Raw genomic sequence first — 57,140 nt, 5'->3', positions numbered from 1 at the left:
CGCCATGCGCGCATGAATGATGTCCCGGCTGCCGTCCAGATGAACGAACAGGACGCGCGTCCCGCCGGCGCTCAGCCGCTCGCGGTAGCGTCGCTTCAGCGCGGAGCAGGACACCACGATCGGCGCCTTCGCCTCCCCCGCCAGAGCGATGTGGGCGGCGATGGTGTCCAGCCAGCCCCAGCGGTCCTCGTCCTGGAGCGGGATGCCGGCGGACATCTTCGCGATGTTCTCCGGCGGGTGGAAGCTGTCGCCCTCCAGGAACGGCCAGCCAAGCCGCCGGGCCAGCTCCTCCCCCACCGAGGTCTTGCCGCAACCCGCCACGCCCATCACCACGACGGCGTCCACCGACCCGGCCATGTTAGCGGTAACATCAGGAGACGGAAGAGGGCTCATGCCGGTCAGTCCTCGAAACAGAATGGAGTGGGGAGAGGAGCGCATGTTACCGCTAACAAACGAGGCTTGTAAAGCCCAATCCAGCGCGGGATAATGGCCGCCGGACAACTGGAACGCCTATGACCGCCACCCCCCGCAAACCCCGATCCTCGCGCAGCGGACGCGCCACCATGGCCGACGTCGCCGCCGCCGCCGGGGTCAGCGCCATGACCGTGTCCCGCGCCCTGCGCCGGCCGGACACGGTCAGCGAGGAGGTGCGCGCCCGCGTCGAGGAGGCGAGCCGCCGCCTGGGCTTCGTGCCCAGCCGCGTGGCCTCGGCGCTGGCCTCGGCGCGGACGATGACGGTGGCGGTGCTGATCCCCTCCCTGACCAACGCCGTCTTCATCGATCTGCTGGCCGGCGTGCAGGAGACGCTGAGCCCGCAGGGCTACCAGCCGCTGGTCGGCATCACCGGCTACGGCCCGGAGGCGGAGGAGCGCGTGCTGCGCACCCAGCTCGCCCACGATCCGGATGGAGTGATACTGACCGGGCTCGACCACACGCCGGGCACCTGGGACCTGCTGCGCAGCCTGACGATCCCGGTCATCCACACCATGGATCTGGCCGCGGAGGGTGAACACAGCGATTGCCCGGTGCAGACGGTCGGCTTCTCGCAGTACGACGCCGGTTACGCCGTCGGCGCGCATCTGGCAGCGCGGGGGCGGCGGCGGATCGGCTTGATCGCCGGGCAGCTCGACCCGCGGACGCGCCAGCGCTGCGACGGCTGGCGGCAGGCGCTGCGCGACGCCGGGCGGCACGACCCCGCTCTGGAACTGATGGTGCCGGACGCCACCTCCGTCGCGCTGGGCGCGGAGTTGCTGGAACGCACGCTGGCGGCGCATCCGGACACCGACGCGCTGTTCCTGTGCAACGACGATCTGGCGCAGGGCGCGCTGTTCCAATGCGTACGGCTCGGCATCCCGGTGCCGGAGCGGCTGGCCGTCGCCGGGTTCAATGATTTGGCGGGGGCGGCCTGGACCGTCCCGCCGCTGACCACCGTCGCCACCCCCCGCCGCGCGATCGGCGTGGAGGCGGCCCGCCTGCTGATCGCGGGCATGGCGGACCGAACGCCGAAAAGCCGGGAAAATCCGCGCCGTGTGGATCTGGGCTTTCGCCTGATGGTCCGCGAGACCACTTGAGAGACCGCAACCGACCCCCGCGCCGCGGGGTGTCATCAAAGAGAATGTACGGGAGTTCGTCGTAATGGTGCAGGGCAACGCGACCGGGACCGGAGCGGAATTCGCTGCCGTCGGCTCGGCCGACATCGCCGTCCTCGGCCTGGGCGTGATGGGGCGCAACCTCGCCGCCAATCTGGCCGACCACGGGGCCGTGGTGGCGGGCTACGACCTGGACGAGGGGCGCCGCGGCGCCTTTGCCGCCCAGGTGGGCAACGCCATCGCCTGCGCGTCGGTGGAGGCGTTGCTGGGCGCGCTCAAGGCGCCGCGCACGATCCTGATGATGGTGCCCGCCGGCGCCCCGGTGGACGAGTTGACGGCGGCCCTGCTGCCCCGCCTGTCGCCGGGCGATGTGCTGATCGACGGCGGCAACTCCCATTTCCGCGACACCAACCGCCGCGCAGCACTCGCCGCGGCGGCGGGCGTGCGCTTCGTCGGGCTGGGCGTGTCGGGCGGCGAGGAGGGCGCGCGCCGCGGCCCGGCCCTGATGGCCGGCGGCGACGCCGAGGCTCTGGCCCCCGTCGCCCCGCTGCTGGCCGCCATCGCCGCCCGCGCCCCGGACGGCGAGTCCTGCTTCGCCCGCGTCGGGCCGGAGGGGGCGGGTCACTTCGTGAAGATGATCCACAACGGCATCGAATACGCCGACATGCAGCTGATCGCCGAGGCGTATCATCTTCTGCGCGAGATCGGCGGCTGCTCCTACGAGCGTCTGGCGGACATCTTCGCCGAATGGAACGGCGGCGAGCTGGCCTCCTACCTGATGGAGATCACCACCGACATCCTGCGCACGAAGGACGGCGAGACCGGCGCCCCGATCCTGGAAGTGATCCGCGACGCCGCCGGCCAGAAGGGCACCGGCCACTGGGCGGCGACCACCGCGCTGGAGCTGGGCATGCCCGCCCCGACCATCGCCGAGGCCGTGCACGCCCGCTGCCTTTCCGCCCTGAAGGACGAGCGCGTGCGCGCCTCCGAGGCGCTGGCCATCCCCCACGTCCCCTCCACGGAGGATCTGGTCGCGTCCGTCGGCGACGCGCTGCTCAGCGGGCGGATCGCCGTCTACGCCCAGGGCTTCGCGGTGATCGCGGCGGGCAGCCGGCAATTCGGCTGGGACGTCGATCTGGCGGCGGTGGCGCGCATCTGGCGCGGCGGCTGCATCATCCGCGCCCGCCTGCTCGACCGCATCCTGACCGCGCTGAACCGCGCGCCGGAACTGCCGAACCTGATGCTGGACCCCGACATCGCCGGCCTGATGACCCGCGGCGACACCGGCTTCCGCCGCGTGGTGGCCGCCGCGACCCTGGCCGCGGTGCCGGTCCCGGCGATGGCCTCGGCCCTGTCCTACTGGGACGGCTACCGCAGCGGCCGGCTGTGGGCCAACATGATCCAGGCCCAGCGCGACTATTTCGGCGCCCACGGCTACGAGCGCACCGACCGTCCGGGCATGGTGCACACGGAGTGGAAGGGGGCCTGAGGGCGCTCTGCACTGGCCCCCACCCCGGCCCTCCCCCGCTTCGCAGGGGAGGGGACTTTTCTCCCTCCCCTGCGAAGCGGGGGAGGGCCGGGGTGGGGACCCCTTATGCGACCACTCACCCCTTCGGAAACACCGGCGCCCGCTTTTCGAAGAAGGCAGTCACGCCCTCCCCGGCCTCGTCGTGGAACAGCGACTCCACGAAGGCGTCGCGCTCGCGGTCGAGCTGCTCCGCCAGCCCGCCGTAAGCGACCTCCAGCAGCCCCTTGGCGCGGCCCAGGGCGGCGGTCGGGCCGGCGGCCAGCCGTTCCGCCCAGGCGGTCGCCTCGGCCAGCGCGCCGCCGGGAGCGGTCAGCCGGTTGATCATGCCGAGCTGCGCCAGACGCGGCGCACCGACGCGCCCGCCCTCGAACAGGATCTCCGCGGCGAGCTGCGGCGGCAGCGCGCGGGCCAGCGACGCCGTGCCGCCGCCGTCGGAGGTCAGCGCGACCTTGATGTAGGACAGGGTGAACACCGCGTCCTCCGCCGCGACGATCAGGTCGCAGGCCAGCGCCAGCGGGAAACCCGCCCCGCCCGCCGGCCCCTCGACCGCGGCGATGACCGGCTTCGGGCAGGCGCGCAGGCTGCGGATCATGGCGTGGAAGCTCTCCACCCCCGCCCGAACCGCCTCGCGGTCGCCGCCGCGCGCCTCCTTCAGCCATTTCAGATTGCCGCCGGAGCAGAAGGCCCCTTCGGCGCCGGTCAGCACCACCGCCCCGACGCTTGCGTCGGCTGCCGCCGCGTCGAAGGCGGCGCGGGCCGCCTCCATCAGCGCCGGGCCGATCGAGTTGCGGGTGGCCGGGTCGTTGATGGTCAGGCGCAGGACACGGCCGTCCTGCGCGATGTCCAAGCCAGTCTTCTTATCGTTCGTAATGGTCATCGGGGCGTTCCCTCCGGATTTTCGCTTCCCGGAGCATACTTGAACATTCCCTCGGCGGACGCCAGCAGCGCGCCGTCCTCCTTGCGCCGCACCTCGCCCCGGCAGCCGACGATCTTGCGCCCGCCGCCCAGCAGCGTGCCGCGGGCCACCACCGTGCCCTCCGCCACGGCACCCAGGAAGCTGGAGGACAGCGACAGCGTGACCACCCGGCGGGAATGGCCGGGCACCGCGCAGTGGGTCGCCGCGAATCCCATGACGGTGTCGAGCAGGGTCATCAACGCGCCGCCGTGCAGGACGCCGCCTCGGTTGCGGTGCTGCGGAGCGATGGTCAGCTCCACCTCCGCCACGCCCTCGTCCCACCGCACCAGTGTATATCCGAGCAGGGTCTGGAAGCCGGAGGCCGGTTCCCCCTTCATCAAGTCGTCCATAAAAGCGCTCTCCAACCCGTCTTCTTGGTTCTGGAGCGCCAGTGTCGCACAAATGGTCGCGTCAGTGCCGCCGCGCCGCCTTCAAAAAGCGCTCACGGTCGCTGGAGCCGACGCGCATGTCGAACACATCGCCCTCCCGCTCCATGGTCAGCGGCACGTCGACCCCCGCCGGGCCGAGGTTCCACAGGGCCCGGTAGAAGTCCGCCAGCGAGCCCACCGGCTGCCCGGCGACGGCGCGCACCACGTCGCCGGCCCGCAACTCCGCCCGCTGCGCCGGCCCGTCTCCGGCCAGCCCGACCAGCACCACCCGCTCGCGCTCGTCCTGGGTGGCGTAGAGGCCGAGCCAGGGGCGCGGCGGGCCGCTGACCTTCCCACGGGTCATCAGGTCGTCGAGAATCGGCTTCAGCAGATCGATGGGCACGTTCATGTTCAGCGGCAGGACGCGCTCCTCCGGCGCCCGGTACTGAAGCTGCAGGGAGCCGATGCCCAGCAGTTCGCCGCCCGCCCCCAGCATCGCCGTTCCACCCCAGTTCGGATGGGCCGGCAGGGTGAACAGCGCATCGTCGATCATGTATTCCCAGTAGCCGGCGAACTCCTGCCGGGCGACCACCCGCGCGGTCATGGACCGCGCCCGCCCGCCGGCTCCGGCCACCACCACCGGGTCGCCCAACTGCACATGGCGCGACGAGCCGAGCATCAGTGCCGGCACGCCCAGCGGCGACAGCGCCTGCACCAGCCCGAATCCGCTGGTGTGATCGTAGGCGACGACATGGGCCTGCACCGCCCGCCCGTCGTTTGTGGTCAGCCAGACCTCCTCGGCCTCCGCGATCAGGTAGCCGATGGTCAGGACCAGCCCGTCCTCGCGGATGACGGCGCCCTGCCCGGCGCGCTCCGTGCCCAGCACGCCGGCGGTATAGGCGTCGTCGGGAACGCTGGCGCGCAGCCCGACCACGGCGGACAGCGCCCGGTCCAGATCGTAGGCCAGATCATCGGGATCGGGCTGGAATTGCGGCGGAATCCGCCAGTCTTCGGACGGGTTCATCGGCGGCTCCTTTGCGCAGGGGGCGGTGTGATCCTCTCCCCTTTCGGCGTGATTCTCTATGGCGTTATTTGGGTTCCATGGCCTTATTTGGGAAGCCGAACGCGCCTGCTAAGCCCGGCGTTCCGCACCCCCTCCTCCGCGCGTGAAACCAGCGAGCCGCAGCGATGTTGTTCGGGATCGCTTACCAAGGCGACCAACCGAGGGAGGACATGATGGGCCTGTTCGATTTCTTCCGCCGCGATCATGGCGAAAAGGTCAGCGACACGGACACTCCGACCGCCGAGGAGCTGAAATCCCACCTGTCGCAGGTCGGCCTGCCGACGAACGGGCTGGACATCCAGGTCGCCGACGACACGGTGACCGTCCGCGGCAGCGCCGCCTCCCAGGAGGAAAAGGAGAAGATCGCGGTGGCGCTCGGCAACGTGAAGGGCGTGTCGCGGGTGGACGACCAGACCGCCGTCATCGCCAAGGACCAGGGTGCGGGCGGCCCGGACCAGCCAACCATGCCGCCGACGGAGCAGCCGGCCAGCCAGACGCGATTCCACACGGTGGAGAAGGGCGACACCCTGTCCGCCATCGCCAAGAAGGTCTACGGCGACCCCAACCGCTACAACGCCATCTTCGAGGCGAACAAGCCGATGCTGAAGGACCCGAACAAGATCTACCCCGGCCAGGTTCTGCGCATCCCGCCGCAGTGAGACGGCACCGTCCCGCGGCGGCGAGGCTCCGCCGCGGGATCGGTCCGCAAAGGTGCAGATCGCGCCGGATACTCCCGTCATTCCGACCGATCTCGAATTGCTCCGCCCAAGTCGCTTCGGCAGGCTCTCCCCACAAACCGGCAGGGAGGCGCAGGCCATGAAGATCATTGGATATCCGGACGAACTCATTCCGCGTGTCGCGGCGGCCAGCCTTGGCACCTGCCAGGACCGACCGGCCTGTGCGCAGTTTCTGGAGGGACTCGCCGCCGCTGAAAAGGCGTTCGAGGCGATCACCTGGAACCGGGTGATGCTGCATGCCCTCGCCAAGCCGGAGCCGCTGGACGACGACGTCATCAGCACCTACGAAGCCGAGGTGGCCAAGGTCGTCACCCCCATGCTCCGGAAGCTCAAGGCCGTCGGCACTCTGGCCGCGGAAGCCGCAAAGGATCTGGGCGTTCTGACGAAGGCTCACCCGAAGGCCGCGGTGGCGAAGAAGGCCCTGGCCTTCGCCAAATCGGTGCCGAGCGTCACGACCAAGCTCATCAAGGCTTTCGAGGAGGCCATCGCCAAGGACCGCAAGGACATCAGCGCCCGACTGGCGAAGGACGAGGCCGCCTATGAGAAGCAACGCAAGGCGGACCAGAAGGTTCAGGCGCAGACCAAGGGCGGCGAGTTCGTGAATCCCTTCGCCGGAAAGGGGATCGAGGAGATTTTGAAAAGCAACAAGCTGACGCTGCTGTTGCACGCCTTCGCCGTGCAGGGGCGGACCGGCGAGAACATCGAATTCCTGTCGATCACCCGCAAGGGCGTCGATCAGAAAAGCGCGCCAAAACTCTACAAGGTGTTCATCAATCAGAACAGCGCCAAAGGTCTGAACATTGACGACCAACTCAGGACTGATTTCTTCAACGGAATCGACAGCGGCGCTTACACGGACGCTCTGAAGAGCATCCGGACGCATGTGCTGAAAGTCGTGAACGAAGACACGCTGCCGCGCGCCAGGAAGCTCGAGGAACCCGCTCTGCGCAAGCTCGGCTACCGGTGACCGTCAGGCCGCGTCCTTCAGGCGCCGCCGGGCCTCCAGCGGGTCAGGCGCGCCGCCAGCCGGTCGAAGCCGGCGTCCATCACCACCGCGAGGGCGGCGACGATCAGCGCGCCCTGGATGACGTAGGCGGGGTTGGAGCCGTTCAGCCCGACGATGATCGGCAGGCCGAGGGTCTTCGCCCCGACCGTGGAGGCGATGGCCGCCGTGCCCAGATTGACGACCGCCGCCGTCCGCACCCCAGCCAGGATCACCGGGGCGGCGAGCGGCAGTTCCACCCGCCACAGCAGCGCGCCCGGCCCCATGCCCATGCCGCGGGCCGCCTCGCGCACCGGCTCCGGCACCGACTCCAGACCGGCGACGGTGTTCTCCACGATGGGCAGCAGCCCGTAGAGCGTCAGCGCGATCAGCGCCGGGGCCGGGCCGAAGCCGAGGATGGGGACCGAGACGGCCAGCACCGCCACTGGCGGGAAGGTCTGGCCCATCGCCGCCACCGCGTCGAGGACGCCGCGGAACTCCCGGCCGAAGGGCCGGGTCACCGCGATGCCCGCCGCCCCGCCCAGCAGCACCGCGATCAGGCTCGCTCCGCCGGCCAGGGCGAGATGGTCCAGCGTCAGGGCCAGGAAGCCGTCCGCCTCGTACAAGGGCCGGTCGAGCGCCGGGAAGGCCGCGGCGAACAGCGGCTTCAGCGCCGGCATCCCCAAAACCAGCGCCGCCAGGACGACCGAGCCCAGAGCCAGCCGGTCCGTCAGCAAAACGGAGAGACCGCCCCTCATGCGCGGTCCGGCCCGCGCAGCAGGTCGGCGAGGTGGAGCGCGCCCGCCGGGCGTCCCCGCCCGTCCACCACGGGAAGCCGGTCGGTCCCGCGCGCCACCATCTCGGCCAGCGCCTGACGCAGCGGCGCCCCCGCCGCCAGGGGATCGCCCGGCGCCGTTTCACCGGGGCGCATCCGCTCCGCCACCGTCTCCACGGCCAGCCGTTTCAGCCCCCAATCCTCGCGCCCCACCAGATCGCGCACGCGGTCGTCGGCGGGATCGGTCAGGATGTCGAGCGGCGTGCCGGTCTGCACCAGCCGCCCGCGGTCCAGCACGGCGATCCGGCTGGCCAGCGCCAGCGCCTCGTCCATGTCATGGGTGACGAAGACGACGGTGGTCCCCGTCGCCTTGTGGATCGCCGCCATCTCCGCCTGCAAGGCGCCGCGGGTGATCGGGTCGAGCGCGCTGAACGGCTCGTCCATCAGCAGGATGTGCGGCTCCGCCGCCAGCGCGCGGGCGACGCCGACGCGCTGCTGCTGCCCGCCGGACAGTTCGTGCGGGTAGGCGCCGCGGTAGCGCTCCGGGTCGAGGTTCAGCAGGGCGAGCAGCTCCGTCACCCGGTCGCGCACCCGCGCCCTGGGCCAGCCGAGCAGTTCCGGCACGGCGGCGATGTTGCGCTCCACCGTCCAGTGCGGAAACAGCCCGATGTTCTGGATCACGTAGCCCATGCGACGGCGCAGCGTCTCCGGCTTCAGGCGGGCGATGTCTTCCCCCTCCACCCGGATGGTCCCGGCGTCCGGCGCGATCAGCCGGTTCATCATCCGCAAAACCGTGGACTTGCCGGAGCCGGACGGCCCGATGAGCACGCGGAACTCCCCGGCCGCCACGGTCAGCGACAGGTTGTCCACGGCGGTCCAGGCGCCGAACCGCTTGGTCACTCCCTCGAAGACGATCACGCCGCCGTCCTCCCGAGTCGCGACAGCGCCAGCGCTGAGGCCAGCTTCAGCGCCGCGTCGGCGGCGACGGCCAGCAGGATCACCGGGACCGCTCCCAGCAGCACAAGGTCCAGCGCGTTGGCGAACAGCCCCTGGAACATGATCGCTCCCAATCCCCCGGCGCCGATCAGCGCGGCCACCGCGGCCAGCCCGACCGCCTGGACCAGCGTGATCCGCAAGCCGGACAGGAACACCGGGAGGGCCAGCGGCGCCTCGACCCGCCAGAAGACCTGGCGTGGGGTCATGCCGATGCCGCGCGCCGCCTCCCGCACCGGCTCCGGCACGCCGGCCAGCCCGGCGGCGGTGTTGCGCGCGATGGGCAGCAGCGAATAGAGCGTCAGCGCGATCACCGCCGGCACCGGCCCCACCCCGCCGATCCCCAGCCCCGGAAATGCGGCGGCCAGCGCCGACAGCGGGGCCAGCAGCAGCCCGAACAGAGCAATGGACGGAATCGTCTGCACCACGTTCAGCACCGGAAAGACCAGCCGCCCCACGGCGGGGGAGCGCTGCGCGGCGATGCCCAGCGGCACGCCGATCAGCAGGGTCGGCGCCAGGGCCGCCGCGACCAGCGCGGCGTGGCGCAGCACGGCCCCGGCGAAGACGTCCCGCTGATTGGCGTATTCCTTCATGATCGACAGTTGGTCGAGATGCCCGGCGGCGAATTGCCCGCCGATCAGCGCCGCGACCAGAGCGCCCACGGCGACCCGCCCGGCGGGACCTAGCCCCAGCCGCCGCACCCCGTCGAGGACAGCGAGCAGAGCGGCGGCCTCCATCATCCAGAATCCCGCCCCGAAGGAGGTCCGCGCCGCCGGGCTGGCGGTCGCGGCGAGCAGCGCGGCGTGCTGCCCGGCCAGCCAGACCAGCCCCGCCGCCGCCAGCACCCCCGCCCCGACATACAGGACATTCACCGCCCGGCTCGCCCGTAGGAACGGCCCGGCCAGCAGCAGGGCGAACGGCAGAAGCGCCGCCGCGTTTCCTCCGGCACCGGCCACCCCGCTCAACGCGATGGCCTTTCCCGACAGCAGCCGGTTCGGCGCGAAAGCAAGAAATGGCAGGGCCAGCGCCGCCGCCACGGTCACGACGGCGAGCAGCAGGGCAACGCGGTTGTGGATCAGACGGACGCGGGTCATTCCGTCGGTTCAGGCCGTCAGTTCAGGAAGCCCTTCGACTTCAGATATGTCGTGGCGACCGCCCGCGGGTCCTGTCCCTCCACGGAAATCTTGGCGTTCAACCCGCGCAGGGTCTCGGTGTCCAGGGATTTGAAAACCGGGTCCAGCAGGTCGCGGATCTTCGGATGGGCGTCCAGCACGCCGTCGCGGATGGTCGGGGCCGGAGCGTAGACCATCTGCGCGCTCTTGGTGTCCTTCATGACCACGAGGTCCAGAGCGGCGATGGCGCCGTCCGTGCCGTAGACCATGGCGGTGTTCACGCCGGACGTGCCTTCCGCCGCCGCGCGGATGGTCGCCGCCGTGTCGCCGCCGGCCAGGACCAGGATCTGGTCGGGCTTCAGCGTGAAGCCGTAGGATTTCTGGAAGGAGGGCAGCGCTGCCGGGCTCTCCACGAACTCCGCCGAGGCGGCGAGCTTCGCCGCGCCGCCAGCACCGACCCAGCGGGAGAAATCCTCCATGGTGGCGAGGTTGTTGGGTGCCGCCACGTCGCGGCGCAGCGCGATGGCCCAGGTGTTGTTCGCCGGCGCCGGAGTCAGCCAGACGATGTTGTTCTTGTCGCGGTCGAGCTGCTTCACCGTCTCGTAGCCGGCGGCGGCGTTCTTCCAGGCCGGATCGCTGTCGATGTTGAAGAAGAAGGCGCCGTTTCCGGTGTATTCCGGATAGATGTCGATTTCGCCGGCCAGCAGGGCGCCGCGCACGATCCGGGTGGGGCCGAGTTGGATCTTATTCTCCACCGGAATGCCGTTGGCCTCCAGCACCTGCAGGATCATGGTGCCGAGCAGGCCGCTTTCGGCGTCCAGCTTCGATCCGACACGGACCTTGTCCGCCGCAGCGGCGCTCCCCGCCGTCAGCAGCGCACCCAGCGCCAGGGCGGCCACCGCCCGAAACACACGCCGCATCGCCCGCATCCTCCCAACCATCGTCCATTGTGTCCGTCCGCCAGCATGGGGAAGCCGGGCCGCCGCGACAACCCACCCTTTCCGCCTGTGCGGCCCTCCATTTTGGAGAAGGGGGTCACGCCGTGACGTGGTCCTCCGCATCGCGGGCCGCCCGCGCCCCGGCGCCGTCCACCCAGCCGCCCAGCTCGCGCTCCACGAGGTCGGCCAGGAAGATGACATGGTCCGGGTGGTCGTTCAGGCAGGGGATGTAGGTGAAGCGCTCGCCGCCCGCCGCCATGAAGGCGTCCTTCACCTGGAATTGGATCTCTTCCAGCGTCTCCACGCAGTCGGCGGAGAAGCCCGGCGCGATCACCGCGATCTTGGTCTTGCCGGCGCGGGCCAGCTCCTCGACTGTCTTGTCGGTGTAGGGCTTCAGCCATTCCGCCTTGCCGAAGCGCGACTGGAAACTGTATTGCACGCGCCCCGGCTCCCAGCCCAGCCGCTCGGCCAGCAGGCGCGCGGTCTTCACGCAGAAGCAGTGGTAGGGATCGCCGCGGTCCAGATAGGCCTTCGGCAGGCCGTGGAAGCTCGCCAGCAGCACGTCCGGCGTGTGGTCCAGAGCCGCGATGTGCCGCACCACCGAGCGGGCCAGCGCCTCGATGTAGCCCGGCTCGTCGTGGTAGGCGGGGACGGTGCGCACCGCCGGCTGCCAGCGCATCGTCATCAGCTGGCGGAAAGCTTGGTCGTTGGCCGTGGCCGTCGTGGTCGCCGAATATTGCGGGTAGAGCGGGAACAGCAGGATGCGGTCGCAGCCCTGGTCCTTCAGCCGCTGAATCGCCGGACCGACCGCCGGCTGGCCGTAACGCATGGCCCAGTCGACCACCACCGCTTCACCGTGCCGCGCCGCCAGCGCCGCCGCGACGCCCTCCGCCTGGGCGCGGGTGACGGTCTTCAGCGGGCTTTCGTTGCGCTCCTCGTTCCAGATGCTTTTGTAGGCATGCCCGCTCTTGCCCGGTCGCACGGTCAGGATGATGCCGTTCAGCACCGGCCACCACACCGCCTTCGGCACCTCGATCACGCGGGGGTCCGACAGGAATTCCTTCAGATAGCGGCGCATCGACCAGTAGTCGGTCGCCTCCGGCGTTCCGAGATTCATCAGAAGCACACCGACGCGGCGCGCGGGAACCGGCGGATGGTCGGCGGGCTTGGGAATGGGCTGCATGATGTCGGTCACCTCGATGTCGCGGCGGGCAGCATAATAGCGAGCCGAACCCATCGGAAGCAGCCCTTTGTCCCTATGCGGTCGATAGGGGCGGGCTATCCTCCGACCGTTCGGACAGCGTCTTACGTCCGGTCCGCGAAAACGGATTTCAGATCGACCGCGCCGTCCGACCGCGCATCGAGGTCGAGTTGCCGTTCCACCTCGTCGAGATGCTCCATCATCAGCCGCATCGCCGCGCCGGGCGGGCCGGACTCCAGCGCCTCGACGAACCGCCGGTGCTCGGTGGCGGAGCAGGAATGGGAGGACCGCCGCTCGAACGCCGCGATGGCGAGGCTGGAGCGGTCGATCAGGTCGGCCAGGATGCCGGCCAAAGTCGCGTTTCCGGCGAAGTCGGCCAACAGCAGGTGGAACTGACCCGACAGGCGGATCAGCGACATGCGGTCGCCGGCGCGATCGGCCTCCTCCTCCCGCGCCAGATGGGCGCGCAGCTTGGCCGACATCTCGTCCGGCAGGGGGCGCGGGTTGCGGTCCAGCGCCTCGACCACGGCGCGCTCGATCACCCGCCGCGCTTCGAACACCTCGCGCGCCTCCCGCGCGGTGGGCTTGGCGACGAAGGCGCCGCGGTTGGGAATCAGCGTCACCACGCGCCGCTGCGCCAGCAGCAGCAGCACCTTGCGCACCCGCTCCCGGCTGACGCCGAACACTTCGGCCAGACTCTCCTCGGCCAGCTTGGTGCCGGGGGCCAGACGGCGGTCGGCGATGGCCTCGCCGATGCTGCGGACGATGCGGGCCTCCGCCCCCTCCCCCCGCCCCCGGACGGCGCGGCGGGGTGCGCTCAGGACAGTCTTCATGATGGCACAAGCGCTGTTCAAACCTTCGCCACGAATTGTGCACAAAACGGACCAGCGGACAAACGCGGCGGTCACAGCCTGCCCATGCATCGGGCACAGCTCACCCATGCACAATTTCGCGCCACAGCGCTGAAATCCTGACCATTCGCTGATTTTTGCCGCTCGAGGAGCGCGGAATTCCGCCATTTCCATGCTGGCATGGAACTTGCGGACATATCCAACAGCCCCACACGGCCCCGCGGATTGTGCACAAAATCGGAGAAGGCCATGACCACCGGATCGACCACCGCCGGACCGACCGCTGCCGGATCGACCGTCGAACTGGTAAAGCTGCGCAAGTCCTACGGCTCGACCGTCGCCGTGGACGGGATCGACCTGCGCATCGCCGCCGGCGCCTACTGCTGCCTGCTCGGCCCCAGCGGCTGCGGCAAGACCTCCACGCTGCGCATGATCGCCGGGCACGAGGACATCTCCGACGGCGACCTGCTGATCGGCGACACGGTCGTGAACGGGGAACCGCCGGCCCGCCGCGGCACCGCCATGATGTTCCAGAGCTACGCCCTGTTTCCGCACCTCGACTGCACCGACAACGTCGCCTTCAGCCTGAAAATGAAGGGAGTGGGCAAGGAGGAGCGGCGCCGCCGCGCGCGGGAGATGCTGGACCTCGTCCACATGTCCCAGTACGCGGGCCGGCTGCCCGCCCAGTTGTCCGGCGGCCAGCAGCAGCGCGTGGCCCTGGCCCGCGCGTTGATCACCCGGCCGGGCGTGCTCCTGCTCGACGAGCCGCTGTCGGCGCTCGACCCCTTCCTGCGCATCCGCATGCGGGAGGAGCTGAAGCGCCTGCACACCGAGCTTGGCATCACCTTCGTCCATGTTACCCACAGCCAGACCGAGGCGATGGCGCTGGCCGACCTCGTGGTGGTGATGAATCAGGGCCGGATCGAGCAGGCCGGCCCGCCGCGCGAGGTCTTCAACCAGCCGCGCACCGCCTTCGTCGCCCGCTTCATCGGCGGCCACAACGTGGTTGAGGACGCCGCCGGCCGCCGGGCCGTGCGCGCCGACCGCATCCTGCTCGGCCAGCCCGAGGGAACCGACCACCAGTTGGAAGGCACCGTCCGCGCGCTGGAGTATCACGGCGCGTCGGTCCACCTGACGCTCGACGTGCCGGGTGCGGAGGACTTCGCCGTGGTGCTGGACGAATCCCGTTTCTACGACGCCCCGCTTGCCATCGGCGACCGCGTGACCGCGGGCTGGCAGGCGCGCGACGTGCATCCCCTGGTTGCCTGATTTCCCCGACCAATCCCCAAGAACCGATTCCCCAAGAACCGACCGACCATACTGGAGGCACAGAGCATGACCGAGACGCGCACCGGTTCGCCCCTTTCCGCCGGGACCACCACGGGCGTCAGCCGCCGCACGCTGCTGAAGGGCACCGCCGCCGCCGCGGGTGTCGCCATCGGGTCGGGGGCGATCACCGGCTTCCCCACCATCTGGGCGCAGAACATCAAGAACGTCACGCTGCGCCAGTTCGGCACCGGCGTGTCGAACCTGAACGCAGTCGCCGACAAGGTGAAGGAGGATCTGGGCTTCACGCTGCAGATGACCGCGCTCGACAGCGACGCGGTGGCCCAGCGCGCGGTGACCCAGCCGAAGTCCTACGACATCGCCGACATCGAGTACTGGATCTGCAAGAAGGTCTTCCCGGCCGGCGTGATGCAGCCGATGGACGTCTCCAAGATCAAGAACTTCGACAAGATCGTCCCGATCTTCGTCAACGGCAAGCTGACCCCGGAGAGCGCCGTCGCCCAGGGCACCGCCCCGCACACCGTCGGCTTCGTGGAGGGCAAGGACAGCATCAAGTTCGCCAAGTCGGCCACCCAGTGGATGACGCTGATCCCGACCATCTACAACGCCGACACGCTGGGCATCCGCCCCGATCTGGTCGGCCGCCCGATCAGCAGCTGGAAGGACCTCCTCGACCCGGCCTTCAAGGGGAAGGCGTCGATCCTGAACATCCCCTCCATCGGCATCATGGACGCCGCCATGGTCTGCGAGGCCATGGGCGAGGTGAAGTACGGCGACAAGGGCAACATGACCAAGGAGGAGATCGACAAGACCCTCAAGATCATGACCGACGCCAAGAAGGCCGGCCAGTTCCGCGCCTTCTGGAAGACCTTCGACGAGAGCGTCAACCTGATGTCGTCGGGCGAGGTCATCATCCAGTCGATGTGGTCGCCGGCCGTGGCCGCCGTGCGCGCCAAGGGCATCCCCTGCGTCTACCAGCCGCTGAAGGAAGGCTACCGCGCCTGGGGCGGCGGCCTCGGCATCGCCAAGCATCTGAGCGGGCTGGAGCTTGAGGCGGCCTATGAGTACATCAACTGGTACCTGTCGGGCTGGGTCGGCGCCTATCTGAACCGCCAGGGCTATTACTCCGCCGTGCTCGACACCGCGAAGGAGCACATGTCGCCGGACGAGTGGGCCTTCTGGATGGAGGGTCAGCCGGCCAAGACCGACATCCTCAGCCCCGAAGGCAAGGTGATGGAGAAGGCCGGCGCGGTGCGCGACGGCGGTTCGTTCCAGGACCGCATGGGCCGCGTCGCCTGCTGGAACGCGGTGATGGACGAGGACCGCTACATGGTCCGCAAGTGGAACGAGTTCATCGCGGCGTAACCTAGGCCCGCTTGCCCCCGCCCTCCCGCTTCGCAGGGGAGGGCCAATTCCCCTCCCCTGCGAAGCGGGGGAGGGTCAGGGTGGGGGCAAGACTCTCCCACCCCAGCACTTCCCCACGGCACCGGAGCCTTCCGCCATGACCGTCTCCGCCGCCCCATCCGAAGCGTCCAGCGCGTCCGCGGCACCGCGGAGCGGCGGAGTGCGCCGTTCCGTGCTGCGCCGGGTCGCCCCCTACCTCCAGGCCGGGCCGCTGGCGCTGACGCTGCTGGTCTTCCTGCTGATCCCCATCCTGACCATCGTCGCGGTCAGCTTCTGGGACTATGACAGCATCCGCATCTACCCGGACTTCGTGCTGACCAACTACGAGGAGCTGCTGACCTCCCCGGTCACCTGGAAGACCTACCTGAACACGGTGAAATTCGCGGCGCTGACCTGGGTCATCACGCTGCTGATCGGCTTCACGGTCGCCTATTTCCTGGCCTTCCACGTCCAGTCCACGACCTGGCAGATGGTGCTGTTCCTGGTCTGCACGATCCCGTTCTGGACCTCCAACATCATCCGCATGATCTCGTGGATTCCCTTCCTCGGGCGCAACGGGCTGCTGAATTCCGGGCTGATCTCCGCCGGGCTGATCGACCAGCCGCTGGAGTTCCTGCTGTTCTCCGACTTCGCGGTGGTGCTGGCCTTCGTGCACCTCTACGCGCTGTTCATGGTGGTGCCGATCTTCAATTCGATGATGCGCATCGACCGCGCCCTGGTCGAGGCGGCGCGCGACGGCGGCGCCAGCGCGGCGCAGGTGGTGTGGAACGTCATCCTGCCGCTGGCCAAGCCGGGCATCGCCATCGGCTCCATCTTCGTGGTCACGCTGGTGATGGGCGACTTCATCACCGTCCGGCTGATGAGCGGCGGGCAGAGCGCCTCGATCGGGCTGATGATCGCCAACGAGATCTCGCTGCTCCAGTACCCCGCCGCCGCCGCGAACGCGGTCGTGCTGCTGGCCGTCGTCCTCATCATGGTCGTGGCGATGCTGCGCATCGTCGACATCCGCAAGGAGCTGTAAGCGATGACCGGCACCGGCAACCGGCGCGGCCTGTCCTTCTACCTGCTCGCCGCCTTCTTCGGGCTGTTCGTCCTGTTCCTCTACGGGCCGATCGCCACCATCACGATCCTGTCCTTCCAGGGGCCGGAGGGCGGGTTGACCTTCCCGATGAACGGCGTCTCCCTCCACTGGTTCAGGAACCTGTTCGAGCAGCAGGCGGTCGGCGATTTCGGCGGCTCCTTCCGCCGCTCCATCGCGCTCGGGCTGACGGTGATGGTGCTGACGGTGCTGTTCTCGCTGCTCGCCGGCTTCGCCTTCCGCCGCCGCTTCCTGGGCAGCGGGGCGCTGTTCTATCTGGCGGTGGCGAGCCTGATCGTGCCGTCGATCCTGGTCAGCCTGGGCATTGGCCTGCTCTTCAACATCCTGGGGATCGAGCCGACCTGGTACGGCTCGGCGCTCGGCGCGCATCTGACCTGGACGCTGCCCTTCGGCCTGCTGATCGTCTTCGCCATCTTCAACCGCTTCAACCCGGCCTACGAGGAGGCGGCGCGCGACCTCGGCGCCACGCCCTGGCAGACGGTGCGCCATGTGGTGCTGCCCATCCTGCTGCCCAGCCTGATCGGCGTCGGGCTGTTCGGCTTCACCCTGTCCTACGACGAGTTCGCGCGCACGCTGATGACCGCGGGGTCCTTCAACACCCTGCCGCTGGAGATCTACGGCATGACCACCAACGTCACGACGCCGGTGCTCTACGCGCTGGGCACGCTGACGACGCTGTTCTCCTTCACGGTGATCGGCCTGTTCCTGGCCGGGGTGATGATCCTGCGCCGCCGCCGGCTGCGGCGGACCGGCGGCGCCGCTTGAGACGCAGAAAGCCAACCATGCGCATCCTGGTCGTCAACCCGAACACCACCGCCTCGATGACCGAGAAGGCCGGGGATGCCGCCCGCGCCGTCGCGGCGCCGGGGACGGAGATCGTCGCCGCCAACCCGGCCATGGGCCCCGCCAGCATCGAGGGCTATTACGACGAGGCACTGGCCGTCCCCGGCCTGCTGGAGGTGATCGCCGCCCACGAACGCGCCGCGCCGGGCATCGACGGCGTCGTGATCGCCTGCTTCGACGATGTCGGGCTGGACGCCGCGCGCTGCCTCTCCGCCGTTCCGGTGGTCGGCATCTGCGAGGCGGCGATGAAGACCGCCACCCTGCTCGGCGGGAGGTTCAGCGTGGTCACCACCATGCCGCGCTCCGTCCCGGCGCTGGAGCATCTGGCGGGACGCTACGGCGTGGCTGGGCGCTGCCGGGTGCGCGCCGCCGGCGTGCCGGTGCTGGCGCTGGAGGACCCGGCGTCGGGCGCCGTGGAGCGGGTGCGCGAGACCATCCGCCAAGCCATCGCGGAGGACGGGGCGGAAAGCGTCGTTCTGGGCTGCGCCGGCATGGCCGATCTGGCCCGCGCCCTGACCGCGGAGATGGGCGTGCCGGTGGTGGACGGCGTCACCGCCGCGGTGAAGCTGGTGGAGGGGCTGGCCGTGCTGGGCTTGCGCACCGGCAAGACCGGCGGTTACGCTTTCCCCCTGCCCAAACCCTACGCCGGGGAGATGGCGCGCTTCGCCCCCGCCCCGCAGCCCTGAACCGGAGGGACGCCATGGAAGGCTACCGCGTGCGCGTGATGAGCCGGGCCGAGCTGGATCTCGCCGTCGACTGGGCGCGGGCGGAGGGCTGGAACCCCGGCCTGCACGATGCCGGGGCCTTCCACGCCGTGGACCCCGAAGGCTTCCTGATCGGGGAGCTGGACGGCGAACCGGCGGCCTGCCTTTCCGTCGTCCGCTATCCCGAGAACTTCGGCTTCCTCGGCTTCTACATCGTGCGGCCAGACCTGCGCGGGCGCGGCCTCGGCTGGGACCTTTGGCAGGCCGGGTTGAAGCATCTGGAGGGCTGCACCGTCGGGCTCGACGGGGTGGTGGCGCAGCAGGACAACTACCGCAAGTCCGGCTTCGCGCTGGCTTATCGCAACATCCGCTACGGCGGCGCGCCGCCCGCCGGAACCTCCTCCGTTGCGGCGCTGCTGGACGCGCGGACGGTGCCCTTCGACCGGCTGCTGACGTGGGACCGCGCGCTGTTCCCGGCGCCGCGCGCCGGCTTCCTGTCCAATTGGATCACGCTGCCCGGCGCCTCCGCGCTGGCCGCCGTGGTCGACGGGGCGTTGCGGGGCTTCGGGGTGATCCGCCCCTGCCACACCGGCAGCAAGATCGGCCCGCTCTACGCCGCCGACCGCGGCACGGCGCGCGATCTCGCGCTGGCGCTCGCCGCCACAGCGGGCGACGGACCGATTTTCCTCGACGTTCCGGAGGTCAACCGCGACGCCGTCCTGCTGGCGGAGGAGCTGGGTCTGACCCCGCAGTTCGAAACCGCCCGCATGTATCTCGGCCCCGCCCCGGCCATCGACACCGCGCGCCTGTTCGGCGTGACGACGTTTGAGCTGGGCTGAGCCGTAACAGTCCGTTACCAAACGGGGGGCCGCCGGACACACGCCGGCAACAGGGCGCGCGCAGCATCGGGGCATCGGGATCACGATCCCGGCCTGACGAGAAGAGGGACACCCCCATGTCGCGCATCCTGATCGCCTCCATGACCACCGCCTTGACCGCCGCCACCGTGCTGGTCGGCCTGGGCACCCAAGACGCCTCCGCCGCCGGCTGGGGACCGGACCATCGCGAGCCGCCGCGGTTGGAGCGTGACCATCGCGGACACGAATCGCATCGCCCGCCCCCGCCCGTCCATCGCGCGGCGCGGCACTGGAAGTCCGGCGACCCCCTGCCCGCCGCCTACGAGTCGCGGCGCTACGTCATCACCACGCCCGCCGCTTATCACCTCCATCGGCCGCCGCGCGGGCATCATTGGGTCCGCGCCGGGTCGGACGCCGTTCTGGTGGCGTCCCGCTCGGGAATCATGGTCCGGATCGTTCCCGGCCTCTTCCGCTGAGAACATCCCCTTCCTTCATGGACGTGACCCGGCCGGGCGGTCTACTCTCCCGCGAGTTGCACCGCCCGCTCCCGCGATGCCCGTTCCTCAAGATGGACGCTCCATGACGGACAGCCGTAACGCCCGGCCCTCGATCACCGATGCCCTGACCCTGCACAACGACGGCCGCGGCGACGAGGCGGAGCGGGCGTACCGCCAAATCCTGAAGAGCGAGCCGCGGAACCCCGACGCTTGGCATCTGCTGGGCGTGCTGCTGTCCGAACGGGGCGATCACGACTCCGGAATCGCCGCCATACGCACCGCCCTGTCCATCCGGGAGGCACTGGAGTACCAGCTGAATCTCGGCTCATCCCTGCTCGATGCGGGCCGCGTGGACGAGGCCCTGGACGCCCTGATGGCGGCGCTGCGCCTCGGCCCGGACCGGGCGGACATTCATTTCCGGCTGGGCAATCTGTTTCGTCTGCAGCGCCGCCCCAACGAAAGCGTCGCCGCCTACCGTCAGGCCATCGCGCTCCAGCCCGGCTTCGTGGAAGCGCTGAACAACCTCGGCTCCCTGTTCCTGGAGGTTGGGCAGACCGACGCCGCCATCGCCGCCTTCACCGACGCCATCCAGGCGGCGCCGGCCAACGCCGAATCCCACTGCAACCTCGGCTATGCCCTGGACCAGCAGGACCGGCTGGGCGAAGCGGCGGCGACCTACCGCGTCGCGCTGACTTTCCAGCCCGATTTCGCCCTGGCCTGGTCCAACCTCGGCAACACCCTGAAAGGGCAAGGGCATCTGGACCAGGCCATCGCCGCCTACCGTTCGGCGCTCACGCACCGTCCGGATTTCCCGATGGCGCACAGCAACGTCCTGATGGCGCAGCACTATGTGCCGGAGTGCGGAAACGCCGACTTCCTCGCCGCCGCCCGCGACTGGGCCGAACGAAGCGGCGGCGCACTCCCGGCGGCCGCTCCGGTGGTTCGCGACGACCGCTCCCGTCCGCTGCGCATCGGCTACGTTTCCAGCGACTTCAACAGCCATCCCGTCGGCTACTTCCTGGAAAGCGTCCTGAGGGCACACGACCGCTCCGCGGTCACCGCCTTCGGCTACGCCAACAACGGCCGCACCGACGACGTGACCGAGAGCCTCCGCGCAGCCGCCGACGGATGGCGCCCGATCGTCGGCATGGACGACACCGCGGTGGCCGACCTGATCCGGCGGGACGGCATCGACATCCTCGTCGACCTGTCCGGCCATACGGGGAACAACCGCCTGACCCTGTTCGCTCGGCGGCCCGCCCCCGTCCAGGCGAGCTGGCTCGGCTATTTCGGGACGACCGGCTTGCCGACGATGGACTGGATCATCGCCGACCGCCACGTCCTGCCGCCGGGGGAGGAGCGTTTCTTCACCGAGACGGTCTGGCGCCTCCCCGACAGCTATCTGTGCTTCACCCCGCCGGCGGAGGACGTGGCGGTCGGGCCGCTTCCGGCGCTCGACGGCGGATCGGTCACGCTCGGCGCCTTCCACAACCGGGCCAAGATCACCCGGCCGACCGTTGCGCTGTGGGCGCGGATCCTGACCGCCCTGCCGCAAGCCCGCCTGCTGCTGAAGTCGCGGGAGTTTGCCGACTACGGTGTGCGGCAGACCCTGCGCGACCAGTTCGCCGCGCACGGCGTCGCGCCGAACCGCCTGCGCATGGAAGGGAAAACGCCGCGGGCGGACTATTTCAACAGCCTCAACCGCATCGACATCGCGCTGTCCCCCATCCCCTTCGGCGGCGGCACCACGACGGTCGAGAGCCTGTGGATGGGCGTGCCGGTGGTGACCCTGCGCGGCGACCGCTGGGCGGGACGGATCGGGGTCAGCTTTCTGGAAACGCTCGGCCTCGCCGACCGGTTGGTGGCGGACAGCCCGGCGGACTACGTCGCCAAGACCGCCGCCCTCGTCGGCGACCTGGAGTCCCTGGCCGCCCTGCGCGCCGGCCTGCGGGAGCGCGTGCGCCAATCACCCCTATGCGACGCGCCGGCCTTCGCCCGGGCGCTGGAGGAGGCTTATCGGTCGATGTGGGAGGTGCGGACGCTCGCACCGTAAGGATGCCGCGGGCGTGCCAAAGGAAGTCCTTCCGATACGCCCTGGCACAACGGCGCCGGACATGCGTTGAAAGGACCGACGACGCAGCGGAAGCGAGGCCGAGACGCCGATGATGAAAGATCCCAAACAGATCGCCCGGGTTGCCCTGCAATCGGCCCGCGTCAATGTCGAGGTCTACGAGGCCTGCGGCCTGATCGACACGCCGTCGGCCCGCGGCCTGCGCTACAAGATCGCCGTGCAGGCCAGCGACGTGAACGGCGACGAGTGCCGTTTCCCGTCCTGCGCCTGCCCCTGGCCGGACTGCTCGCGCCAAGCGGAGGCCGGAGCGGCGGGCGATCAGCCGAGCGGGCCGACCGTCTCCACGTAACGTTCCATGGCGGCCACGCCCTCTTCGGTCAGTTCGATGAAGACGCGGCGCCCGTCCTTGTCGTCGGCGATGCGCCGAACCAGCCCGCGGTCGTGCAGGTCGGTGATGCGGCGCAACGCCGTGGTCTGCGCCACGCCCGACGCGATGCACAGCGAGGACACCGAAATCCGCCGCCCCTGGAGATGATTGATCATCAGGTCCAGCAGCATGTCCCAGCAGGGGTCCTCGAACAGCCCCTTGGGAAAGAACTTCTCGCGGGCGGCGCGCTTGCGGCGGATCGCCGTCAGGATGCCCAGGCTGTCCGGTGCAGAGACCTCGGTCGCGGCGTCGCACGTCGACAGGGGGGCCATGGACGTCGCCACGGCGGATGCCACGGCTGCAGGCGCCGTGCGATGGGCCGCAACGAAGGGCATCACGCGGGCCGCCGCGGCCTCGCCGCGCAAGGCGCGCACCGTCTCGACCAGCGCCAGCCCGTGACGGTAGGCCTGTTCCAGCGCATCGTCACGGCTGCCCATCGACTCCGGAGGAAGTTCCGGGACGGACGATGCGTGCCCCTCGCCGCCGTTGAGGACGCGGGCCAGAGCGCGCTCGATCTGCGCCTCGTCCTCCGGGTCGGTGACCACGTCGGCGGCCTCCAGCCGCAGGGCGCGCACCACGTCGTCCGCCTCCGGGTTGCGGGCGAAAAGGATGCAGGCGAGGCCGCGATGGGTGCGGTGCAGCCGCTCCATCAGCGCCAGACCGTCGAACCAGGGCGATCCGCCATCCACGAACACGACGCCGACGCTGCGGTCCACGTCCAGCAAGCCCAGCGCCGAGATCACGTCACGCGTGTCCTGCACCCGATGACCGAGCCGCAGGGCGCAGTCGCGGATGCCGGCGATGGCCGCGCTGTCGTTGCCGATGATCAGAATGGAAGGCGCCGCCGCTGAGTAACTCGGTGCCGAGTAACCCGCCGCCGTTTGACCAGCCAGCGCGATACGCTCCGCCGAACGCGAAACCAGGGACCGTTGCATGCCGCTCTCACCCGCATCAGATCGCGCGCCGGTTGGCCGGCGGCGGTGTCAGGCCCGGCGTGGCGACCCGATGCGGCGGAACGCTCCACCACTTCCAGGTACCCGCTTGGAACCGTCAATCATTCGTTGGGTGATGTATAGCATTACCCCGTTCGAACGCGTATCAACGGCCGTTGATACTTTTTGAACGGAGTAACGTGCGTTTTATTATTGCATATTAATCATTATCGTCAAGATTCGTCAGATTCCAATGCATAACCGACCCCGCGGACGGTAACGATCGGCGAGGATGCGCCGTCATCCAGCCGCATCTTGCGACGCAGCCGGGTGATCAAGGTGTCCACCGTGTGCTCGCTGATGGAGCGCGGGTCGCGGTTGCTGATCACGTCAAGCAGGTATTCGCGGCTGACCGGGTTGGGCCGCATGGCCGCCAGCGCCGCCAGGATGTTGAACTCCCCCGTGGTCAGGGCGAGGTAGGAACCGTCGGGACGGAACAGCGCGCGGCGCACCAGATCGAGACGCCATCCCTGGAAGGTCAGCGGCGCGTCGGGCGCCGGACTTGCCGTCCCCTCGGCGGGCGCGGGCGGAGCGGCGGCTGCTCCGGAGCGGCGCAACAGGTTGCGGATGCGGATCAGCAGTTCGAGCAGGTCGACCGGCTTGGTCACATAGTCGCCGCCGTGGGACAGGCCGGCGATGCGGTCGGTCGGGCTGTCGCGGCCGGTCACGAAGATCAACGGAACGGTCTCCCCCAGCCGCAGCCGCTCGGCCAAATCCAGCCCGTCGCAATCCGGCAGGTTGATGTCCAACAGCACAAGGTCCGGCCGGTCCTGCGCAATGCGCGCGGTCAACTCCGCCCCGTTCGCGGCCCGCAGCACCCGCACCCCCTGATGCTCCAGGTAGGTGGCGATCAAATCCTGCGTTTCCGGGGAGTCCTCGACCACCAGCACGGTCCGGCCGACCAGTTCCGATCCGACGCTCATGATGCCCTGCCCGCCGCTGCCGCTCCCGTCGCAACAACCCCTGTCGCCGTCATGTCAGCCCCGCCTCCCCCTTCTCGATGGCGCGCAGGGCGGCGTGAAGCCGGTCCCGCAGCGCCGCCGCATCCCCTTGCATGGAAGCGGCCCCGCCGCTCCCGCATTCGACGGCCTGCGCTGTCCGCTCCAGCGCCCGCGCCGCGGCGCTCACCTCCGGAAAGCCATAGGTGCCGCCGCTGCCCTTCATGCGGTGGGCCGCGTCGGCCACACGCCGGGGCGACGACTCCGCATCATCGAGAATCGCCAGCACCTCCCGGCAGGCTTGGGCGAAGCGGTCCATCAGCCGCGCGCTGTCGGCCCTGGGCAGCATCCGCGTGAGCGGCGCCCCCGGGAGTGGCGCCCCCGGGAGTGGCGTCTGTTGCACGGCGGAAAACGGAGCGGGCGCGCAGGAGCCGGACGGCGCGTGGCGGGCAAGCGCGTCCTGAAGCGCGTCCGGGTCCACCGGCTTCGCCACCACCTCGTCCACGCCGGCGTCCAGATAATCCGCCCGATCCTCCGGAGAGCTGTTGGCGGTCACCGCGATCACCGGCACCAGCGCCCGCTCGGCGTCCGGCAAGGCGCGGATGCGCCGCGTCACCTCCACCCCGTCGATCCCCGGCAGCCGCATGTCGAGCAGCACGACGTCCACGACGCGGGTGGCCAGCACCGCCAGGGCCTCCTCGCCGCTTTCCACATAGACGGCTCGGTGGCCGCCGGGCGCCAGATACTCGCGAAGGATGGCTTGATTCTCCGGCGCGTCCTCCACCACCAGGATGTCCAGGCTGCCCGGCACGGGCATGGGAGCGGCGCGGTCCGGCGACGGGTCGGCGACCGGCAACGGGCGGGTCGGCAGCGACACCGTGAAGAGGGAACCGCCGCCCGGCCGGCCCTCCAGGCAGACGGTGCCCCCCATCAGACGGACAAGCCCGTTCACGATGGCCAGCCCAAGCCCGGCGCCGTCGCGGCGGTTGCCTTCCAGCCGGTTCCCCTCCAACCGGTGGAAGGGCTCGAAGATGATGGCCTGCGCCGCCCTCGGCACGCCGGGGCCACTGTCCGCCACGGTCAGGCACAGAACAACCGTCCCGCTCGCCGCACCGGCCGGCGCCGGCTTCGCGGTCAGCGACACCTCGACCCCACCGCGTTCGGTGAACTTCACGGCGTTGCTCAGCAGGTTCAGAACGATCTGGCGCAGGCGCAATGGATCGATCCAAAAGCGTGCCGCCCCCAGCCCGCTGACCGTCAGGGACAGGGCGAGGCCCTTCTCCTCGGCGCCCGCGCGCATCAGCGCCACGGCGTCCTCGACCAGCGCCACCACGTCGGTGGGCTGGGGATGAAGCTCCATCCGGCCCGCCTCCAACCGCGACAGGTCGAGGATGGTGTCGAGCATGGAGACGAGATGCCGCCCCGCCCCGTCGGCGACGCGCAACCGCTCGTCCAGCTGGGCGGTCGGCCCCTCGCGGCGGATCACCCGCACCATGCCCAGAATGGCGTTCAGCGGGGTCCTGACCTCGTGGCTGAGGTTGGCGAGGAAGCGCTCCAGCGTCGCGGACTTGTCCGACAGGGCGCGGGTGCGCTCGGCGATCTGTCGCTCCAGCCCCTCGTTGAGGGTGGCCAGTTCCTGCGACAGCCGGCGTTCGTTGAGGAAGGCCGTCTCCACCCGCCGCCCCAGCACCAGCGCGTGGCTGAACAGGAACAGCAGCGCCCCGTAGGGCACGAGGTCGATGCTCTCGAAGAAATGCGCGTACATCAGCGCGTCGTGCACCACCGACCCCAGAAAGGCCAGCGCCCCCGCCCCCAGCAGAAGCGCCCCGGAATGGCGGCGCAGGGCGGCCACGGCGAGGCGCCACGCGAAATACAGGGCCGACAGCACCAGCAGCAGGCTCGCCACGTCGCGAAATTGGGTGAACTGCGCCGGTTCGGTCACCAGCACCAGGAACATGCCCGGCACCGCGACCGCCATCATGGCGCGCCCCACCCCGCGGTGCAGGCATCCGGGAAACAGTTCGCGCAGCAGGTGGAAGTAGATCGGGTAGAACATGTAGATCGGCAGATATTCCAGCCGGTAGGCCCACACCTCCGACACGCCGGGAAAGAAGACGCGCAGCAGCTCGCTGGTGCAGATCAGCCGCATGGCGCAGGCGGCCAGAAGCATCACCAGGAACAGCGGGGCCGCCGACAAGCGTCGGCGCAGGAAGGCGCCGATGAACAGCGCCATCAGGGACAACGACATCAACGCCCCGGCGTTGGTCATCAACTGCCGCTGCCACAGCCGCGACAGCCCGCCGTTGGCGTCGAGATAGATCGTGCGCCCGATCCCGCCTTCGAAATGGAAGTGGTTGGAGACCTCCACCGCCAGCTCGATCACCCGCTGACCGCCATGCAGCGTGACGAAGCGGGAGACGGAGGATGGCTGCTCCTGCGCGGCGGCCACGGCCGGAACCCCAGCGGCGGCGACCGAGCGGCCGTCCACCCAGACCCGCATGGCGGAGTTGATCGGCGGCATCTTCAGCGTCAGCGGCGGCATGCCGGGCGGCAGGAGGATCTTCAGGCGGAAGGTGGCGGCCCCCATCCCGCCCATCTCCCGCCCGTCCGGGCGCTCGGTCCCGTTCCAGATCGCCGGCAGGGTGAACGGTGTCCAGAGCCGGCCGTCCAGCTCCGGCAGCGGATTCAGGCTTTCCTCACCGGCCAGACGGTCCCAGGACACCAGCCACTCGCCGTCCAGCGACACCGGCCCGTCAAGGTCGGCGTACCAGCCCCGCAGGTCGAGCACGCCGCGCTCCGCCTGCGGCAGGACGGTGGCCAGGGCCGGGGTGGCGAAAAGAAGGGCGAGGAGCAGAACCGCGCCCAGCCGTCGGGCGACACACGCAAGAATGGCGGTTACGGACGGCATGGCGGCAGACGGCAGAGGCACCGGGGCATGATTCCTTTGACAGGCGCATGGCACAGGCCGCAGTCCGACCCGCAGGTCGACAGGCGCCGAGCCAATCCAATCATGAGAGGTATCGCAAAACCGTTGCTGCGGAAATACCGATGCACCCAGCCATTTAAAGCAGAAACCCCGTGATACCGAAACCGGCTACGCGGCGAAGTATAATCAGCCATCGGCGCAACAACGACTCAGAAATTCGCAATAAGCTTCATCAAACGTAAATCCTATAGAAATTGTGGTTTTAACCTCTCAATCAGGGATATGGCCTGTATTTGGCGCAGACCATCGGAGATGACGGATTCAACAGGAATCGCTAATGGAAAAAGCGTCCGGAACCGCCAGAACACCGGCGAAATTCCGGACGCTCCTATCAATGGCACCCAATCGGCTCGATGGCACCCAATCGGCCGCGGTGCTGGACGTGGTCAGGCCATGGCCTTCATCTGCTTGTCCATGCGGGCGAGCACGGCCATCACCTCCTTGCAGCGGCTCTTCACATCCTCGTCGGTCTCCGGGATGCCGTCCTGGGAGGAGATGTTGCGCCATTCCTTCAAGAAGGACTTCAGTTCGGGCATCTTCGGCAGCTGGGTGCCGACGCCGCGGATGTCTTCCTTCCAAAGATCCTGGAAATCGTCCACCGTCTTCGCCGTCTTCAGCTTCTTCGCCAGGGACAGCATGTACTTTTCCAGGATCTCCCGACCCTTGGCGCGCACCTTGTCGGCCTTTTCGATGGCGTCCTTCATGCCCTCATAGTCGTCGACGATCTTGTCGCCGAGCGAGGACTGGTTGAAGGCGACGAAGAGCTGGTCGGCGGCCTTGGCCACCTTCTCCGCGTGGGCGGCGGAATCCTTCGGGATCAGCTTGTTCGACTTGAACTTCTTCGCCGTCGCCTCGGCCAGATCGCGGAGCTTCTGGAGCTGGGTGCGCAGCGGCTCGACCGAGCGCTTGTACTCCGCCCGCGCCTCGTCCAGCAGCGAGTCGAGATCGTCCAGCGTGGCGTTGCTGGGAGCGTTCAACGATACGCTCAGCTTCTTCCAGTCGATGGCGCCGTGCGCCTTGTCCACCGCCTTCATCGCGTCGCCGATGCCGGTCTTGCCGGCGATCTTGGCGATGGCGCCCTTCTTCTTGTCCCAGTCCTTCTGGGTCAGGATGTCCGGGATGTCGATGCGCTTCAGGGGACCACCCATGTCTCAGCTCCTCCGCTTAACCAATCATTCACCCTATCGGTCTGCATGGTAGGAGGCGGGCGCGCCCCTCGGAATCGGCGATTGCTCCTCTCCCACCACTACCGGAACCGATTGGGTCCAAAACGGCGGCTTCCCATTCCGCCCCTTCCATCAGCGCCCACCCACCAGCTGCACCACGCCCTTGCAGACGGTGGCGAACTCCTTGATGAGGTCGGTGATCTGGCGGGCGGTGTAGTCGGGCGGCACGCGCATCGGCGGTCCGTCACCGCCTTGCCCGGCCCAGGGGGCGAGCTTCCGGCGGTAGAAGTCCGGATCGGCGCGCAACCCGTCCAGCGCCTTCGCCGCGGCGAGTTGGGCGGCGAGATCGCGGGCCAGCGCCGGGAACAACTCGTTGTAGGTTTCCGGCGTCGGCTTGGCGCGCACCTTGGCGACCCCGGCGGCGGCGCGGGCCAGCGCGCCGTTGATGTTCGCCTCCCACCGCTTCTGCGCCCGCTCCGCCGAGGCGGCGTCCTTTTCGGCTTGCGCGGCCTGCGCCTTGAAGCGGTCGGCGTCCGCACCGATGGCCGCATCCAGATCGGCGACGTCCTTGGCGAGCGCCTTCATCGCCCGCTCGCAGGCCGCCGCCGCGGCCTTGTCGCCGCGGCTGGCCGCCTCCTCGTCCAGCGCCTTGTCCAGAGCGGCCAGATAGGCCTTGCGCGCCTTCAGGAAGTCCTTCGCCGCGGCGGCGAGATCCTTCGCGGCGGCGTCGCCGGTGGTGGCGGCGCGGTGGACGGCGTCGCCGGCCTTCAGCGCCTTGATCACCGCGGCGTCGCCGTTCAGCGCCGCGGCGATGGCCTTGGCCTCCTTCGGCCGGTGCTTCGCCGTTGCGGCCTCGAACCGCTTGCGGGCCGCGGCCCAGTGCTGCTCGTAGGGGACATGCGCCATTGCCGCCCGCCCGCTCCGACGCTACGCGACGACCGGCTGGAGGCGATCCTCCAGCGAGCGGATGGCGGCCCAGTCGCGCTCGAACACGGCGCGGTCCGGGTGCGCGAGATAGACCTTCGCCAGCACCTGCGTCAGGTCGAGCGTCGGCACCACCTCGTCCCCAACCCGCAGCACGAGGCCGTAGCCGCGCACGCTCGCCATCCCGTCCAGAATGGAGAGGTCCGGCAGCGCCTCCACCCGGCCCGACACCAGCACCGGCAGATAGAGGACCATCGCGTCGGCCTGGAACCGGTAATGGCCGTCGAGCAGTGGCCCGACCGCCGCCGCTCCGTCGAAGGCATCGACCAGCAGATCGACTTGGTCGTGCCCGGTGCCCGCCGCGATGGCGGTGGTGGAGCCGGCCGGCCCCATGGCGCGCGCCGCGATCTCCACCAGCGCCGGGCCGCGGGCGGTCATCCGCACTTCAGCATGGCCGGCACCGTCGGTGATCTCCAGCGCGTCGAGAACCCGGCGGATGTAGGCCATCAGCGCCTGCGCCACCGGCTCGTCCGGCGGCAGAAGCCGATAGTAGTCGTAGACGAAGGGCGACCCGTTCAGCGCCCGCTTGGCCGACAGCAGCACGTCGCAGACATAGTGGCGCCCGCCGCGGCTGACCGTGTTGACAACGTATTCGAGGCCGTCGAGGTAGGTCTGCACCAGAACCCGCTCGTTGGTCGAGCCGCAGAAGTCGCGGCTGCCCAGGATGGCGTCCACGGCGGCGCGCAGCTGGGCGGGGGTGTCGCAGAAATAGACATGGTCGGTGGAGGCGCTGGCCATCGGCTTCGCCACCACGGGCCAGCCCGCCTGCGCCGCCCACTCCACCGCCTCCGCGGCGCCGGTCGCCATGGTCTGGCGGGCGGTCAGCAGGCCGGCGGCGGCCAGCCGCTCGATCATCATGAACTTGTTGCGGCGCGCGGCGGTCAGCTTCGGGCTGTTGCCCGGCGTGCCCAGAACGGCGCCCAGCGCGTCGGTCAACTCCACCGCGGACTCGTTGCCCGGCAGGATGAAGGCCGGGGCCAGAGGGCGCAACCGCTCGGCCAGCCCGTCGAGATTGCCGTCGTGGAGGATGTGCGCCGCGAAGTCGTCGGGCTGACAGCTGCGCAGCAGCGACGGGGCAAGGTCCGGGCGGCTCTGCACCGCGATCACCTCGTAGCCGCGCGCGCGCAGGCGCGGCGCCAGAAGGATGCCGGTGGAATAGGGGTCGACGACAACCGCCGTTTTGCGGGGGGCGCTCATGGCGTGACCTCAAGCGCGGCGTCCTGCGGCACGGCCTGCACCGCCTCCACCGGGCGCGCGTAAGTGACCAGCGGCACGGGACCATCCAGCTCCACCGAACGCCCGACCCAGCCGGCCTCGATCACCGCCCTCTGCTCCTCCAGCTCCGGCACGGCAAAGACGCGCTCGCTGCCCGGCACCCAGGCGGGCGGGGCCGCTCCCAGGTCGCGGTGCAGCAGGTAGCGCAGCCGACCGCTGGCGTGCATGACCAGCACCCGGCGCACCAGGAAGCCGCCGGCCAGCAGGTTCGACAGGCTGCGCGGATTCGACAGGGCGACGCGCGAGAACAGATGCGGGCGCCCTGCCCCCAGCGCGTGGAGCGTGCGCAGCGTCACCAGAAGCCGTTGCAGCCCGTTGCCGCGAAAGTCCGGATGGACCATGCAGCTCGCCATGTGGGCGGTGGCGGTGACGGCGGGACGGGCTTGCGGCAGGTCATCCACGAAGGCCGGCATGCCGGGCTGCGGCAGGCCCAGGATGGCGCAGCCGATCAGCCGCCCCTCGGCCTCCAGCCCCAGCGTCACGCCGCGCTCGCCCAGATGCAGCCCGGCGAACTCCGGCGTTTCCGGAAAATAGGCGTCGATGTCCGGCAGCTGCCCGAAGATGTAGCCGCGGAACGCCTCCAGCGCCGGCAGGTCGGCGGGACCGAGAAAGCGGATGCGGTAGGGAACGCGGACCGGCTGGCCGCGCCGAACGCGCAGCATGCCCGTGTGGACCGTCTGTTCGGGGGATAAGAGGACCGTCATGTCAGGCGTCCTGGACGATTTCGGCGATGTTGAGCAGGCGCATCGGAGGGTAGAGGTCCAGTTGCTTGGCCGCCCCGATGCGCAGCAGCAGGGAAAAGCGGTTCAGCGTCTCCACCGGGATGCCGTCGGCGGGCTTGGCCCCGGTCAGGATCTCCACCGCCTTCAGACCGGCGAAGCGCCCGACGTTGACCGCCGGGCTGACCAGCCCCATCAGCAGGTTGGCCCGGCGGATCGGCAATTCGGTGGAGCAGAAGGTGGCCAGCCGATGGGCCAGCGCCTGCTCCGCCACCACCGCGTTGTTGTTGGAGGCGACCAGCGTGTCCGGTCCGATGTAGACCAGCTCCGCTCCGGCGCGGGCCGCGTCGGCGATCAGGTCGGGAATGGCGGCGGCGAGCGCCGCGCCGGCGGCGTCGCGCGGCAGCGGGGCGTCGTGAAGCTCAACCCCCTGGCGGGCGGCTTCCTCCTTCAGGTCGCGCACGGCGACGACCATGTTGTCCTCCGCCGGGTTGTAGACCGCGGCGATCTTCTTCCAGCGCCGGTAGGACAGCATCGTCTTCATCTGAACCGCGACCGGCGCAATGTGCCGCGTGCCGGTGACCGCGCGCCCCGGACGGTCGAGCGCGCGCACGACGCGCGACGCCACCGGGTCGGTGACCGAGGTGAAGACCACCGGCACGTCGGTCAGGAAACGCGACGGGTCCGGATCGTCGTAGCGCCCCACTGTCGCCAGCGTCAGCGGCGTGAAGACCGTCACCACCAGATCGGGCTTGGACGCCCGGATCTCCGGCAGCAGCGTCGGCATGGCGGAGGTCTGCGGCACCTCGCGAACCTCCACCGTGGCCGACAGGCCGCTCGACGCGATGAAGTCGCGCAGGCCCAGCACGTCCCCCACATCCTTGCGCGGGGTCAGCACGACGATGCGCGCCGGTCTGGCGGCGGTGAAGGTCCTGGCGGTCTGCGCAACGGCCGGGAAACCGCCAGCCGCCAGCGTTCCGGCAGTCAATGTTCCGGCGGTGAGGGCTCCCGTCAGGACGGTGCGGCGGGACAGGCTCATGCGGGGGTCCTCTGCGGGAAGTCGGCGGGCGGGCGCGGGCGGAACAGGGCGCTCAGCAGAAGCTGCACGGCGACGCAGGCCGCCAGCACCGCGCCGATGCCCTTCAGCGCCCCGGCGTAGCCGTAGTGGGCCAGGAACAGCCCGGCCAGGAAGGGGGCGATGACGGAGCCCAGCCGCTCGATCAGACGGAACATGCCGATCACCGTGGTCTCGCCCAGCGCCGCCCGCTCCTTGACGCAGACGTCGGCGAGCATGGCGAGCTGCGGCGCGCCGAGCATGGCGTGCGCCACCCCCAGCAGGGCGACCCCGGCCAGCGCCGTGCCGAGCGACCCCGGCATCGAGAGCACCCAGGCCGCCCCGGCGGCGACCAGCCCGCCCACCACCAGGAAGCCGATTCGCTGGCCCGAGCGGTCCGACAGCTTCGCGGCCATCGGAGACACCACGATCATCAGCAGCCAGTAGAGCAGCAGCACGCGCCCGATCCAGGACTGGCTGACCCCCTGGTCGTCCAGCGCCAGCGGCAGCAGGAAGAACAGCAGCGCCGTCAGCCCCAGCTTGGCCGGGACCGCGCTGAAGACGGCCAGCCCGACGAAGCGCGGGTTGCGCAGGCACAGCACGGCGTCGGTCAGACGCAGGCCGCGGCTGGATTTCGCCTGGGACGCGCGCACCCGCGGCAGCACCTGCCACGCCATGAAGGCGGCCAGCAGCGCCAGCCCGGCGGAGATCAGGAAGGTCGTGCGGAAGCCCACCTGCCCGGCGATCACGCCGCCGATGGCCGGGCCGCAGACACCGGCGCTGAGGATGCCGCCGGCGTACATGGCGATGGCCTGGGCGCGCTGCTTTGGATCGGTGGCGTCGATGACGAAGCCCTGCGCGGCGATGAAGACGCTGGCGTAGCCGATGGCGGTCAGGCAGCGCGCGACGATGAGCTGGATGAGGTCGGTGGCGAGGCCGGAGCCGACCAGACCGGCGAAGGACAGCAGCGCGCCGCCCAGGAAGACGGCCCGCCGCCCGCGCCGTTCCGACACGCTGCCGGCGATCGGCTGGCTGACCGCCCACAGCAGCATGAACAGGGCGATCGGGGCGCCGATGACCATCTCCATCGACAGGCCGGGCACCGGTTCGAACAGCTGCTTGATGTAGACGGACAGGAAGGTGCGGGTCAGCTCCTCCGCCAGGGAGAAGATGAAGATGGCGAAGCGCAGCTCCACCACCCGCTGCATCATGCCGATCTTGGTCATGGCCGGTTCGGACGCGGACATGTCGGCCTTGTGCTGCACGCTGTCCAGCGCCCAGTCGACGGCACGCGACAACTCGCCCACCTCGTCGCGGTTGCGCAGGGCGACGCGCACGCCGAGATGCCCGTCGGCGGCCTGCTTCATCACCGCCGTCACCCGCCGCAGCGGCGCCGCGACGGAGGTGCCGACGACCAGCAGCAGAATCTCGATGTTGAGCAGGATGGCGACGATCAGCACGGAGCCGAGGTCGAACACCACCTCGTTCATGGCGGAGCGGACATAGCCGGAATCGACGCCGACATGCAGCCGCGCCTCTTCGTTCCCTTCCAGCGGCAGGACGGTGTCGAGGAATTGCGGGGACCCGCCCTCCGGCGGGGTGTCCGCAACGGTCAGACGGTCGCCGGACCGCGCCTCCTCGGTGCCGGAAAAGGCATAAAGGCGACCGCCGATCTCCAGCGCCAGATACTTGACGTCCGGGTTGGCGGACAGCGCGTCGGACAGCAGCTCGTCCACCCCGACCAGCTTGTCCAGCTCGAAGCCGAGCGCCACCGCGCGGTCGATCTGTGCGACCACGTAGGACCCGACGACCTCGGCCTTGCGGGCCAGCTCCGGCTCGATCAGCGGGCGGAACAGCGTGTTGACGTGGTTGGTCTGGACGGCGAGGCTGACCAGCATCAGCACGGACACGACGCCCGTCAGCATCCAGTTCAGGCGGCGGATGAAGGACAGCTTCATGGCGTGACTCCCGCCGGGCGCGCGGTCTCAGCCGCCGGGTCGGCGGGCTGGGGATGGCCTTCCTCCGCGCCGTGCTGCTGCTGTTCCAGGATGCGATCCGCGAAGTCCTTCAGGCCGGGGGCGAAGGCCACCAACTGCGGGGTCAGGTTGGGCGGCTCGCCCATGCCCAGCATGTTGATGCTGGCGGTCATCTCGCGCAGCCGCCGCTGGATCGGGCGCAGCAGCAGCCAGACCGCGACCATGGTGATCAGCAACCCGGTCACCAGATTGATGCCGCCGGACAGCAGCAGATCCGGGATGGTGCCGCGGATGCCCGCCTGCACCTCGCCCAGCGAATAGGTCAGGGCGACACCGCCGGCCACGCCGCCGAAGGCGTTGCGGATGCCGAGCAGAAGCGCCTGGCTGTCGCCGTCGGCCACGGCCGCCACCCGGTCGGACTTGCCGTCGCGGGCGAAGGCCGCCTTCCAGCCGGCGGGGATCGCGCCCACCGGCCCGCCGCGGCCCGCCGCCGCCAGCACCTCACCCGTGTCGGTGAACAGGACCAAGCCGGTGATCCGGTCGTCCCGCGCCATCGCGCGCTGGATCAGCGCGTCGAGATTGCGCAGCGCCGTGATGGACACGCCGAGGCTGACGGCGCCCTCCACCTCGCCCGCCAGCCCGCGCAGGGCGACGGTGAAGCGGGACGCCACGGTGTCCTCCACCATGCGCTCCATCTTCAGGTAGGAGAGCGTCGCGGTGGAGAGCAGCGCGAAACAGAGCGCCACCTGCAGCAACAAAATGATCTTGGTCGTCAGGGTCAGGCGCATGGCGTCCGGTGCCGGCAAGGGGTGCGGCCACCTTACGCGCATCGCGCGCGCCGCCGTTTCCAAGACGGGTCCAGTCTGGAGAAGACCCCAGCGACATGGCTCCGCTCCGGCCCGACCCCGTCAGCCGCGCGCCTTCGTCCACCGCGTCACAACCGCTGGGCGCATTTCATTGGTTTTGATGCATCAAACGAAGAACAGGCAGTGCCGCGACCCGGCTACTCTATGCCGTTTTGCCTAACCCATCGAAATTTTGCGGAATTTTGAGACATTTTTTGATCGCTCTATTTTGGACCATGATTGCATCCATGATGGTTTGCTTTGCGTGTTAATCCTTAAGCACAGCATTCCATGCACCCAACGGGGGAAGGGCTTCGATGCGGATCGAGTTGGAGCGACCCTTGGCGTGGCCGGTGCGCCCGGTCCAAACCAGCGCCGGCCTTCATGTCTCGGCAACGTCCATCCTGATCGCCTGCGCGGACCGCGCGCTGGGCATCGGCATGCACGACGCCTTCGAACGCAACGGCCACCGCATCCATGTAACCCACGACCCCATCGCCGCGCTCGACACGCTGGAGGCTGACGGCAGCATCGGCATCGTGGCGGTGGAGCTGGCCCTGCCCCATTTCGACGGGCTGGCGCTGGTCGAGCGGATGCGCAAGAGCGTTCACCGGCATCTCCAGGTCATCGTCGTCGCGCCCAACGCCACGGCGGCGGACGTCGTCCGCGCCATGCATCTGCGCGCGGCGGATTTCGTCAGCGATCCGCAGGACGGCAGCCAGCTCCACGGCGCGCTCGCCCGCGCCCTGGCCGCCCATCAGGCGGCGGCCCCGCTGCCCACCCCGCCCGCGCCCGCCGGCAATGGCGAGTTGCAGGGCGCGCTGGAGGACGCTTACCGCCATGGCCTCGCCCTTATCGAGGCGGTGAAGGCGTTGCGCCAAGGCCAGACGGCGCACGCCGCTCCGGTCCCCGCACCCGCCGCCCCACCCCCCGTCCCCGCCGGAAACGGGGAGAACCGGCGCTTGACGGTGTTGAGAACCCTCCAGCAATCCCGCGTCGCCCGCGACAAATACTTCCCGAAGGGGCTGTTCGAAGACCCCTGCTGGGACATGCTGCTGGACCTGATGGCCAACCATCTGCGCGGGCGGCGGATTTCCGTGTCGTCGCTGTGCATGGCCTCCGGCGTGGCCCAGACCACGGCGCTGCGGCGGATCACCGAACTGCACGACCGCGGGCTGGTGCGCCGGATCGCCGACGAGAAGGACGGGCGCCGCGTTTTCATCGAACTGACCGAGCAGGGGATCGCCGCCCTGTCCGGCTATGTCGAGCACATCCAGGAGTTGACCTGACCGGACCGGCGCGAATTGGCCCGGTCCGGCGGGTTTCCCGCCCAGACTGCTTCAACCGGGACCCGTCCCGGATCGACAGCGCGCCACGAAAGCGGCCAACATCGCCGTAAGGAACGCCCTGCGCGCAGGACGGCGGAGACCCGATGGCCGACCAGAAACTGAAGGATGTGATCGTCGTCGCGACCCCCACGGAGGGGATCGGCCCGACATCCTCCCTGCCCACGCGCCCGGCAACCCCCAGCGAGGAACCGGACCGCCAGCGGCTGGCCGAGCGCCTGCGCGCCCAGGGCTGGAGCTACCGCCGCATCGCGGAGGAGCTTCAGGTCTCCTACATCCTGGTGTCGCGCTGGCTGGGGGGCGACGGCGCCACCCCCACGGGCCCACGCACGCCTTCCGCCGCGGCGCCTCCCTCCCCGCCGCCACCCCCGCCCAGCGGGCAACGGACGACCAAGGCGACCAAGGCTGCGAAGACGGCCGCCACCGCTGCGGCGGCCACCGCCGACGAGGATGTTCTGACGCTCCAGTTCCGGGCCTTCGAGCAGTATGTGCGCGAGGTCATCGACGCGATGGAGACGCGGCACGAGACGCTCCTCCAGCGTCAGGAGGAGTTGATCCAGGCGCTCGACACGGAGCGCGCCGCCGCCCGTGCGCGGGAAGAGGAACTGCTCGCCACCCTTGACCAGGAGCGCCAGCGCTGGACCGAGGCCGAGGATCGCTTTCGCGATGAGTTGGAGCGTTTCAAGACGGAGATGCGCCGCGGCCAGAGCGCGGCGAGCGCTGTCGCCGTTGCCGCGGCGGCTCTCGGCGCCGATGACGACGCGGACGAAGACGAGGAATCCTCGGATTTCTCCGCCTTCAGCTTCGACGACGATGAGGACGAGGCCAAGGACGAAGACGATGCGGGCGGCGGTGATGCCAATGCCTTCAGCTTCGACGAGGACGAGGACGAGGACGACAGCGACCCCTTCAGCTTCGATTCCGACGACACGGAGGAGACGGGCGACGGCGAAACGGCCGAAGCGACCGGCTCCGACGACGACAGCGACCCCTTCAGCTTCGGCGATGACGATGCGGAAGAGACGGCCAAGGATGCCTCCAAGGAGGAGGACGCGGAACCGGACGAGGACCCGTTCTCCTTCGATACGGACGACGATCCGGATGAGCCCAAGGCCGAAGCCGAGCCGACCGAGACCGCCAAGGCCGAGGCGGACGACGGCGGTGATCCCTTCAGCTTCGACGACGAGCCGGAGGCTGAACCCGAACCGGAGGCTCCGCCGAAGAAGAAGGGGCTTTTCACCTTCTGGCGCAAATGACGGCCGGGCCGGCGGCTTGACGATGCGGGTGGCGCACACGTTTGCGTGTTGATCACCTCCCGCGCCCGGTTGTATGAAGTGGTTCATGATTCAACCGCGCCGCCCCCTGTCCGCCGCCGAGCGGTTCGACTGGCTCCGCCTGATCCGATCGGAGAATGTCGGGCCGATCACCTTCCACCGCCTGCTGGAGCGGTTCGGCAGCGCCGGCGCCGCGCTGGAGGCGCTGCCCGACCTCGCCAGGCGCGGCGGGCGGACCAAACCGCTGCGCATCGCTCCGAAGGCGGACATCGAACGCGAGTTGAGCGCCAACGACCGCATCGGCGCCCGCCTGCTCTGCTCCTGCGAACCCGACTATCCGGAACCGCTGGCCGCGCTGGACGACGCTCCCCCGGTGGTGTCGGTTCTGGGCCACCCGCATCTGCTGACGCGGCGCGCGGTGGCTCTGGTCGGCGCGCGCAACGCCTCGATGAACGGCAAGAAATTCGCCGAGCGGCTGGCGCGGGAGTTGGGAGAGGCCGGATTGCTGGTCGTTTCCGGGCTGGCGCGAGGGATCGACACGGCGGCTCATGCCGGGGCGCTCGGCAGCGGAACGGCGGCGGTGGTGGCGGGCGGCGCCGACGTCGTCTATCCGCCGGAGAACGAGACACTCTACCGCGACATAGTGCAGCAGGGCGTGGTGATCGCGGAAAGCGCCGTCGGCACCACCCCGCAGGCCCGCCATTTCCCGCGCCGCAATCGGCTGATCTCCGGCCTGTCGCTGGGGGTGCTGGTGGTGGAGGCGGCGCTGCGCTCCGGTTCCTTGATCACCGCCCGCATGGCGCTGGAACAGGGGCGGGAGGTGATGGCCGTTCCGGGTTCGCCGCTCGACCCGCGCTGCCAGGGCACCAACAATCTTCTGCGCCAGGGGGCGGCCTTGGTGGAAGGGGTGGACGACGTGCTGCGGGCGCTGGACAGTCTGTCGCCGCCGGTCCTGCGGGAACGCCAGGGCGACCTGTTCGCCCAATCCCGTCCAGCTCCTCCGTCCGAGTCGGACCTTGAAGCGGCGCGCGCCGTCATCCTGGAAAACCTCGGCCACACGCCGGTTGCCATTGACGAACTCGTCCGCGGGTGCCAATTGTCCGCTCCGGTGGTGTTGACCGTGGTGCTGGAACTTGAGCTTGCGGGCCGTGTCCAGCGCCAGCCGGGGAATCAGGTGAACCTGATCTGATCCCGATCCGCACCGCCGGTGTATGGGATAGGCACTTTCAGGGGCGCGGACTCTTGCCGGGCAGCAACGTCGTCATCGTCGAATCGCCGGCCAAGGCGAAAACCATCAACAAATACCTTGGCTCGGACTACACCGTGGTCGCCAGCTTCGGCCACGTCCGCGACCTTCCGGCGCGCGACGGATCGGTGCGTCCGGACGAGGACTTCGCCATGGACTGGGAGCTGGGCGACCGCTCCAAGCGCCACATCGACGAGATCGCCAAGGCGGTCAAAGGGGCCGAACGCGTCTATCTCGCAACCGACCCGGATCGCGAAGGGGAAGCCATCGCCTGGCACCTGTCGGAGCTGCTGCGTGAAAAACGGCTGATCGACGAGTCCAAGGTCCAGCGCATCACCTTCAACGAGATCACCAAGTCCGCCGTCCAGGCCGCGCTGGAAGCCCCGCGCGACGTCTCGCGGGAGCTGGTGGACGCCTATCTGGCCCGCCGCGCCCTCGACTATCTGGTGGGATTCACCCTGTCGCCGGTGCTGTGGCGCAAGCTGCCGGGCTCCCGCTCGGCGGGCCGCGTGCAGTCGGTGGCGCTGCGCCTGATCTGCGAGCGCGAGTCGGAGATCGAGGTCTTCAAGCCGCAGGAGTACTGGACCATCGAGGTGGGCTTCGCCACGCCGGGCGGCGCCTCCTTCACGGCCCAGCTCACCCAGCTCGACGGCAAGCGTCTCGACAAGTTCGCCCTGCCCGCCCGCGAGGCCGCGGAGGCCGCGGTGGCGCGCATCCGCCCGCAGACCTTCTCGGTCGCGACGGTGGAGCGCAAGCAGAGCCGCCGCAACCCCTCCCCGCCCTTCACCACCTCGACCCTGCAGCAGGAGGCCTCGCGCAAGCTGGGCTTCGGCGCCACCCGCACCATGCGGACCGCGCAGCGGCTGTACGAGGGCGTGGACATCGGCGGCGAGACGGTCGGCCTGATCACCTACATGCGAACCGACGGCGTCAGCCTGTCGCAGGAGGCCATCGAGGGCGCCCGCAACCTGATCGGCTCCCATTGGGGCGAGCGCTATGTGCCGGCCCAGCCGCGCGTCTACAAGACCGCCGCCAAGAATGCCCAGGAAGCGCACGAGGCCATCCGCCCGACCGACCTGTTCCGCCGCCCGGAGGAGGTCGCCTCCTACCTGGAAGGCGACGAGTTGCGGCTGTACGAGCTGATCTGGAAGCGCACGCTGGCCAGCCAGATGGAAAGCGCGGTGCTGGATCAGGTGGCGGTGGACATCGCCTCGCCGTCCAAGGACGTTGTGCTGCGGGCCACCGGCTCGGTCGTGGTGTTCGACGGCTTCCTCAAGGTCTACCAGGAGGACCGCGACGACGGCGCCGCCGACGACGACCAGGAGCGCCGCCTGCCCGCCATGGAGCAGGGCGACGCCCTCGCCCGCGGCGACATCAGCCCGGAGCAGCATTTCACCCAGCCGCCGCCCCGCTACACCGAGGCGAGCCTGGTCAAGAAGCTGGAGGAGCTGGGCATCGGGCGTCCGTCCACCTACGCCTCCATCCTCCAGGTGCTCCAGGACCGCAACTACGTGCGGCTGGACAAGCGGCGCTTCATCCCGGAAGACCGCGGGCGTCTGGTCACCGCCTTCCTGAAGAACTTCTTCAACCGGTACGTCGAGTACAACTTCACCGCCGACCTGGAGAACAAGCTCGACGAGATCTCCGACGGGCGGATCGACTGGAAGACCGTGCTGCGCGACTTCTGGCGCGCCTTCCACGCCGCGGTGGATGGGACGAAGGACCTGACCATCACCCAGGTACTGACCACGCTGGACGAGGAGCTGGGGCCGCACTTCTTCCCGACCAACGCCGACAGCGACACGCCGGGCCACGACCCGCGCGTCTGCCCGGTGTGCAGCCAGGGCCGGCTTGGCCTGAAGCTCGGCAAGATGGGCGCCTTCATCGGCTGCTCGCGCTACCCGGAATGCCGCTACACCCGCCCGCTCGCCGTCGCCAACGACGAGAACGGCGAGGCGCAGGAAGGCCCGCGCGAGTTGGGCAACGATCCGGAAACCAGCCTGCCGGTGACCGTGCGGCGCGGCCCCTACGGCGCCTACATCCAACTCGGCCCGCCCCCGGCGGCGGCCGCCCCGGCTGAGGCGGTGGTCGAGGAGGCCCCCGCCGACGGCAAGAAGACCAAGGGCAAGAAGAAGGTCAAGAGCGAGGAACCGAAGCCCAAGCGCGTCTCTCTGCCCAAGGGCATGGCCGCCGCCGACGTGGATCTCGACACCGCGCTGAAGCTGCTCGCCCTGCCGCGCAGCATCGGCAACCACCCGGAAACGGGCGAGGACATCAGCGCCGGCATCGGACGCTTCGGCCCCTACCTGAAGCACGGCAGCGTCTACAAGTCGCTGACGCCGGACGACGACGTGCTGACCATCGGCATCAACCGCGCGGTCGACCTGCTGGCGGGCGCCGCCAAGAAGGCGTCCGCCCCCGCCAAGACGCTGGGCGACCACCCGAAGACCGGCAAGCCGGTCACCACCGGGTCCGGCCGCTTCGGTCCCTACGTCAAGCACGGCTCCGTCTACGCCTCCATCCCCAAGGGCACGGAAGCGGACAGCGTGACGCTGGAGCAGGCGCTGGAGCTTCTGGAGGCCAAGGCCGCGAAGGACGCCGCCAAGAAGGGCAAGGCTCCGAAGGACGCCGAACCGGCGGCGGCCGAAGGTGCCGACGCGCCCGCCAAGGCGGAGAAGGCGACCAAGGCAAAGGCGACGGCCGCCAAGAAGGAGCCGGCCAAGAAGGACGCGGTGAAGAAGGCGGCTCCGAAGAAAGCCGCGGCCAAGAAGGCCGAGGCCGACAAGACCGACGCCGGCGAGGAGAAGCCCGCCGCCCGCAAGCGGGCTTGATCCTCCCCCATACTCATCGACCGCACCGTTTTAACCCTCTCCTCTCTGGGGAGAGGGTGGCCCGCAGGGCCTCTCGCGCTGGTCAGAGGCCAGCGCTGACGACGGCAAGCGGATGCCTCTGGCATCCGCTGAGAGCCGGTGAGGGGGTTGTGCATGGCGGCATGTCCGGCAGAAGCGCACCCCCCTCCCCCTAACCCTCTCCCCAGAGGGGATAAGGGACAACAGCCGCTCTCCACCCCCTTACCGCACCCAGCGCATGACGCCGCTTTCGAACGGCGCCCAGGCGCCCATGGTCACCCCGGCGGCGCGCAAGGCCTTGCCGGTCCATTCGTTGCAGGTCTCGACCGGGCTGTAATGGCCGACCGCCTCGTAGAAGAGGTCGGTCGCGCCATAGCCGCTGCCCGGCAGGGGCATCACCCGCCCGTCGCCATCGCGACGGAAGCTGCCGCGCACGAAGGCCGCCAGCGCGTCGTACTGCCCCTCGTCCACCACCACCACCCCGCAGTCCGGACTCCCCGCTGGGCGATGCAGCGCGTAGACGTGCATCACCGAAGGACCGCGGCCGAACAGGGCGGACAGCGCGGTGGACGGCCGCAGGTCCGACCATTGGCGGGTTTCCAGATAGAAGGCACGGTCGCCCCAGCCGAAGGAACGGTGGCTCGCCCAGGGGTCCGCGCCGGGAAAGTCGCCGTCCGGCAGGTCCACGGTCCAGTCGACGGCCACCGTGACGGCGGGAAGCACCAGATCGGTGTGAACGCCGTTGGTGCAGACGAAGACCTCCACGCCCTCCCGCGTCGCGGGCTGTCCGTCCACCGGAAGGCGGGACAGAACCATGGCGGCGAGCAGGTAGGCTCCAACCACAAGCGCCGGAACGGCCAACGCCAGCACCACCCCGAACCGCACAATCCTCATGGATGCGCTCCCGCCACGTCCGGCACGGTTCTGGCGCGTCTTTGTGGCGGAGCCATGGCGCGGCGGTTGGATTCGCGGCCTCCAGGGCTTACTTAAGCGATCCACTCTCCACGGCACGGACTCCCTTGACCGACACCCCCCGCCGCCCCGGCAGCTTTCCCGATAAGGACACGGTCCTCTCCTTCATCCGCAGCAGCACGACTCCGGTCGGCAAGCGCGAGATTGCGCGCGCCTTCAAGCTGTCGGGCAGCGACGACCGCGAAAGGCTCAAGGAGCTTCTGAAGGAGCTGGAGGCCGACGGCGCGGTGGAGCGCGGGCGCAACAAACGCGTCGCCCCGCCGCAGTCGCTGCCGGAGGTCGCCGTGCTGGAGGTGACCGGCACCGATGCGGACGGTGAAGTCACCGCCCGTCCGGTCACCTGGACGGGCGAGGGCAACCCGCCGCGCATCTTCCTGATGCCGGAGCGGAAGGGCCACCCCACGCTGGGGGCGGGCGACCGGGTGTTGGCGAAGCTCAGCCGCATCAACGACCGGCTGTACGAGGCGCGCACCATCCGCCGGTTGGACGGCACGGTGGGCCGCGTTCTCGGCGTCTATTACCCCGCGGCGGACGGCGGGCGCATCGTCCCCACGGACAAGCGCAACAAGACCGAGCTGCTGGTCCTGCCGGCCAACCGCAACGACGCCGAACCGGGCGAGCTGGTGCTGGCCGATCTGCTGCCCGCCGCCCGGCTGGGGCTGCCGCAGGCCCGCGTCGCGGAGCGGCTGGGCCACACCGCGGAACCGCGTGCCGTCAGCCTGATCGCCGTCCACACCCACGGGCTGCCCACCGACTTCCCGCCCGCCGCCCTGCGCGAGGCGTCTCACGCCGCCGTGCCCTCCCTGACCGGACGCACCGATCTGCGCGACCTCCCGCTGGTGACCATCGACGGCGCCGACGCTCGCGATTTCGACGACGCGGTGTGGGCGGAGCCGGACCCCGACCCGGCGAACCAGGGGGGCTGGCATCTGTTGGTCGCCATCGCCGACGTCGCTTTTTACGTGCGCCCCAATTCGGCGCTGGACCGGGCGGCCTTCGAGCGCGGCAACTCCGTCTACTTCCCCGATCGCGTCGTGCCGATGCTGCCGGAGGCGCTGTCGAACGACCTCTGCTCGCTCCGCCCCAACGAGGACCGCGCCTGCGTCGCGGTGCATCTGTGGCTCGACCGTCACGGCGCGCTGCTGCGGCACCGCTTCGTGCGCGGCCTGATGCGGTCCGCCGCGCGGCTGACCTACGAGCAGGTGCAGGCGGCCCGCGACGGCGCCCCGGACGAGGCGACGGCGCCATTGCTGGACACGGTCATCGCCCCGCTCTACGGCGCTTACACCTGCCTGTGGGCGGCCCGGCAGCGCCGCGGCACGCTGGAACTCGACCTGCCGGAACGGCGGGTGCGGCTCGACGAGCGCGGGCGAGTGGCGGAGATCGCGGCGCGCGAGCGCTTCGACAGCCACCGGCTGATCGAGGAGTTCATGATCTGCGCCAACGTCGCGGCGGCGGACAGCTTGGAGCGGGTGGGCATGCCCGGCCTGTTCCGCGTGCACGACCAGCCTTCGCTCGACAAGCAGGAGACGCTGCGGGAGTTCCTGACCGGCATCGGTTACACGCTGCCGCGGGTGCCGCGGCTGACCCCGGCCCATTTCACCGCGATCCTCGACCGCGCCGCCGGGACGGCGGAGTCGCAGCTGGTCAGCGAGGTCATCCTGCGCAGCCAGTCGCAGGCCGAATACAGCCCGGAGAACATCGGCCACTTCGGCCTGTCGCTCGACCGCTACGCCCACTTCACCTCGCCGATCCGCCGCTACGCCGACCTGATCGTCCATCGCGCGCTGATCCGCGCGCACGGGCTGGGGCCGGGCGGGCTGGACGATGCGGCCATGGCCGGGCTGACCGACATCGGCGAGCACATCTCGATGACCGAGCGCCGTGCCGCCACGGCCGAGCGCGACGCCATCGACCGCTTCACCGCCGCCTTCCTGGCCGACCGCGTGGGCGCCCTGTTCACCGGCCGGATTTCCGGGGTCACCCGCTTCGGCCTGTTCATCCGGCTGGACGAGAACGGGGCGGATGGGCTGATCCCCGCCAGCACCCTGTCCGACGACCAGTACGAGCATGACGAGCGCGCCCACGCCCTGGTCGGCCAGCGCACCGGCCGCAGCTACCGGCTGGGCGCCGCGGTGAAGGTGGTGCTGATGGAGGCCGATCCGCTGACCGGCAGCACCCTGTTCGCCCTGCCCCGCGCCGAGGGGGACGTCACTGGGGATAAGGTGGGCAGCACCAATCATCCGTTGCAATCCGGCCACCCTGGCCGCCCCCCGCGGGACGCCCGTTCTGCGGGCCGCGCAACCCAGAAGCAACGGAAGCGTGGCCGCTGAGTCACAGTGGTGGACATTCCGCAACAAAGAGTCTTGCCCCCGTCTTTTGTCCCGCCAGCCCTCATTTCTGAAGTGCTATTCCTTACCCGTTCGAATCCGGCGGGCAACCGTCCGGGTCCGCCTGTGGGAAAGGAGGCCGCGTACGGCGCGCCATGGGCATACGGAAACGAGGATTTTCGCCGCGAGGGCGTTTGTCGGTCCCGCTCGCGGCTGCCATGCTCGCTGTTGGCCTCGGAAGCCTCGGCGGGCCGCTGCCCCGTCCGGCCGCCGCAGCGGCCGAACCCGCCTTCGTCAGCGAGCAGGTCTTCGCCGTCGCGTACGGCAAGATCGCCGAAGTGTACCTGCAACAGGTTGATTTCGGCCGCCTTGGGCTGGACGGGCTGAAAGGGCTCGCGACCATCGATCCGACCGCCCGTGCCGATCGCCAGGGCAACACCGTGCGCCTGTATGTGTCCGGAAGCCTGATCGGCGAGTACGCCGCCCCGTCCCTCTCCGACGCCGCCGGTTGGGCCGCGCTGACCACCAAGGCGGTGGAGCGCGCGCGCCTCTATTCCCCCACCCTTTATCAGGCGGTGCCGGAACGGGTCTATCAGGTGGTCCTCGATTCCGTGATGACGGACCTGGACGGCTATTCCCGCTACACCGGCACCCAGCGCGCCACAAGCGAACGCGCCCAGCGCGAGGGCTATGGCGGGATCGGCCTGTCGCTGGAGACGGCAAACGGGCGCACCCTGATCCGCAACGTGCTGCCGCGCAGCCCGGCGGACCGCGCCGGCATCCGCAGCGGCGACCAGCTTCTGGCGATCGATGGCGACCTGACCGCCCGCCTGAGCGAAGCGGACATGCGTGACCGTCTGCGCGGCCCGACCGGGACCATGGTCCTGCTGACCGTGGCGCGCGACAACAACCCGCCGCGCCGCGCCCCCATCCGCCGGGAGCGCGTGGTTCCCAACACCGTGAACGCCAGCGTGTCCGAGCAGGTCGGCGTGCTGAAGGTGGACCGCTTCAACGCCGCCACCGCCTCCAACTTGCGCGACGCCGTTCTGTACACGCGGCAGAGCATGGGCAAGGGCCTGCGCGGCTTCGTGCTCGACCTGCGCGGCAACCCCGGCGGCCTGCTCGACCAGGCGGTCGCGGTGGCCGACCTGTTCATCGCCCAGGGCAAGATCATCACGACCGAGGGCCGCCACCCCGACAGCCGCCAGCGCTTCGAGGCCGGCCCCGACGACATCGCCGAGGGGCTGCCGCTGGTCGTCCTGGTCGACGGACGTTCCGCCTCCTCCGCCGAGGTCGTGGCGGCCGCGCTCCAGGACTCGGGCCGCGCGGTGGTGGTCGGCGCCTCCTCCTACGGCAAGGGCAGCGTCCAGACGGTCACCCGCCTGCCCAACGACGGCGAGCTGTTCCTGACCTGGAGCCGCATCTACACGCCAGCGGGCTACACCCTGCACCGCCAGGGCGTGCAGCCGACGGTGTGCACCAGCCGCACCGGCCAGGACGATCCCGTCGCCCTGCTGTCCGACCTGCGCGACGGCCGGGCGCGCCCGATGACGCAGTTCGCCGGCTGGCGCGCCCGCGCCGCCGACGACGAGGAGGCTCTGGCCCGCCTGCGCGAAGCCTGCCCCTGGAAGGAGCATGAACCGGAGCTGGACCTGAAGGTGGCGCTGCGCATCCTCGCCGAACCGGCGCTCTACCAGCGTGCGGTTGCCCTGTCCTCGACCAACACGGTGGCGGAGCGCTGAACCCCTCTCGGGGCAAGGGTGGGGCCTTCTACTAGCCCTTGACATCGCGGCTGCAGCGGGTATCTTCCCCCGCTACGACGCCGCCCCGCCGGGCTGGCGGGTCACGGATTTTTAGTCGGGATTGAGATCATGGCGAAGCAGAACACCGTCCTCATCAAGCTGGTGAGCACGGCCGACACCGGCTTCTTCTACGTGAAGAAGAAGAACCCGAAGAAGACCACCGAGAAGCTGTCGTTCCGCAAGTACGACCCGGTGGCTCGCAAGCACGTCGAGTTCAAGGAAGCCAAGATCAAGTAAGGTTTCCCCAGACCACCGGAATCGGAAAGGCCGCCTTTTGGCGGCCTTTTGCTTGTCTGGGGGTGTTTTTCCGGCCCCGTCGATTCGGGCCACCGCAGCGTTCCGGTCCCGTCAGGGGGCCAGCAGGGCGTCGGCCCGGGGGTCGGCCACGCTGCGATTGCGCCCGGCGCGCTTGGCCTCGTAGAGCGCCTCGTCGGCCCGACGGATCAGCCCTTCGGCGGTGTCGCCGAGCCGGCCGCCGACCGTGACGCCGATGGACACTGTGACCGGGATCTCGCCCACATCGGCGGTCACCTTGAACAGCGTGTCGGCGATGCGGGTGCGCAGCCGCTCGGCCACCGTCAGCGCCGCTTCGGCGTCGGTGTCCGGCAGGATCACCACGAACTCCTCGCCGCCAAGCCGCGCCACCAGATCGAAGGTGCGCAGGTTGCGGCTGGCGCGGCTGGACACCTCCTTCAGCACCTCATCACCCACGGTGTGGCCGTAGCTGTCATTGACCACCTTGAAATGGTCGATGTCGAACAGCAGGATCGCCACCGGCTTATGGTTGTCGATCGCCCGCTCCAGCAGCCGGGGCAAATGGGCGTTGATGTAACGGCGGTTGAAGACCCCCGTCAGACTGTCGGTCAGGGCCATGGACAGGCTCTGCTCGTAGTTCGCGCGCAGCCGCTCCTGATAGCGCTTGCGCCGGATCTGGGTGCGGGCGCGGGCCAGCAGTTCGTTCCGGTCGATCGGCTTGACGACGTAATCGTTGGCGCCCAGTTCCAGCCCCTTGGCGACGCGATTCAGGTCGCCCTCCTCCACCATCAGCAGGATCGGCACCTGCCGTGTGCGCTCGTGCGAGCGGAGCTGGGAGCACAGGCGCAGACCGTCCTCGTTCATCAGGGTCAGACTGATCACCACGAGGTCCAGATCGTCGGATAGCGCGCGCTCCAGCGCCGTGGCGCAGGTGTCGGCGGACATGACATGGCCATGGTCGCGCTGCAGCGTTTCGGTGACCTTGGCCAGATCGAGCGGCGAATCCTCCAGCACCAGGATTCGGGCGCCCTCGAAGGACTCGCTGCGCAGCGTGCCGGTCGGCTCCAGGACCCCGAAGTGACCGGAGGTGGTCTCGCGCAGCCGCCACTCGTCCATCATCATCTTCAGGCGGACGAGCGAGCGCACGCGTGCGAACAGGGCCACGTCATTGACCGGCTTGGTCAGGAAGTCGTCGGCTCCGGCCTCCAACCCACGCACGCGGTCGGCGCCGTCGGACAGGGCGGTGACCATCACCACCGGAATGTGCATGGTCGCGGGGTCGGAGCGGATCTTCTCGCACACCTCGAACCCGTCCATGCCCGGCATCATGACGTCGAGCAGAACAATGTCCGGCGACTCCCGCCGGACCGCCTCAAGCGCCTCGGGACCATTGCTGGCGGTGATGACGTTGAAATACTCGCGCGTCAGCTTCGCCGCGAGCAGCTTCACGTTCGGAAGGACATCGTCGACGACGAGGACACGAGCGGACATGGAACGTGCGACCGATCCCTTGAAAGGTTAGTGAAGGAACTTCTGAACGGTTTGCAGGAACTTCGTCACCGAAATCGGCTTGGCGATGTAGTCCTCGCAACCGCCCTCCCGGATCTTCTCCTCGTCCCCCTTCATCGCGAAGGCGGTGACCGCGATGATCGGAATGCTTGCCAGTTCCGGATCGTCCTTGATCCAGCGGGTGACCTCCAGCCCCGACACTTCGGGCAACTGGATGTCCATCAGGATCAGGTCCGGCCGGTGCTCCCGCGCGATGGCCAGAGCATCCATCCCGTTGCGGGTCTGCAACGTCGCGTAGCCGTGCGCCTCCAGCAGATCGTGGAAGAGCTTCATGTTCAGCTCGTTGTCCTCGACGATCAGGACACGCTTCACAGTTCGGTCGTCCATCGGCGCCTTCTTGGGGCTGTTCGGTTCCGCGAGCATTGTGCCACCCGCGCTCCTGCTTGCAGCGACCACACCCGGAAAGACCGGTATATCCCGTTCACTGTCCCGCCGCGACGGTTAAATTGTCGTTAGCAATCTCCTTGGCGGACCGCCGCAGCCCGAGAAGTCCCGACTATTCCAGGGCTTCCATCACTTCCATCATGCGATCACCCGCTCCGGCGGGAAATGCAGGTCGATCCGCGTGCCCTGCCCTGGAACGCTGGACAGGGCCAACCGCCCGCCATGCGCCTCCACCAGGGACCGAACGATGGGCAAGCCCAGCCCGGTGCCGGCGCCGCCGCGGATGCGCTCTCCCGGCACTTGGCGGAAGGGTTCCAGGACGATGGGGCGGTGCTCCTCCGGGATGCCGATTCCGGTGTCGATCACGGCGATGCGCAGCCCGGTCCCGGCCACCTCCTCCGTGCGCGTCACATCGACGGTGACGCGCCCGCCCGCCGGGGTGAACTTGACGGCGTTGGACAGCAGGTTCAGCAGCATCTGCCGCAGCGACCGCCGGTCCGCGCGCAGGCGCGGCAGCGGACGGGGAAACTGCGCGTCGAAGGTCAGCCCGGCGGACGACAGGGCCAATTCCTGAAGGGCGTAGACTTCGCCCACGACGACCGCGACGTCGACCTCCTCGTCGTTTAGGTCGACATGCCCGGCCTCGATCTTCGACAGGTCCAGCACATCGTTGATGAGTTCAAGAAGATGCGTGCCGGAGGCGCGGATGTTCCCGATGCAGTCGCGCTGCCGGTCGGTGAGCGGGCCGGCCCCCGGATGAAGCAGGAAATCCGAATAGCCGATGATGACGTTGAGCGGAGTGCGAAGCTCGTGGCTCATCCCGGTCAGGAAGTCGGACTTGATCCGACTCACCTCCGCCTGCCGCGCGGCGTGGGCGGCGCGGCGCTCGCGCTCCACGGCGCGTTCGGCGGCGTCCAGCATCAGGCCGAGAGCGTCGGCCGCCAGGGCGGCAAGCATCCGGATGGCCGGAGGCACCCCATGGGGTTGGCGGCGGTGGCCCGAGATCACCCCCCACGGCTTGCCGCCATGAACGACCGGCACGGTCAAGGCCGCACCCGCCCCCATGCGCCGCAGGAAGTCCCGGCGGGACGGGGGAGGGCTGCGCAGGTGCGCGTGGGCCAGATCGGGCGGCGGAATTGCCGTGTCGGCGTGCAGGAGAGGAACCGGTTCCGCCGCATGGTCAAGAACCACGCGCAACCGCGGGTGCCCGTCCGGACCGCGATCGAAGGCGTTCGCCGGCAGGGCCGCGCCGGGCCGGAGATCCAGGCCGGCGTGACCCCAATCCGGCGCCTCGTCCCTTGCCACCACCTCCCCATGGCCGGAGGCGTCGAAACGGCAGACGATGACGCGATCCAGACCGGTGAGGCGACGGACGGTCTGAGCGGCGTGGGCCGCCATGGCCTCCAGCCCCGCGGCGCCGTGCAGGGCGGCGATACCCGGCAGAAGGCCGGCCGGCGCTGTCGGGGCGGCCCATTGCTCCGCCCCGGCGGGCGGTCTCTCCACCTCGATGATCACCCGTCCACCATGCTCGTGCAGAAAGGCGGGCAGCGTCCTGCCTCGCGGCGGCGTCACGGACGCATGCAAACCGAGCGACCGCAGGTCCGGCGGGAGGGCGCGCAGCCTCGCCAGCAGATCCGCAAGTTCGGGAAGGTCGAGCACCCCTGCGCCACATCCCAGCAGCCGTTCCGGCGCCAAGCCGAGGAAGTCCGCGGTGTTCGCGCTGCAAGCCAGGATCGTCTCGCCATCGCCGTCCAGCGCCACAAGGGCGCCGTGCGGCTGTATCCCAGCGGCGGCCTCATTGTGAGGCCCATAAGGAGGCCCATCGGGAGGCCGTGTGGTTGATCGCCCGGCCATGGACGGGGACGAGGGGGGATTCGGACGATCCGAAGACGTGTTCAGGGCAGGCACCTTTGCGACGGAAAGGTGCGGATGCTGCGGTGGGAGCGACCGTTCGGTCAAGCCCGGTCTGGGGGGTGCGACAGGCTGCCCGATGCCGTGTTTCCGCAGCGATGCCGGGTTCAGGCGGTGGTCTGCCGAAGCGTCGCGCGATGACCGGAAGGCGGTCCGGCCTTGCGCCCCGCGGGGCGCGGGCGGCGTCCGGCCTTGTTGCTGTACATGCGGGAGTCGGCGAGCCGGATCACCTCCTCCTCCCGGTCGTCGGCCCCGTAGGGTTGCACCCCGAAGGAGAAGCGGACCGGCAGGTCGGCGTTGTTCCATCGCACGCAACGCCGGCCCGCAGCAATCACGATCTGCCGCGCGCGGACGTCGCCGCAGGTCGCGTCGGTGTTGGTCAGCAGCAGCGCGAACTCATCGCCGCCCAGCCGGGCCACCACATCCTCCTCGCGGACCGATCCGACGAGCAACCGCGCGACCTGCCGCAAGTAGGCGTCGCCGGCCATGTGCCCATGGGTGTCGTTGATCCGCTTGAAGCCGTCCAGGTCGATGATGACCAGCACCCCGCCACCCTTGCCGTTTCCTTTGGCGCCCTGCCGCCGCGCGGCGGCGATCTCGCGCCGGAAATGGCTGAAGAAGCCGCGGCGGTTCAACAGGCCGGTCAACTCGTCCGTCATGGACAGGCTTTCCAGATAGGCGATCCGGTCACGCTGCTCGGCAATGGTCGCGCGGGCCTCGGCGAGCTGGTGCTCCAGGGCCGGCGCCTCGACGGTCACGGACACCGCCGGATGGGCGATGCGGGAGCCTCGCAAAGGGGCCATCCGCAGCAGGCGGTCGTGGGTCCCGCGGTCGAAAGGCAGTCCGTCGTGATGGTCGGCGGAAATGGCATCCGGGTCCTGAGTGTTCACGACGGCGCTCATGGGCTTTCTCCACATGATCGGCACTGGCTGCGCCGAAACCGAAGCAATCACCGTGCCACATGAGCTTTCCCGTATGCCTAGGCCTTTCGTCCCGGCAATTTCTGCCGGACAGAGCCGCCACCAGGCAGAAATTGCCGGGAGAACGGCCCATTACGGAAAATTTTATCTACTTTTTATTTGTTTTCTCTTTTGAACGGTTTCCGAACAAAAGGCTTGTCCGGCTCCCGACAGGCCCGCGTGTGGCGACGTCACACCACGCGGTCCGGCGGCGCCGACCCGGCGAAGACGGCGTTCAGGTTGTCGAGCGCCTTGAAGCCCATGGCGTTGCGGGTTTCCACCGTGGCGCTGCCCAGGTGAGGCAGCAGGAAGGCGTTCTCCAGACCGCGGTAGCCGGCGTGCAGGTTCGGCTCGTTCTCGAACACGTCCAGCCCCGCGGCGGCCAGCCGTCCGCTGGCCAGCGCGGCGATCAGAGCCTCGTCGTCGACGACGGAGCCGCGGGCGGTGTTGACCACGATGGCCCCCGGCGGCAGGCGCTCGATGCGCTCCGCGTTCAGCCAGTGGGTGGTTTCCGGAGTCGCCGGGAAATGCAGCGACAGCACGTCGCAGACCGCCAGCATCGCCTCGGGATCGGCGTGGTAGACGGCCCCGGCCTCCTGCTCCGCGGGCAGGCGCCGCCGGTTGGAGTAGTGGATGGTCATGCCGAAGGCCCGCGCCCGCTGGGCCACCGCCTGCCCGATTCGGCCCATGCCGATGATGCCCAGCCGCTTTCCGCCCAGATGGGTGCCGAGAAGCTGGGTCGGCGTCCAGCCGGTCCAGGCTCCGGCGCGGATCATCCGCTCCCCCTCCGACGCGCGCCGCGCCGCGCCGAGCATCAGCAGCAGGGCGATGTCGGCGGTCGCGTCGGTCAGCACGTCCGGGGTGTTGGTGACGATCAGGCCGCGGGCCTTGGCCGCGTTCAGGTCGATGTGGTCGGTGCCGACCGAGAAGGTGGCGACGATCCGGACAGCCTCGGGCAGGGCTGCGATGGCCGCGGCGTCCAGCCGGTCCCCGGCGGTGCAGAGGATGCCCTGGGCGCCGGCTTCCCCCGCCAGGGCCGCGATGTCCGCGCCGGACAGCGCGCGGTCCTGCGGGTTCAGCCGGGCGTCGAAATCGCGCGCGGCGCGGGCCTCCACCGCCTCGGGCAGGCGCCGGGTCACCAAGAGGACGGGCCGTGATGCGGGGGTGTCGCTGCGCATGAATCTGTCCTCAGCCTTCCGTTTATTCGGGGGGTCGGGCCTTCCGCTCCGACGCCGAAACACCCATAATCCATCCGACGCTGCCAATCACCTGTGGATGTCGCTTTGCAGAACCGCCGCTCCGCCGCCCGCCTCGCCCTTTGCGCGACCTTCGGCGCGTTCCTGGTGTCCCTGACCGCCCTTCCCGCCACCGGCCCGGCTCAGGCGGCCCCCGCCAACGCGGCCGGCGCGGCGGTGGGAGCGGCGGCCGGTGCCGCGGCGAACATCCTGCCCCACCGCGCCGTCTACAAGATGTCGCTGCTGTCCGCACGCAACAGCTCCAAGGTCAGCGACGTGCGAGGCCGCATGCTGTTCGAATGGGCCGACGCCTGCGACGGCTGGACGACGGAGCAGCGCTTCCAGCTCCGCTTCGTCTACGCCGAGGGCGACGAGATGGCGATGACCACCAACTACACGACGTGGGAGGCCAAGGACGGCCAGCGCTACCGCTTCAACGTCCGCAAGCTGATCAACGGGGAGGAGGACGAGGAGGTGCGTGGCGACGCCCGGCTGGCCAAGGACGGCACCGGCACCGCCGCCTTCTCCAAGCCGGAGCCCCAGGACATGGAACTGCCCCCCAACACCATGTTCCCGACGGCCCACACCCTGGCGGTGCTCGACCACGCTGGCGCCGGCGACACCTTCTTCAACCGGGTCGTCTTCGACGGCGCCGATTCCGAAGGGGCGACCGAGGTGTCCACGGTCATCGGCGCGGCCATCCAAGCCAAGGAGGACGGCGCCGACCCGCTGCTGAAGGGCAAGAAGGCGTGGCCGGTGCGCATGGCCTTCTTCCCGTTGAAGAGCGATTCGGCGCAGCCGGAGTATGAGATGAGCCTGCGCCTGCTGCAGAACGGCGTGGCTGAGTCCATGCAGATCGACTACGGCGACTTCACCGTAAACGCCATTTTGGAGAAGGTGGAGGCCCTGCCGAAGTCCGGCTGCTGACCGCCAATCGCAAAGGTCACAGCCCATGGCGCATTTCGTTACAATTCATTTTGCCATATTTTGAGGAAACTGGCCTAAACTGTGCATGGTGCGTGGCCACGCCGCCGCGGATTCGTGTCGCGCACCGACAGCAGGATGAGGGTTTTCCTATGGCCAAGAAGCAGGTTTTGGTGGGACAGGTGTTCCAGACCGTTGGCGCGACCAACGGGCGGTCCTGGCGCGTGCGGGAGACCGTGACCCTGTTCGGCATCCCGCATGCCCGCGTGGTCAGCACGGAGGACGAAGGCGATGCGAAGACGCTGAGCTGCCTCGTTCTGGTCGACTCCAACTATTACCGCATGATCGGATCGGCCCCCGCCGGCAACGTCGCGGCCTGACGCCTTTCCGATCCAAAACAAGAAAGCCCCCCGGCCTCGCGGACGGGGGGCTTTCTTGTTGGCCGCCCTCCCCTCCCCGCCGAAGCGGGAAGGGAAAGGGAAGCTCGAGCCGTCAGGTGGCGGCCTTCGGCGCCTCGGCGGCGACCTTCGGCTTCGGCAGGTCCAGCTTCAGGTGCAGTTCGCGCAGGCGTGCCTGGTCCACCGGGGCCGGGGCCTGCATCAGCAGGTCTTCCGCGCGCTGGTTCAGCGGGAAGGCGATGACCTCGCGGATGTTCGGCTCGTCGGCCAGCAGCATCACGATGCGGTCGATGCCCGGGGCCGAGCCGCCGTGCGGCGGGGCGCCCAGCTTGAAGGCGCTGAGCATGCCGCCGAAGCGGGCTTCCAGCTCCTCCGGCGGGTAGCCGGCGATTTCGAACGCCTTGTACATCAGCTCCGGCAGATGGTTCCGGATGGCGCCCGACGACAGCTCCACGCCGTTGCAGACGATGTCGTACTGGTACGCCTTGATGTCCAGCGGGTTCATCGTGTTCAGCGCCTCCAAGCCGCCCTGCGGCATGGAGAAGGGGTTGTGGCTGAAGACGACCTTGTTGGTTTCCTCGTCCAGCTCGTACATCGGGAAGTCGACGATCCAGCAGAAGCGGAAGGCGTTCTTCTCGATCAGGTCGAGTTCCTCGCCGATCTTCGTGCGGGCGAAGCCGGCCAGCTTGGCCGCCGGGCCGGGCTGGTCGCAGACAAAGAAGACCGCGTCGCCGTCCTCCACGCCCGCCGCCGTGCGCAGCTCCGCCTGGGCGGCCTCCGGCACGAACTTGGCGATCGGGCCCTTGCCGCCCGCCGCCTCGAAGATGATGTAGCCGAGGCCCGGAGCGCCGAGGCCGCGCGCCCAGTCGTTCAGCTTGTCGAAGAAGCTGCGCGGCTTGTCGGACACCTTCGGGGCGCGGATGGCGCGGACCACGCCGCCCTTCTCCAGCGTCTGCTTGAAGGCGCGGAACTCCACGTCGTCGCGCTTGAAGACGGCGGTGACGTCGGTGATCTCCAGCGGGTTGCGCAGGTCCGGCTTGTCGTTGCCGTACTTCAGCATCGACTCCGCGAAGGAGATGCGGCGGAAGGGCGGCTTGTCGATGGCCGGCGGCGTCTCGCGGCGGAAGCCACCGAACTCGTCGAAGATGCCGTGCAGCACCGGCTCGATGGCGGCGAACACGTCCTCCTGGGTGACGAAGGACATCTCGAAGTCGAGCTGGTAGAACTCGCCCGGCGAGCGGTCGGCGCGGGCGTCCTCGTCGCGGAAGCAGGGGGCGATCTGGAAGTAGCGGTCGAACCCGGCGACCATCAGCAGCTGCTTGAACTGCTGCGGCGCCTGGGGCAGCGCGTAGAACTTGCCCGGATGGTTGCGGCTCGGCACCAGATAGTCGCGGGCCCCCTCCGGCGAGGAGGCGGTCAGGATCGGCGTCTGGAACTCGGTGAAGCCCTGGTCGATCATGCGGCGGCGCGCCGACGCGATGACGCGCGAGCGCAGCAGGATGTTCTCGTGGATGCGCTCGCGGCGCAGGTCGAGGAAGCGGTAGCGCAGGCGCACGTCCTCGCCGGCGTCGGTGTCCTGGTTGACCTGCAGCGGGATCTGCTCCGCCTCGCCCTGCACCGTCAGCTCGGCGATCTGCACCTCGATGCGGCCGGTCGGCAAGCGGTCGTTGATGGTCTCCGCCGTGCGCTTGACCACCTTGCCGGTCACGGTGATGACCGATTCCAGCTTCAGCCGCTCCGCCGCCTGGAAGGCCGGGTTGGAGGTGTCGACCACGCACTGCGTCAGGCCGTAATGGTCGCGCAGGTCGATGAACAGGAGCTGTCCATGGTCGCGCTTGCGGTTGATCCAGCCCGACAGGCGGACAATCTGACCGGCGTTCTCTTCGCGAAGCTGGCCGCAGGTGTGCGTGCGGTAGGGGTGCATGGGTCGAAACACCTTGGAAAAGGTCGGAATCCTGCGCGGAAAGGCGGCCCGACACACCACACCGACAGCGCCGGAATGTCAAGTCGCCATCCGCGTCCGCTGCACGCTGGGAGAGTTGCCGAAGGGCGAGCTTTCGCGCGGTCGCGCGCTCGTGTATGAAGCCCGCATGACACTCATCACGACCACCGAAGACCTTGACGCCTTCTGCCGCTCGCTGGCCGGGGTGGACTACATCACCGTCGACACTGAATTCCTGCGCGAGAAGACCTATTGGCCGCAGCTCTGCCTCGTGCAGGTGGGCGGGCCGAACGGCGCGGTCGCCATCGACCCGCTGGCCGAAGGCATCGATCTGGCGCCGCTGTTCCGCGTGATGGTGGACCCGGCGATCCTCAAGGTGTTCCACGCCGCCCGGCAGGACGTGGAAATCTTCTGGCACCTGTCCGGCCAGATCCCCCACCCGCTGTTCGACACCCAGGTCGCCGCCATGGTCTGCGGCTTCGGGGAGAGCGTCGGGTACGAGACGCTGGTCACCAAGCTGGCCGGGGC

50 protein-coding genes (2 of these 50 running past the window's edge) are annotated in these 57,140 nt (G+C 69.4%); 23 read left to right on the top strand and 27 right to left on the bottom strand.

Translation table 11 applies throughout. The features are described from left to right. On the bottom strand, positions 1-393 hold the 5' portion of the coding sequence (locus H0B54_RS12740) for a gluconokinase (protein ID WP_246472511.1). 159 nt of this gene lie to the left of the window's left edge; 393 of the gene's 552 nt are visible here — the first part of the coding sequence; the start codon lies at positions 391-393; its stop codon lies beyond the left edge, outside the window. A 119-nt stretch (positions 394-512) separates the two neighbouring features. Here H0B54_RS12740 and gntR point away from each other — a divergent pair, with 119 nt between their 5' ends. Together gntR and gndA are read left to right on the top strand one after the other, a co-directional pair. After that, positions 513-1,571: an HTH-type transcriptional regulator GntR gene (gene gntR / locus H0B54_RS12735; protein ID WP_246472510.1), complete on the top strand. Its 1,059-nt coding sequence runs from the start codon at positions 513-515 to the stop codon at positions 1,569-1,571. 64 nt (positions 1,572-1,635) lie between these two features. Further along, entirely contained in the window at positions 1,636-3,078 is a 1,443-nt protein-coding gene (gndA, locus tag H0B54_RS12730) for an NADP-dependent phosphogluconate dehydrogenase (RefSeq protein WP_188260614.1), read from the top strand. A gap of 115 nt (positions 3,079-3,193) precedes the next feature. On the opposite strand, the gene H0B54_RS12725 is transcribed toward gndA, so the two are convergent. The 3 genes from H0B54_RS12725 to H0B54_RS12715 all read right to left on the bottom strand — a co-directional run bounded on the left by H0B54_RS12725 (position 3,194) and on the right by H0B54_RS12715 (position 5,464). After that, positions 3,194-3,994 (bottom strand): oxepin-CoA hydrolase, alternative type, encoded by an 801-nt coding sequence (locus H0B54_RS12725; protein ID WP_188260613.1) that lies wholly within the window; start codon positions 3,992-3,994, stop codon positions 3,194-3,196. After that, positions 3,991-4,422 carry a PaaI family thioesterase gene (locus H0B54_RS12720; RefSeq protein ID WP_188260612.1) on the bottom strand — a complete coding sequence of 144 codons (432 nt, stop codon included), beginning with the start codon at positions 4,420-4,422 and terminating at the stop codon, positions 3,991-3,993. Before H0B54_RS12720 ends, H0B54_RS12725 begins: the two co-directional genes overlap by 4 nt. 61 nt (positions 4,423-4,483) lie before the next feature. Beyond that, on the bottom strand, positions 4,484-5,464 hold the full coding sequence (locus H0B54_RS12715) for a S1C family serine protease (RefSeq protein WP_188260611.1): 981 nt from the start codon (positions 5,462-5,464) through the stop codon (positions 4,484-4,486). A gap of 209 nt (positions 5,465-5,673) precedes the next feature. Here H0B54_RS12715 and lysM point away from each other — a divergent pair, with 209 nt between their 5' ends. Next, a complete protein-coding gene (lysM, locus tag H0B54_RS12710) occupies positions 5,674-6,162 on the top strand; it encodes a peptidoglycan-binding protein LysM (protein ID WP_281390037.1) in 489 nt (162 codons plus the stop codon). A gap of 52 nt (positions 6,163-6,214) precedes the next feature. Beyond that, complete coding sequence (locus H0B54_RS12705; protein WP_343068933.1) at positions 6,215-7,207, top strand: hypothetical protein; 993 nt, start codon at positions 6,215-6,217, stop codon at positions 7,205-7,207. 17 nt (positions 7,208-7,224) lie between these two features. Here the strand turns inward: H0B54_RS12705 and H0B54_RS12700 are convergent, their stop codons facing one another. The 6 genes from H0B54_RS12700 to H0B54_RS12675 form a co-directional block, all read right to left on the bottom strand. Beyond that, positions 7,225-7,980, bottom strand: coding sequence for an ABC transporter permease (locus H0B54_RS12700; RefSeq protein WP_188260610.1), 756 nt, complete (start codon positions 7,978-7,980; stop codon positions 7,225-7,227). Beyond that, positions 7,977-8,915 (bottom strand): ATP-binding cassette domain-containing protein, encoded by a 939-nt coding sequence (locus tag H0B54_RS12695; RefSeq protein ID WP_188260609.1) that lies wholly within the window; start codon positions 8,913-8,915, stop codon positions 7,977-7,979. Before H0B54_RS12695 ends, H0B54_RS12700 begins: the two co-directional genes overlap by 4 nt. Continuing rightward, positions 8,912-10,084 (bottom strand): ABC transporter permease, encoded by a 1,173-nt coding sequence (locus H0B54_RS12690; protein WP_188260608.1) that lies wholly within the window; start codon positions 10,082-10,084, stop codon positions 8,912-8,914. Before H0B54_RS12690 ends, H0B54_RS12695 begins: the two co-directional genes overlap by 4 nt. Positions 10,085-10,101: 17 nt before the next feature. Beyond that, a complete protein-coding gene (gene osmF / locus H0B54_RS12685; protein ID WP_188260607.1) occupies positions 10,102-11,022 on the bottom strand; it encodes a glycine betaine ABC transporter substrate-binding protein OsmF in 921 nt (306 codons plus the stop codon). A gap of 115 nt (positions 11,023-11,137) precedes the next feature. Further along, positions 11,138-12,277: a ferrochelatase gene (hemH, locus tag H0B54_RS12680; RefSeq protein ID WP_211109348.1), complete on the bottom strand. Its 1,140-nt coding sequence runs from the start codon at positions 12,275-12,277 to the stop codon at positions 11,138-11,140. Positions 12,278-12,345: 68 nt separating this feature from the next. After that, positions 12,346-13,074, bottom strand: coding sequence for a GntR family transcriptional regulator (locus H0B54_RS12675; protein ID WP_246472509.1), 729 nt, complete (start codon positions 13,072-13,074; stop codon positions 12,346-12,348). 267 nt (positions 13,075-13,341) lie between these two features. On the opposite strand from H0B54_RS12675, the gene H0B54_RS12670 reads away from it, so the two are divergent. From H0B54_RS12670 to H0B54_RS12630, 9 genes are all read left to right on the top strand, one after another. Then, entirely contained in the window at positions 13,342-14,361 is a 1,020-nt protein-coding gene (locus H0B54_RS12670; RefSeq protein WP_188260606.1) for an ABC transporter ATP-binding protein, read from the top strand. A gap of 66 nt (positions 14,362-14,427) precedes the next feature. Next, positions 14,428-15,744 carry an ABC transporter substrate-binding protein gene (locus tag H0B54_RS12665; RefSeq protein WP_094303344.1) on the top strand — a complete coding sequence of 439 codons (1,317 nt, stop codon included), beginning with the start codon at positions 14,428-14,430 and terminating at the stop codon, positions 15,742-15,744. 136 nt (positions 15,745-15,880) lie between these two features. Next, on the top strand, positions 15,881-16,804 hold the full coding sequence (locus tag H0B54_RS12660; RefSeq protein ID WP_188260605.1) for an ABC transporter permease: 924 nt from the start codon (positions 15,881-15,883) through the stop codon (positions 16,802-16,804). A gap of 3 nt (positions 16,805-16,807) precedes the next feature. Beyond that, entirely contained in the window at positions 16,808-17,647 is an 840-nt protein-coding gene (locus H0B54_RS12655; RefSeq protein ID WP_188260604.1) for an ABC transporter permease, read from the top strand. Positions 17,648-17,664: 17 nt separating this feature from the next. Further along, positions 17,665-18,411, top strand: a complete 747-nt coding sequence (locus H0B54_RS12650) for an aspartate/glutamate racemase family protein (RefSeq protein ID WP_188260603.1) — start codon at positions 17,665-17,667, stop codon at positions 18,409-18,411. A gap of 14 nt (positions 18,412-18,425) precedes the next feature. Next, a complete protein-coding gene (locus H0B54_RS12645) occupies positions 18,426-19,268 on the top strand; it encodes a GNAT family N-acetyltransferase (protein ID WP_188260602.1) in 843 nt (280 codons plus the stop codon). Between the two features lie 116 nt (positions 19,269-19,384). Continuing rightward, on the top strand, positions 19,385-19,762 hold the full coding sequence (locus H0B54_RS12640) for an RcnB family protein (protein WP_188260601.1): 378 nt from the start codon (positions 19,385-19,387) through the stop codon (positions 19,760-19,762). A 103-nt stretch (positions 19,763-19,865) separates the two neighbouring features. Then, the gene (locus H0B54_RS12635; RefSeq protein WP_188260600.1) at positions 19,866-21,836 is read left to right on the top strand and encodes an O-linked N-acetylglucosamine transferase, SPINDLY family protein; all 1,971 of its coding nucleotides are present in this window, start codon (positions 19,866-19,868) and stop codon (positions 21,834-21,836) included. 109 nt (positions 21,837-21,945) lie between these two features. Next, complete coding sequence (locus H0B54_RS12630; RefSeq protein WP_094303337.1) at positions 21,946-22,203, top strand: hypothetical protein; 258 nt, start codon at positions 21,946-21,948, stop codon at positions 22,201-22,203. Here the strand turns inward: H0B54_RS12630 and H0B54_RS12625 are convergent. The 10 genes from H0B54_RS12625 to H0B54_RS12580 form a co-directional block, all read right to left on the bottom strand. Beyond that, a complete protein-coding gene (locus H0B54_RS12625; RefSeq protein WP_188260599.1) occupies positions 22,173-23,216 on the bottom strand; it encodes a response regulator in 1,044 nt (347 codons plus the stop codon). The genes H0B54_RS12630 and H0B54_RS12625 overlap by 31 nt on opposite strands. Before the next feature lie 230 nt (positions 23,217-23,446). Beyond that, a complete protein-coding gene (locus H0B54_RS12620; protein ID WP_094303335.1) occupies positions 23,447-24,196 on the bottom strand; it encodes a response regulator transcription factor in 750 nt (249 codons plus the stop codon). Positions 24,197-24,245: 49 nt separating this feature from the next. Beyond that, positions 24,246-27,140 carry a response regulator gene (locus H0B54_RS12615; protein WP_188260598.1) on the bottom strand — a complete coding sequence of 965 codons (2,895 nt, stop codon included), beginning with the start codon at positions 27,138-27,140 and terminating at the stop codon, positions 24,246-24,248. A 443-nt stretch (positions 27,141-27,583) separates the two neighbouring features. Further along, positions 27,584-28,345 carry a hypothetical protein gene (locus tag H0B54_RS12610; RefSeq protein ID WP_188260597.1) on the bottom strand — a complete coding sequence of 254 codons (762 nt, stop codon included), beginning with the start codon at positions 28,343-28,345 and terminating at the stop codon, positions 27,584-27,586. A gap of 150 nt (positions 28,346-28,495) precedes the next feature. Then, on the bottom strand, positions 28,496-29,269 hold the full coding sequence (locus H0B54_RS12605; RefSeq protein WP_188260596.1) for a hypothetical protein: 774 nt from the start codon (positions 29,267-29,269) through the stop codon (positions 28,496-28,498). A gap of 21 nt (positions 29,270-29,290) precedes the next feature. Beyond that, complete coding sequence (locus H0B54_RS12600; RefSeq protein ID WP_188260595.1) at positions 29,291-30,544, bottom strand: ATP-grasp domain-containing protein; 1,254 nt, start codon at positions 30,542-30,544, stop codon at positions 29,291-29,293. Beyond that, positions 30,541-31,326 (bottom strand): GNAT family N-acetyltransferase, encoded by a 786-nt coding sequence (locus tag H0B54_RS12595; RefSeq protein WP_188260594.1) that lies wholly within the window; start codon positions 31,324-31,326, stop codon positions 30,541-30,543. The genes H0B54_RS12600 and H0B54_RS12595 overlap by 4 nt, the downstream gene beginning before the upstream one ends. A gap of 1 nt (position 31,327) precedes the next feature. Beyond that, positions 31,328-32,380: an ABC transporter substrate binding protein gene (locus H0B54_RS12590; RefSeq protein ID WP_188260593.1), complete on the bottom strand. Its 1,053-nt coding sequence runs from the start codon at positions 32,378-32,380 to the stop codon at positions 31,328-31,330. Beyond that, a complete protein-coding gene (locus H0B54_RS12585; protein WP_188260592.1) occupies positions 32,377-34,353 on the bottom strand; it encodes an MFS transporter in 1,977 nt (658 codons plus the stop codon). The genes H0B54_RS12590 and H0B54_RS12585 overlap by 4 nt, the downstream gene beginning before the upstream one ends. Next, positions 34,350-35,177 carry a hypothetical protein gene (locus H0B54_RS12580; RefSeq protein ID WP_246472508.1) on the bottom strand — a complete coding sequence of 276 codons (828 nt, stop codon included), beginning with the start codon at positions 35,175-35,177 and terminating at the stop codon, positions 34,350-34,352. Before H0B54_RS12580 ends, H0B54_RS12585 begins: the two co-directional genes overlap by 4 nt. 356 nt (positions 35,178-35,533) lie before the next feature. Between H0B54_RS12580 and H0B54_RS12575 the strand changes: the two genes are divergently transcribed. From H0B54_RS12575 to topA, 4 genes are all read left to right on the top strand, one after another. Then, positions 35,534-36,505 (top strand): response regulator transcription factor, encoded by a 972-nt coding sequence (locus tag H0B54_RS12575; RefSeq protein ID WP_188260591.1) that lies wholly within the window; start codon positions 35,534-35,536, stop codon positions 36,503-36,505. A gap of 143 nt (positions 36,506-36,648) precedes the next feature. Continuing rightward, the gene (locus tag H0B54_RS12570) at positions 36,649-37,818 is read left to right on the top strand and encodes a helix-turn-helix domain-containing protein (RefSeq protein WP_188260590.1); all 1,170 of its coding nucleotides are present in this window, start codon (positions 36,649-36,651) and stop codon (positions 37,816-37,818) included. An 85-nt stretch (positions 37,819-37,903) separates the two neighbouring features. Next, complete coding sequence (gene dprA, locus H0B54_RS12565) at positions 37,904-39,025, top strand: DNA-processing protein DprA (RefSeq protein WP_188260589.1); 1,122 nt, start codon at positions 37,904-37,906, stop codon at positions 39,023-39,025. 53 nt (positions 39,026-39,078) lie between these two features. Continuing rightward, on the top strand, positions 39,079-41,913 hold the full coding sequence (gene topA / locus H0B54_RS12560) for a type I DNA topoisomerase (protein ID WP_188260588.1): 2,835 nt from the start codon (positions 39,079-39,081) through the stop codon (positions 41,911-41,913). A 240-nt stretch (positions 41,914-42,153) separates the two neighbouring features. On the opposite strand, the gene H0B54_RS12555 is transcribed toward topA, so the two are convergent. Continuing rightward, on the bottom strand, positions 42,154-42,825 hold the full coding sequence (locus tag H0B54_RS12555) for a TIGR02117 family protein (RefSeq protein ID WP_211109347.1): 672 nt from the start codon (positions 42,823-42,825) through the stop codon (positions 42,154-42,156). A gap of 125 nt (positions 42,826-42,950) precedes the next feature. Between H0B54_RS12555 and rnr the strand changes: the two genes are divergently transcribed. From rnr to rpmG, 3 genes are all read left to right on the top strand, one after another. After that, a complete protein-coding gene (gene rnr, locus H0B54_RS12550) occupies positions 42,951-45,236 on the top strand; it encodes a ribonuclease R (RefSeq protein WP_188260587.1) in 2,286 nt (761 codons plus the stop codon). A gap of 215 nt (positions 45,237-45,451) precedes the next feature. Then, positions 45,452-46,975: a S41 family peptidase gene (locus H0B54_RS12545; RefSeq protein WP_188260586.1), complete on the top strand. Its 1,524-nt coding sequence runs from the start codon at positions 45,452-45,454 to the stop codon at positions 46,973-46,975. 129 nt (positions 46,976-47,104) lie between these two features. Further along, entirely contained in the window at positions 47,105-47,272 is a 168-nt protein-coding gene (rpmG, locus tag H0B54_RS12540; RefSeq protein WP_012974790.1) for a 50S ribosomal protein L33, read from the top strand. Positions 47,273-47,383: 111 nt separating this feature from the next. Here the strand turns inward: rpmG and H0B54_RS12535 are convergent, their stop codons facing one another. The 5 genes from H0B54_RS12535 to H0B54_RS12515 all read right to left on the bottom strand — a co-directional run bounded on the left by H0B54_RS12535 (position 47,384) and on the right by H0B54_RS12515 (position 53,291). Further along, the gene (locus tag H0B54_RS12535) at positions 47,384-48,781 is read right to left on the bottom strand and encodes a PleD family two-component system response regulator (protein WP_188260585.1); all 1,398 of its coding nucleotides are present in this window, start codon (positions 48,779-48,781) and stop codon (positions 47,384-47,386) included. A 27-nt stretch (positions 48,782-48,808) separates the two neighbouring features. Next, positions 48,809-49,186 (bottom strand): response regulator, encoded by a 378-nt coding sequence (locus H0B54_RS12530; RefSeq protein WP_188260584.1) that lies wholly within the window; start codon positions 49,184-49,186, stop codon positions 48,809-48,811. Positions 49,187-49,381: 195 nt separating this feature from the next. After that, a complete protein-coding gene (locus H0B54_RS12525; RefSeq protein ID WP_246472507.1) occupies positions 49,382-51,097 on the bottom strand; it encodes a sensor histidine kinase in 1,716 nt (571 codons plus the stop codon). Between the two features lie 164 nt (positions 51,098-51,261). Beyond that, on the bottom strand, positions 51,262-52,056 hold the full coding sequence (locus H0B54_RS12520) for a GGDEF domain-containing protein (RefSeq protein WP_188260582.1): 795 nt from the start codon (positions 52,054-52,056) through the stop codon (positions 51,262-51,264). A gap of 248 nt (positions 52,057-52,304) precedes the next feature. Continuing rightward, positions 52,305-53,291 (bottom strand): 2-hydroxyacid dehydrogenase, encoded by a 987-nt coding sequence (locus H0B54_RS12515; protein WP_188260581.1) that lies wholly within the window; start codon positions 53,289-53,291, stop codon positions 52,305-52,307. Between the two features lie 105 nt (positions 53,292-53,396). Here H0B54_RS12515 and H0B54_RS12510 point away from each other — a divergent pair, with 105 nt between their 5' ends. Beyond that, positions 53,397-54,275, top strand: coding sequence for a cell envelope integrity EipB family protein (locus H0B54_RS12510; protein ID WP_211109346.1), 879 nt, complete (start codon positions 53,397-53,399; stop codon positions 54,273-54,275). A 149-nt stretch (positions 54,276-54,424) separates the two neighbouring features. Then, positions 54,425-54,652, top strand: coding sequence for a hypothetical protein (locus tag H0B54_RS12505; protein WP_094303312.1), 228 nt, complete (start codon positions 54,425-54,427; stop codon positions 54,650-54,652). A gap of 112 nt (positions 54,653-54,764) precedes the next feature. On the opposite strand, the gene aspS is transcribed toward H0B54_RS12505, so the two are convergent. Beyond that, on the bottom strand, positions 54,765-56,594 hold the full coding sequence (gene aspS / locus H0B54_RS12500; protein ID WP_094303311.1) for an aspartate--tRNA ligase: 1,830 nt from the start codon (positions 56,592-56,594) through the stop codon (positions 54,765-54,767). 166 nt (positions 56,595-56,760) lie between these two features. On the opposite strand from aspS, the gene rnd reads away from it, so the two are divergent. Then, a protein-coding gene (gene rnd, locus H0B54_RS12495) for a ribonuclease D (RefSeq protein ID WP_188260580.1) crosses the window boundary here: on the top strand, positions 56,761-57,140 show its 5' portion. It continues 787 nt past the right edge of the window; the window shows 380 of its 1,167 coding nt (coding positions 1-380); it begins with the start codon at positions 56,761-56,763; its stop codon lies beyond the right edge, outside the window.

This window comes from Azospirillum tabaci (assembly GCF_014596085.1).
Classification (GTDB): Bacteria; Pseudomonadota; Alphaproteobacteria; order Azospirillales; family Azospirillaceae; genus Azospirillum; species Azospirillum tabaci.
This window is presented reverse-complemented; position numbering and strand designations above follow the sequence as displayed.

Excerpts from the sequence above, each read along its gene's own strand:
- gntR (WP_246472510.1), top strand. The coding sequence starts at position 513 with ATGACCGCCACCCCCCGCAAACCCCGATCCTCGCGCAGCGGACGCGCC.
- gndA (WP_188260614.1), top strand. The coding sequence starts at position 1,636 with ATGGTGCAGGGCAACGCGACCGGGACCGGAGCGGAATTCGCTGCCGTC.
- H0B54_RS12725 (WP_188260613.1), bottom strand. The coding sequence starts at position 3,994 with ATGACCATTACGAACGATAAGAAGACTGGCTTGGACATCGCGCAGGAC.
- H0B54_RS12720 (WP_188260612.1), bottom strand. The coding sequence starts at position 4,422 with ATGGACGACTTGATGAAGGGGGAACCGGCCTCCGGCTTCCAGACCCTG.
- H0B54_RS12715 (WP_188260611.1), bottom strand. The coding sequence starts at position 5,464 with ATGAACCCGTCCGAAGACTGGCGGATTCCGCCGCAATTCCAGCCCGAT.
- lysM (WP_281390037.1), top strand. The coding sequence starts at position 5,674 with ATGATGGGCCTGTTCGATTTCTTCCGCCGCGATCATGGCGAAAAGGTC.
- H0B54_RS12700 (WP_188260610.1), bottom strand. The coding sequence starts at position 7,980 with ATGAGGGGCGGTCTCTCCGTTTTGCTGACGGACCGGCTGGCTCTGGGC.
- H0B54_RS12690 (WP_188260608.1), bottom strand. The coding sequence starts at position 10,084 with ATGACCCGCGTCCGTCTGATCCACAACCGCGTTGCCCTGCTGCTCGCC.
- osmF (WP_188260607.1), bottom strand. The coding sequence starts at position 11,022 with ATGCGGCGTGTGTTTCGGGCGGTGGCCGCCCTGGCGCTGGGTGCGCTG.
- hemH (WP_211109348.1), bottom strand. The coding sequence starts at position 12,277 with ATGGGTTCGGCTCGCTATTATGCTGCCCGCCGCGACATCGAGGTGACC.
- H0B54_RS12675 (WP_246472509.1), bottom strand. The coding sequence starts at position 13,074 with ATGAAGACTGTCCTGAGCGCACCCCGCCGCGCCGTCCGGGGGCGGGGG.
- H0B54_RS12670 (WP_188260606.1), top strand. The coding sequence starts at position 13,342 with ATGACCACCGGATCGACCACCGCCGGACCGACCGCTGCCGGATCGACC.
- H0B54_RS12665 (WP_094303344.1), top strand. The coding sequence starts at position 14,428 with ATGACCGAGACGCGCACCGGTTCGCCCCTTTCCGCCGGGACCACCACG.
- H0B54_RS12660 (WP_188260605.1), top strand. The coding sequence starts at position 15,881 with ATGACCGTCTCCGCCGCCCCATCCGAAGCGTCCAGCGCGTCCGCGGCA.
- H0B54_RS12655 (WP_188260604.1), top strand. The coding sequence starts at position 16,808 with ATGACCGGCACCGGCAACCGGCGCGGCCTGTCCTTCTACCTGCTCGCC.
- H0B54_RS12650 (WP_188260603.1), top strand. The coding sequence starts at position 17,665 with ATGCGCATCCTGGTCGTCAACCCGAACACCACCGCCTCGATGACCGAG.
- H0B54_RS12645 (WP_188260602.1), top strand. The coding sequence starts at position 18,426 with ATGGAAGGCTACCGCGTGCGCGTGATGAGCCGGGCCGAGCTGGATCTC.
- H0B54_RS12640 (WP_188260601.1), top strand. The coding sequence starts at position 19,385 with ATGTCGCGCATCCTGATCGCCTCCATGACCACCGCCTTGACCGCCGCC.
- H0B54_RS12635 (WP_188260600.1), top strand. The coding sequence starts at position 19,866 with ATGACGGACAGCCGTAACGCCCGGCCCTCGATCACCGATGCCCTGACC.
- H0B54_RS12630 (WP_094303337.1), top strand. The coding sequence starts at position 21,946 with ATGATGAAAGATCCCAAACAGATCGCCCGGGTTGCCCTGCAATCGGCC.
- H0B54_RS12625 (WP_188260599.1), bottom strand. The coding sequence starts at position 23,216 with ATGCAACGGTCCCTGGTTTCGCGTTCGGCGGAGCGTATCGCGCTGGCT.
- H0B54_RS12620 (WP_094303335.1), bottom strand. The coding sequence starts at position 24,196 with ATGAGCGTCGGATCGGAACTGGTCGGCCGGACCGTGCTGGTGGTCGAG.
- H0B54_RS12610 (WP_188260597.1), bottom strand. The coding sequence starts at position 28,345 with ATGGGTGGTCCCCTGAAGCGCATCGACATCCCGGACATCCTGACCCAG.
- H0B54_RS12605 (WP_188260596.1), bottom strand. The coding sequence starts at position 29,269 with ATGGCGCATGTCCCCTACGAGCAGCACTGGGCCGCGGCCCGCAAGCGG.
- H0B54_RS12600 (WP_188260595.1), bottom strand. The coding sequence starts at position 30,544 with ATGAGCGCCCCCCGCAAAACGGCGGTTGTCGTCGACCCCTATTCCACC.
- H0B54_RS12595 (WP_188260594.1), bottom strand. The coding sequence starts at position 31,326 with ATGACGGTCCTCTTATCCCCCGAACAGACGGTCCACACGGGCATGCTG.
- H0B54_RS12590 (WP_188260593.1), bottom strand. The coding sequence starts at position 32,380 with ATGAGCCTGTCCCGCCGCACCGTCCTGACGGGAGCCCTCACCGCCGGA.
- H0B54_RS12585 (WP_188260592.1), bottom strand. The coding sequence starts at position 34,353 with ATGAAGCTGTCCTTCATCCGCCGCCTGAACTGGATGCTGACGGGCGTC.
- H0B54_RS12575 (WP_188260591.1), top strand. The coding sequence starts at position 35,534 with ATGCGGATCGAGTTGGAGCGACCCTTGGCGTGGCCGGTGCGCCCGGTC.
- H0B54_RS12570 (WP_188260590.1), top strand. The coding sequence starts at position 36,649 with ATGGCCGACCAGAAACTGAAGGATGTGATCGTCGTCGCGACCCCCACG.
- dprA (WP_188260589.1), top strand. The coding sequence starts at position 37,904 with ATGATTCAACCGCGCCGCCCCCTGTCCGCCGCCGAGCGGTTCGACTGG.
- H0B54_RS12555 (WP_211109347.1), bottom strand. The coding sequence starts at position 42,825 with ATGAGGATTGTGCGGTTCGGGGTGGTGCTGGCGTTGGCCGTTCCGGCG.
- H0B54_RS12545 (WP_188260586.1), top strand. The coding sequence starts at position 45,452 with ATGCTCGCTGTTGGCCTCGGAAGCCTCGGCGGGCCGCTGCCCCGTCCG.
- rpmG (WP_012974790.1), top strand. The coding sequence starts at position 47,105 with ATGGCGAAGCAGAACACCGTCCTCATCAAGCTGGTGAGCACGGCCGAC.
- H0B54_RS12535 (WP_188260585.1), bottom strand. The coding sequence starts at position 48,781 with ATGTCCGCTCGTGTCCTCGTCGTCGACGATGTCCTTCCGAACGTGAAG.
- H0B54_RS12530 (WP_188260584.1), bottom strand. The coding sequence starts at position 49,186 with ATGGACGACCGAACTGTGAAGCGTGTCCTGATCGTCGAGGACAACGAG.
- H0B54_RS12525 (WP_246472507.1), bottom strand. The coding sequence starts at position 51,097 with ATGGCCGGGCGATCAACCACACGGCCTCCCGATGGGCCTCCTTATGGG.
- H0B54_RS12520 (WP_188260582.1), bottom strand. The coding sequence starts at position 52,056 with ATGAGCGCCGTCGTGAACACTCAGGACCCGGATGCCATTTCCGCCGAC.
- H0B54_RS12515 (WP_188260581.1), bottom strand. The coding sequence starts at position 53,291 with ATGCGCAGCGACACCCCCGCATCACGGCCCGTCCTCTTGGTGACCCGG.
- H0B54_RS12505 (WP_094303312.1), top strand. The coding sequence starts at position 54,425 with ATGGCCAAGAAGCAGGTTTTGGTGGGACAGGTGTTCCAGACCGTTGGC.
- aspS (WP_094303311.1), bottom strand. The coding sequence starts at position 56,594 with ATGCACCCCTACCGCACGCACACCTGCGGCCAGCTTCGCGAAGAGAAC.